The sequence below is a fragment of the Streptomyces sp. ISL-12 genome, assembly GCF_018614415.1.
In the GTDB taxonomy this organism is placed as follows: Bacteria; Actinomycetota; Actinomycetes; order Streptomycetales; family Streptomycetaceae; genus Streptomyces.
Genome location: NZ_JAGGOO010000138.1, coordinates 1 through 41,687, shown reverse-complemented (window position 1 = coordinate 41,687; position 41,687 = coordinate 1). Strand labels below are relative to the sequence as shown.

General features: G+C 72.2%; 30 protein-coding genes. 12 read left to right on the top strand and 18 right to left on the bottom strand.

Annotated features, from left to right (window positions below; translation table 11 throughout):
• The coding region (locus J7I94_RS32420) for a DUF6350 family protein (RefSeq protein ID WP_251076072.1) at positions 1–1,588 on the bottom strand (1,588 nt) is incomplete at its 3' end.
• Positions 1,589–1,684: 96 nt separating this feature from the next.
• Between J7I94_RS32420 and J7I94_RS32415 the strand changes: the two genes are divergently transcribed.
• Positions 1,685–2,989, top strand: coding sequence for a helix-turn-helix domain-containing protein (locus J7I94_RS32415; protein WP_215172957.1), 1,305 nt, complete (start codon positions 1,685–1,687; stop codon positions 2,987–2,989).
• An 82-nt stretch (positions 2,990–3,071) separates the two neighbouring features.
• Here the strand turns inward: J7I94_RS32415 and sucD are convergent, their stop codons facing one another.
• The 6 genes from sucD to J7I94_RS32385 all read right to left on the bottom strand — a co-directional run bounded on the left by sucD (position 3,072) and on the right by J7I94_RS32385 (position 12,885).
• Positions 3,072–3,956, bottom strand: a complete 885-nt coding sequence (gene sucD, locus J7I94_RS32410) for a succinate--CoA ligase subunit alpha (RefSeq protein ID WP_215172955.1) — start codon at positions 3,954–3,956, stop codon at positions 3,072–3,074.
• Positions 3,957–3,984: 28 nt separating this feature from the next.
• Positions 3,985–5,166 (bottom strand): ADP-forming succinate--CoA ligase subunit beta, encoded by a 1,182-nt coding sequence (gene sucC, locus J7I94_RS32405; protein ID WP_215172953.1) that lies wholly within the window; start codon positions 5,164–5,166, stop codon positions 3,985–3,987.
• 764 nt (positions 5,167–5,930) lie between these two features.
• Complete coding sequence (locus J7I94_RS32400) at positions 5,931–6,791, bottom strand: hypothetical protein (protein WP_215172951.1); 861 nt, start codon at positions 6,789–6,791, stop codon at positions 5,931–5,933.
• 791 nt (positions 6,792–7,582) lie between these two features.
• Positions 7,583–8,764 (bottom strand): VWA domain-containing protein, encoded by a 1,182-nt coding sequence (locus J7I94_RS32395; protein WP_308114791.1) that lies wholly within the window; start codon positions 8,762–8,764, stop codon positions 7,583–7,585.
• A complete protein-coding gene (locus J7I94_RS32390) occupies positions 8,761–11,526 on the bottom strand; it encodes a DUF5682 family protein (RefSeq protein WP_308114790.1) in 2,766 nt (921 codons plus the stop codon). The genes J7I94_RS32395 and J7I94_RS32390 overlap by 4 nt, the downstream gene beginning before the upstream one ends.
• 174 nt (positions 11,527–11,700) lie before the next feature.
• A complete protein-coding gene (locus J7I94_RS32385) occupies positions 11,701–12,885 on the bottom strand; it encodes an AAA family ATPase (RefSeq protein ID WP_215172949.1) in 1,185 nt (394 codons plus the stop codon).
• A 133-nt stretch (positions 12,886–13,018) separates the two neighbouring features.
• Between J7I94_RS32385 and J7I94_RS32380 the strand changes: the two genes are divergently transcribed.
• Both J7I94_RS32380 and J7I94_RS32375 read left to right on the top strand, forming a co-directional pair.
• Positions 13,019–14,380, top strand: coding sequence for an SWIM zinc finger family protein (locus J7I94_RS32380; protein ID WP_215172947.1), 1,362 nt, complete (start codon positions 13,019–13,021; stop codon positions 14,378–14,380).
• A gap of 149 nt (positions 14,381–14,529) precedes the next feature.
• Entirely contained in the window at positions 14,530–16,182 is a 1,653-nt protein-coding gene (locus tag J7I94_RS32375) for a DUF5691 domain-containing protein (RefSeq protein ID WP_215172945.1), read from the top strand.
• 72 nt (positions 16,183–16,254) lie between these two features.
• Here J7I94_RS32375 and J7I94_RS32370 read toward each other — a convergent pair whose 3' ends face one another.
• On the bottom strand, positions 16,255–16,671 hold the full coding sequence (locus tag J7I94_RS32370; protein WP_215172943.1) for a cobalamin B12-binding domain-containing protein: 417 nt from the start codon (positions 16,669–16,671) through the stop codon (positions 16,255–16,257).
• A 495-nt stretch (positions 16,672–17,166) separates the two neighbouring features.
• Here J7I94_RS32370 and J7I94_RS32365 point away from each other — a divergent pair, with 495 nt between their 5' ends.
• Positions 17,167–18,180: a triacylglycerol lipase gene (locus J7I94_RS32365; protein ID WP_215172941.1), complete on the top strand. Its 1,014-nt coding sequence runs from the start codon at positions 17,167–17,169 to the stop codon at positions 18,178–18,180.
• Positions 18,181–18,434: 254 nt separating this feature from the next.
• Entirely contained in the window at positions 18,435–20,099 is a 1,665-nt protein-coding gene (locus tag J7I94_RS32360; RefSeq protein ID WP_308114789.1) for a M23 family metallopeptidase, read from the top strand.
• A gap of 93 nt (positions 20,100–20,192) precedes the next feature.
• Here the strand turns inward: J7I94_RS32360 and pcrA are convergent, their stop codons facing one another.
• Complete coding sequence (gene pcrA, locus J7I94_RS32355) at positions 20,193–22,703, bottom strand: DNA helicase PcrA (RefSeq protein WP_215172937.1); 2,511 nt, start codon at positions 22,701–22,703, stop codon at positions 20,193–20,195.
• Between the two features lie 445 nt (positions 22,704–23,148).
• Between pcrA and J7I94_RS32350 the strand changes: the two genes are divergently transcribed.
• Positions 23,149–24,321: a C40 family peptidase gene (locus tag J7I94_RS32350; protein ID WP_215172935.1), complete on the top strand. Its 1,173-nt coding sequence runs from the start codon at positions 23,149–23,151 to the stop codon at positions 24,319–24,321.
• Between the two features lie 64 nt (positions 24,322–24,385).
• Here the strand turns inward: J7I94_RS32350 and J7I94_RS32345 are convergent, their stop codons facing one another.
• From J7I94_RS32345 to J7I94_RS32335, 3 genes are all read right to left on the bottom strand, one after another.
• Positions 24,386–24,739, bottom strand: coding sequence for a hypothetical protein (locus J7I94_RS32345; RefSeq protein ID WP_215172933.1), 354 nt, complete (start codon positions 24,737–24,739; stop codon positions 24,386–24,388).
• Positions 24,740–24,946: 207 nt separating this feature from the next.
• Positions 24,947–25,666 carry a response regulator transcription factor gene (locus tag J7I94_RS32340; RefSeq protein WP_215172931.1) on the bottom strand — a complete coding sequence of 240 codons (720 nt, stop codon included), beginning with the start codon at positions 25,664–25,666 and terminating at the stop codon, positions 24,947–24,949.
• On the bottom strand, positions 25,663–26,955 hold the full coding sequence (locus J7I94_RS32335; RefSeq protein WP_215172929.1) for an ATP-binding protein: 1,293 nt from the start codon (positions 26,953–26,955) through the stop codon (positions 25,663–25,665). The genes J7I94_RS32340 and J7I94_RS32335 overlap by 4 nt, the downstream gene beginning before the upstream one ends.
• Before the next feature lie 179 nt (positions 26,956–27,134).
• Between J7I94_RS32335 and J7I94_RS32330 the strand changes: the two genes are divergently transcribed.
• Together J7I94_RS32330 and J7I94_RS32325 are read left to right on the top strand one after the other, a co-directional pair.
• Entirely contained in the window at positions 27,135–28,568 is a 1,434-nt protein-coding gene (locus tag J7I94_RS32330; RefSeq protein WP_215172927.1) for a PspC domain-containing protein, read from the top strand.
• The gene (locus tag J7I94_RS32325; RefSeq protein WP_215172925.1) at positions 28,555–28,806 is read left to right on the top strand and encodes a hypothetical protein; all 252 of its coding nucleotides are present in this window, start codon (positions 28,555–28,557) and stop codon (positions 28,804–28,806) included. The genes J7I94_RS32330 and J7I94_RS32325 overlap by 14 nt, the downstream gene beginning before the upstream one ends.
• 111 nt (positions 28,807–28,917) lie before the next feature.
• On the opposite strand, the gene J7I94_RS32320 is transcribed toward J7I94_RS32325, so the two are convergent.
• Both J7I94_RS32320 and J7I94_RS32315 read right to left on the bottom strand, forming a co-directional pair.
• Complete coding sequence (locus J7I94_RS32320; protein WP_215172923.1) at positions 28,918–29,430, bottom strand: DoxX family protein; 513 nt, start codon at positions 29,428–29,430, stop codon at positions 28,918–28,920.
• A gap of 315 nt (positions 29,431–29,745) precedes the next feature.
• A complete protein-coding gene (locus J7I94_RS32315; protein WP_308114788.1) occupies positions 29,746–31,020 on the bottom strand; it encodes a hypothetical protein in 1,275 nt (424 codons plus the stop codon).
• Positions 31,021–31,187: 167 nt separating this feature from the next.
• Here J7I94_RS32315 and J7I94_RS32310 point away from each other — a divergent pair, with 167 nt between their 5' ends.
• Positions 31,188–32,081 (top strand): DUF4429 domain-containing protein, encoded by an 894-nt coding sequence (locus J7I94_RS32310; protein WP_215172919.1) that lies wholly within the window; start codon positions 31,188–31,190, stop codon positions 32,079–32,081.
• A gap of 157 nt (positions 32,082–32,238) precedes the next feature.
• On the opposite strand, the gene J7I94_RS32300 is transcribed toward J7I94_RS32310, so the two are convergent.
• Positions 32,239–33,042, bottom strand: coding sequence for a class II aldolase/adducin family protein (locus J7I94_RS32300; protein ID WP_215172917.1), 804 nt, complete (start codon positions 33,040–33,042; stop codon positions 32,239–32,241).
• A gap of 152 nt (positions 33,043–33,194) precedes the next feature.
• On the opposite strand from J7I94_RS32300, the gene J7I94_RS32295 reads away from it, so the two are divergent.
• The gene (locus J7I94_RS32295; RefSeq protein WP_215172915.1) at positions 33,195–33,668 is read left to right on the top strand and encodes a pyridoxamine 5'-phosphate oxidase family protein; all 474 of its coding nucleotides are present in this window, start codon (positions 33,195–33,197) and stop codon (positions 33,666–33,668) included.
• Positions 33,669–33,681: 13 nt separating this feature from the next.
• Here J7I94_RS32295 and guaA read toward each other — a convergent pair whose 3' ends face one another.
• The gene (gene guaA, locus J7I94_RS32290; RefSeq protein WP_215172913.1) at positions 33,682–35,265 is read right to left on the bottom strand and encodes a glutamine-hydrolyzing GMP synthase; all 1,584 of its coding nucleotides are present in this window, start codon (positions 35,263–35,265) and stop codon (positions 33,682–33,684) included.
• 335 nt (positions 35,266–35,600) lie between these two features.
• Here guaA and J7I94_RS32285 point away from each other — a divergent pair, with 335 nt between their 5' ends.
• Together J7I94_RS32285 and J7I94_RS32280 are read left to right on the top strand one after the other, a co-directional pair.
• A complete protein-coding gene (locus J7I94_RS32285; RefSeq protein ID WP_215172911.1) occupies positions 35,601–35,915 on the top strand; it encodes a chorismate mutase in 315 nt (104 codons plus the stop codon).
• An 851-nt stretch (positions 35,916–36,766) separates the two neighbouring features.
• On the top strand, positions 36,767–37,738 hold the full coding sequence (locus J7I94_RS32280; protein WP_251076070.1) for an LAETG motif-containing sortase-dependent surface protein: 972 nt from the start codon (positions 36,767–36,769) through the stop codon (positions 37,736–37,738).
• Positions 37,739–37,952: 214 nt separating this feature from the next.
• Here the strand turns inward: J7I94_RS32280 and J7I94_RS32275 are convergent, their stop codons facing one another.
• Together J7I94_RS32275 and J7I94_RS32270 are read right to left on the bottom strand one after the other, a co-directional pair.
• Positions 37,953–39,755 (bottom strand): GMC oxidoreductase, encoded by a 1,803-nt coding sequence (locus J7I94_RS32275; protein WP_215172906.1) that lies wholly within the window; start codon positions 39,753–39,755, stop codon positions 37,953–37,955.
• Positions 39,756–39,824: 69 nt separating this feature from the next.
• Positions 39,825–41,477 carry a succinic semialdehyde dehydrogenase gene (locus J7I94_RS32270; protein ID WP_251076069.1) on the bottom strand — a complete coding sequence of 551 codons (1,653 nt, stop codon included), beginning with the start codon at positions 41,475–41,477 and terminating at the stop codon, positions 39,825–39,827.
• Positions 41,478–41,687: the final 210 nt, after the last annotated feature.

Below are 41,687 nucleotides of genomic sequence, written 5' to 3'. Positions count from 1 at the left end.
GCCACCGCTGCCATCGCTGCCATCCGCGGCGTACGGCCCGAACGGCACGGCGTCCTCGTCGCCCTGCCCCGCGGCCTCCCGCCCCGGCCTTCGTCTGCCCGCGCCGCCTCCTGAACGGCAACAGCAACGGCAACGGCACCCACCTCCGCCGGCGCCCGCCCGCGGCGGCGACCCGCCGCAGCCAGACCCGTACGACCAGGGCCGTCGGCACGGCCACCGGCCAGATCCACGCCAGCGCCGCGCCCCCGGCCTGCCACCACACCGGTCCGAAGCGGGCGAGGGCCCCGTTGCCCAGCGGTCCTCCGGCCAGCGCGGCGAGCAACGCGACCAGAAGCGCGCAGAGCAGTGCCGCGAGCGACGCGGCGACGGCCGTACGTCCGCTCGGCCAGGGGTCGGACCGGACCTCACCGCCCGCCGGGCCGTCCGAGGCCGACGAGGTCATCGTGGGGACCGGGGCACGGGCGGGCGCGACGGCCGACCGGGCGGTGCACCACCCCACCGTCGCACCGGCGGCCAGCGGCACCACGCCCACCGCCCAGTGCAGCGGCGTGCCCGGACCGGCGTCCGGCACCGCCGCCAGCAGCGGCAACGGCGGCAGCAGCGCGGCGGGGGCCGAGACGGACGGGCCGACGACATGACCGGTGCCGAGTGCGAAGCCCGGACCGAGGGAGTACGCCGCCGCCCACACGGCCGCGTTCGGCACCAGCGCGAGACACAGCAGCAGGACGGAGAGCAGCCCCACCCATCCGTCCGCCAGCAGCAGGAACGACCCTCGGGCCGCCCCGCCGTGCCCCACCAGCGACACCAGGAACAGCAGGGCTCCGCCGACGACCAGCACCGCCGCCCCGGCGCCCGCCGCCCGCGCCGAGGCCCCCACTCTCGCGTCCGGCTCCACGATCAGTTCGCGCGGGGTCCGGGGCAGCAGCCGCAGCACCCGGCCCACCGGACCGCCCGGGCGGCCGAACGCCGTCCACGCTCCCGCGCCCGCCGCGGCCATGACGACCAGCGGCAGCCAGACCACCACCCCCGCCCAGGAAGGCCGGAGCGCACCGCCGTCCGCGCTGTCCGCGTGCAGCGTCACCGGCAGGGCGACGGCCAGGTAGCCGAGGACCACGCCCGCCCAGGCGTTGCGCGCGGAGACCGGCGGTGGCCCCGAGAGGTCCCGGACATGGACTCCGGGTCCCGCTCCCACGGTCACGCCCGCGCCGTCCCCGGGGTCGGTCACGTCCCGGGCGGCGCGGTGCAGCAGCCAGACGGGCAACAGGGTGAGGAGCAGCGGGGTGATCCCGACGGGTGCGGGGACGCCGGAGAGGGTGTCGGTGCGGACCAGTTCGACGCCGTGGGCGAGCAGCCACAGGGTCGCGGCGGCGTGCAGGGCGCCGCCGGCCCCGCTGTCGGGGTACGGCGAGCTGATCCACAGCAGCGTCACGAGGACGGCGAGGGAGGCGAGTCCGAGCCCGGCTGCGACCGCTCCGCCCAGCAGACCGGCGGCGAGACCCGGCGAACGGTCACGCCAGCGGACGTGCCAGCGGGCGAGCAGGAGGAACAGCAGCGGTCGGCGAACGGTCGTGGGGATCACGCCGGTCATGCTCCCAACGACACGCACCTTCCCGTCGTAACAGGCGAAGCCCCGCTGTGTCGCTCAATATATGTTTATGTACTTTTTCGCACGGAGGGGCGCCTGGTGACGGAGAGTCCTGCCATTCCGCTTCCCCCTCCCAAGGCACGCCGACGCCTGCGGGAGGCCGCCTCGCTGACACAGGCTCAGCTCGCGGCACGGGTGGGTGTCACCCGCGAGACGGTACGCGCGTGGGAGACCGGCCGCATGACTCCGCGCGGCCGGAAACGGGAGACGTACGCGAAACTGCTGGCCAGGCTGGCCCAGGAGACACGGATGACCGGCGAGACGGTCGTGTGGTCACCACCTGAGCAGCCCACGCCCACCGCACCCGCGAAGCCGGAACGGGAACAGGAACGGGAACAGGCACGGGAACAGGCACGGGAACAGGAACGGGAACAGGAGCCGAAGGCCGAGACCGAGACCGAGCCCGAGACTGAGACCGGGACCGAGCCCGAGATGGCTCCGGAGCTGGTGCCGGAGCCGGAGCCGCAGCCGGGCCCGGAGCCGGCCCCAGCGCACCGGAGCGAGCCGCCGCACGAGCCGGTCCCGAGCCCGCCCGCCCTGACGCCCGCCCTGACGCCCGCTCAGGCGTTCGACGCGCTGTACGCCTTCTGCGCCCCCGCCCTCGTACGGCAGGCGTACCTGCTCACCGGCCGGCGCGAACTGGCGCGTGACTCGGTCGAGCGGGCCTTCCAACTCGCCTGGGAGCGCTGGCCGGAGGTGGCCCGCGACCGGGATCCGGCGGGCTGGGTGCGGGCGGCGGCGTACGAGTCCGCCCTCTCCCCCTGGCACCGGTTCCGGCTGCGCCCCCGGCGCTCCGAGCCGCCCGCCGCCGACGCCGACGGCCGCGTCCTGCTGGACGCCCTGCTGAAACTCCCGCCCTCCCGCCGCCGCACCCTCGTCCTCTACGACGGTGTAGGCCTCGGCCTGCCGGAGACGGCGGCGGAGACGGAGGCGACCACCCCGGCGGCGGCGAACCGTCTGCTGAGCGCCCGTGAGGCCGTCGCCGCCCGGCTGCCGGAACTGGCCGATCCGGCCGAACTGCACCGCCGGCTCACCGAGCTGGCGTCCACCGCGCGGCTGCGGGCGGCCGCCGCTCCGACCGTACGTACGGGCAGTGAACGCCGGGCCCGGTTCTGGACGAGGGCCGCGATCGCCTTCACGGCGGCCCTGATCGGCACGACGGCGCTGACCCTGCGGACGGCTCCGACGCAGTACGAACCGCCGGTGCCCGTGGGAGAGGCGGTACGGGGCGTGCCGGCCCGGGTGGCGCCGGGGCCGCTGTCGGACGAGGAACTGTCGCTGCGGGACAAGTTGCGGCAGGAGCTTCAGGACGGGCCGGAGCGGCTGGTCCCGCAGGTGCGCTGAGACGCGGCCCGGCACGCGGAAGGGCCCGCACCCCGGCGAGTTCCGGGAGTGCGGGCCCTTCCGTGTCCTGCGGTGCGGAGGGTCAGCCGGCGAGGATCTCGCGCGCCAGCTTCGCCGTCTCGGTCGGGGTCTTGCCGACCTTGACGCCCGCGGCCTCCAGGGCCTCCTTCTTCGCCTGGGCGGTGCCGGACGAACCGGAGACGATGGCGCCGGCGTGGCCCATCGTCTTGCCCTCGGGCGCGGTGAAGCCCGCGACGTAGCCGACGACCGGCTTGGTCACATTGGCCTTGATGAAGTCCGCGGCCCGCTCCTCGGCGTCGCCGCCGATCTCGCCGATCATGACGATCAGGTCGGTCTCGGGGTCGTCCTGGAACGCCTTGAGCGCGTCGATGTGCGTGGTGCCGATGATCGGGTCGCCACCGATGCCGACGGCGGTGGAGAAGCCGATGTCACGCAGCTCGTACATCATCTGGTACGTCAGCGTGCCGGACTTCGACACCAGGCCGATGCGGCCCGGCTTGGTGATGTCGCCCGGGATGATGCCGACGTTGGACTGGCCCGGGGTGATGATGCCGGGGCAGTTCGGGCCGATGATGCGGGTGTTGTTGCCCTTCTTGCCGGCGTACGCCCAGAACGACGCCGAGTCGTGCACGGCGATGCCCTCGGTGATGACGACCGCGAGGGGGATCTCGGCGTCGATGGCCTCGACGACGGCGTCCTTGGTGAACTTCTCCGGCACGAAGATGACGGATACGTTCGCGCCGGTCTTCTCGATGGCCTCCTTGACGGTGCCGAAGACCGGTACCTCGGTGCCGTCGAAGTCCACGGACTGACCCGCCTTGCGCGGGTTCACGCCGCCCACGACGTTGGTGCCGTCGCCGAGCATGAGCTTGGTGTGCTTCATGCCGGTGGCGCCGGTCATGCCCTGGACGATGACCTTGCTGTCCTTGTTGAGCCAGATAGCCATGGTGTGTTGGTGTCCTCGTCCTGAGTGCTTACTTGGCGGCGGCGTGAGCCAGCTCGGCGGCCTTGTCGGCGGCGCCGTCCATGGTGTCGACGCGCTGCACCAGCGGGTGGTTCGCGTCGGTGAGGATCTTGCGGCCCAGCTCGGCGTTGTTGCCGTCGAGGCGGACGACCAGCGGCTTCTCGACCTTCTCGCCGCGGTCCTCCAGGAGCTTCAGCGCCTGGACGATGCCGTTGGCGACCTCGTCGCAGGCGGTGATGCCGCCGAAGACGTTGACGAAGACGGACTTGACGTCCGGGTCGCCGAGGATGATCTCCAGGCCGTTCGCCATGACCTGGGCGGAGGCGCCGCCACCGATGTCCAGGAAGTTGGCGGGCTTCACGTTGCCGTGCTTCTCACCGGCGTAGGCGACGACGTCCAGGGTGCTCATCACGAGACCCGCGCCGTTGCCGATGATGCCGACCTCGCCGTCGAGCTTGACGTAGTTGAGGTTCTTCTCCTTGGCAGCGGCCTCGAGCGGGTTGGCCGCGGCCTTGTCGTGCAGCTCGTCCCAGTCGTGACGGAACTCGGCGTTGTCGTCGAGCGACACCTTGCCGTCCAGGGCGATGACGTCACCGGAGGCGACCTTCGCGAGCGGGTTGACCTCGACGAGGAGGGCGTCCGACTTGATGAAGGTGTCCCACAGCGTGACGAGGACGTCGGCGACCTTGTCGGCGACCTCGGCCGGGAACTTCGCGGCCTCGACGATCTCGCGCGCCTTCTCAGGCGTCACGCCGTCGATCGCGTCGATCGGGGTCTTGGCGACGGCCTCGGGGCGGGTCGCGGCGACCTCCTCGATCTCCATGCCGCCCTCGACGGAGGCGATGGAGAGGAAGGTGCGGTTGGCACGGTCGAGGAGGAAGGAGACGTAGTACTCCTCCAGGATCTCCGGGGCCGTCTCGGCGATCATCACCTTGTGGACCGTGTGGCCCTTGATGTCCATGCCGAGGATGTCCGTCGCGCGGGCGACGGCCTCGTCCGCGTCGGCGGCGAGCTTGACGCCGCCGGCCTTGCCGCGGCCGCCGACCTTCACCTGGGCCTTGACGACGGACTTGCCACCGAGGCGCTCAGTGGCTGCGCGGGCCGCCTCAGGCGTGTCGATGACTTCACCGGCCAGCACCGGTACATCGTGCTTGGCGAAGAGGTCCCTCGCCTGGTACTCGAACAGGTCCACGCGCTTCCGTCCCTATCAGTGATCTCGCGGTTCGTTGTCTGCGTGGGCGTGCCGCGAGGGCAACGTGACGACCGCCGTGTCAGTCACAAGGGAGGCGCACACGGTGTCCGAGCGCGCGGCATGTCCGTCTCGCAGGTTATCGCCGCTTGCGGACGGTCTCTAAATCTCATCTCACACCTGAGCGGTGATACCTGTCACATGATGCCCCCCTCTCTGGCACCGCGTGCCGCAGGTGAGGCGGAACGGGCGGGGACGCAGGTGAGGCTGCGCGGGGCCTCACCGGGCTGGGGTCGGCCCGGTGAGGCCGGTGAACACCCCTGAGCCACGGCGATGCCGGTGCTCTCGGAGCGTGGGGTGGCAGATCCCCACCCCTGGGGACCGCCACCCCGCCCGCGGTCTCCCGTACCGGACGGAACCGACGGATTTCGGCCGTCCGGCACCGGAGGCTCCGCGGCGTCGGTACCCGTCCTGCGGACGTCGGGGGCCTGGGCGTCGACGTCGACGTCGACGTAGGCGCAGACGCAGACGCAGGCCGCGTGGGTCGCAGGGCGGAAGCTGGTCAGCGGCGCGGGGTGCTGGGCGCTGGGGCGCCGGCCGCACGACGGGCACGCACGCGACACGCCGAACCGAACGGGCTACGCCGAGATACGACGCATTACAGCGATCGACGGCGTGGCGGCGTGGCGGCGTGGCGACGTGGCGAGGTGGCGGCGGCGGAACCGGATCACCAGGTCGGTCGCGTCACTGCCGCCCCCGGACCCGGACTAGGCAGGGGAAACGGGAACGTCCCGGTACCGGTCGCGGACGTCGCCCACGTCGGCGTACGCGACTGCGCCGGGCGCGAGTCGCAGGGGGATGCGGGTGTTCAGGGCGACGGCCGACGCGTCACCGTGCCGCGGCGTGCCGTGATCGGCCGCCGACGCGTCACCCAAGGCGCCGTCCGGCCCTGCGGGCGACTGGTGAACGGGACCGGGCACGTGTCCCGCGCCCAAGGCCGGACGACCATCACCGCTCCCACCGATGTGCGCCGCCCGACCGACGAACCGCGGTCCGTACGGACCGACCACCACGCTCCGCGCGCCACCCTGGCCTCCGGCCACCTGACCGTCGGCGCCGTTGCCGCCGGTCGGGGACGTGGTCACCGATTCCGGCGGCAAGGCGGACTCGTCCGGGACGGGCCCTGACCCGGAGCCGGCAGGTTCGGCCGCGGATTCGATCGGGGCGGGCAGCAGGTCCGCCGGCAGCGCGGGGGATACCGGCAACTCGGGAAGCACCGGGAGCACGGGATCGGCCGGAGCTACGGGGGATACGGGCAATGCAGGCCACACAGGCAGCGTCGAGCCACCGACCAGGTCGGACACGATGGGCAGGTCCGACAGACCAGGCAGGTCCGACAGGCCAGGCAGATCGGAGAGGGCCGGCAGGTCTGAGACGATCGGCAGATCCGACAGGACCGGAAGATCCGACAGGACCGGCAAGGTGGGCAGGACCGGTGAGTCGACCGGGGACGGCGGAGCGGGCAGACTCGGCGACCCCACCGGGGCACCGGACCCATTCGACGACGGCAACTGACTCGGCAGATCGGCATGGACCGGCAGGTCCGGCACGCTCGGCAGATCGGGCACGCTCGGCGTGCCTGACGGGGCGTCAGGCCGACCTGGCGGCGGAGACAACGGCGGTCTGCTCGGCGACTCGGCCCCCGAGTCCGACGGAGACGACGAAGACGACGAAGACGACGAAGACGACGGAAGCGACGGAAGCGACGGAAGCGACGGAGACGACGGAGGCGACGGAAGCGACGGAGACGACAGCTCCGGCGAGGAAACCTCTCCCCGCACTGAACCGAGCCCCTCGGCCACCGCCCCCACCACGTCACCGACCGACTCCGCACCCCGCTCCCTCACCGGCTCCGTCGCCCGACCGGTGACGGAACCTCCGGTAACACTGGCACTACCGGCACCACCGGCACGGGTCCCCGAACCGCCGGCCACCGGCTCGACCACCCGGTCGGCCACCCCACCCACCAGCGACAACGCTCCCCGTTCCGAAGGCGATGACGTCACGTCCCCCGCGCCTTCGGCCGCCTCCGCGGGCTGTCCGAGGAGCAGCCCGAGGAGGAACACCCCGCCGACCAGCAGCACGCCGAAGAGCGCGCGCCGAGCGGCGGCGTGCGGAGCGGCCGGCCAGGACAAGGAGATGCCTCCCGTGCGACGGAACGAGGTGGGCGCCACGGGCACCTGCCGGCGCGACGCGGTACAGCGGCACAGCGATGCGGAGGAGCGCATCGCGAGTCACCGCTGACAAACGCCGATACTCGCACGGATATACGGAGTCCGCGCAAGCCCTCCGTTACCGACAGGTAGTCCCACCCACCGACAACACGCCACCACCTCCGGCCATCACACCGCCTCGGCCCTCACACCGTGTCAGGTATCGGCAGTGGCCGTTTCTCGATCGCCGCCGCCATCACGTCCGGGAACAGATCCGGCGTGCAGGCGAAGGCCGGCGCGCCCAGCGCGGCCAGCGCCGCCGCGTGCTCCCGGTCATAGGCGGGCGCCCCCTCGTCGGACAGCGCCAGCAGCGTCACGAACTGCACTCCCGACGCCTTCATCGCCGCCACCCGCTTGAGCATCTCGTTCCGTATGCCCCCTTCGTAGAGGTCGCTGATCAGCACGACGACCGTTTCCGCGGGCCGGGTGATCTGCGACTGGCAGTACGCCAGCGCCCGGTTGATGTCCGTGCCGCCACCGAGCTGGGTACCGAAGAGCACGTCGACCGGGTCGTCGAGCTGATCGGTGAGATCCACGACCGCCGTGTCGAAGACGACGAGCCGCGTGCTGATCGACCGCATGGACGCCAGCACCGCCCCGAACACCGACGCGTACACGACCGATGCCGCCATCGACCCGGACTGGTCGATGCAGAGGACGACCTCCTTCTTCACCGACTGGGACGCCCGCCCGTAGCCGATCAGCCGCTCCGGCACGATCGTCCGGTACTCCGGCAGATAGTGCTTGAGGTTGGCCGCGATCGTGCGGTTCCAGTCGATGTCGTGATGGCGCGGCCGGTTGATCCGGGCACTGCGGTCGAGGGCACCGGTGAGAGTGGCCCGGGTCCGGGTGGCGAGCCGCTTCTCCAGGTCCTCGACGACCTTGCGCACCACGGCCCGAGCCGTCTCCTTCGTCGTCTCCGGCATCGCCTTGTTGAGGGAGAGCAGCGTGCCGACGAGGTGCACGTCGGCCTCCACCGCTTCCAGCATCTCCGGCTCCAGCAGCAACGTGGAGAGCCCGAGCCGGTCGATCGCGTCGCGCTGCATCACCTGGACGACGGAGGAGGGGAAGTACGTCCGTATGTCCCCCAGCCAGCGCGCCACGGACGGCGCCGACGCCCCGAGCCCGGCCGAACGCTCCCGTCCCGTCTGCCCCGTCTGCGGTTTGTCCCCCTTCCCGTAGAGCGAGGTGAGCGCCGCGTCCATCCCGGCGTCGCGCCCGCTGAGGGTGCATCCGGTGCCGTCGGCCGCGTCACCGCCCAGCACCAGCCGCCACCGCCGCAGCCGCTCCGCCCCCGGATCACCCAGTTCCGCCGATGAGATCGTCACGCCTCCACCCCCACAAGGTCCCTGCCGTCCCTGTCGTCCCTGCCGTCGCTGCAGACCCTGCCGTCACTGCCGTCGCTGCGCCCCCTGCCGTCGTCGGCGTCCCTGTCGTCGCCGTCCTGCCGACCGCGGCCGTCGACATCGCGCCCCGTCGAGCCGACCGGTCCGCCGCCCGCGCCCCTGCCCGCACCCGGACTCGCACCCGCACCCCCGCTCACCCACATGTCCGAACCCGAATCCGCACCCGAATCCGGTTCGTCCAGACCCAGCAACAGCCGCACCACCGGCTCCACCGCGTCGGCGCGTACGGCATCCGGCTCGGGGGCGAAGCCCGGTATGCCGGAACCGCCGGCGGCCGCGCTCCCCCGCGTCCCGGGCCCGCGCCGCACCAGTTCGCCCAGCGTGCGCCGCACTCCGGGCTCGTACGCCGAGAACGTGCGCCGCAGCAACGGCAGGACGTCCGTGAACGCCTCCTCCGGTACGCCGCTCAGCCACGCGTCGACCAGCCCCAGCAGCCGCTCGTCGTGGACGAGGAGCATGCCGCCCCCGGAGCCGCCGCCGACGAAGCCCTCGATCCAGGCGGCGGCGTCCGCCGGTGGCGTCCCCGGCGAGAGCGCCAGTCCCATGAGGCGGGCGGCCTCCTCCGCCGGCAGTTCCCCGTCGTCCAGCAGGAGCCGCACGGCGCGTCCTCGGATGACGCCGGGCACGGTGTCCCGCGCGGACAGCACCCGCAGCACCCGGCGCCAGCGGACGCGCAGGTCACCGTGGCCGGGCGCGGGGGCGTCACCCAGCAGGCCCACCGCCCCGTGCACCGCGTCCACATGACGCCGTATCTCCTCTGCCCCGTCCGCGTCCAGCGCGGCGCAGGCCGGCGGCAGACCGACGAACACCCGCTCGGCGAGGCCCGCGGCCACCCCGGCCAGCGCACCGGTGTCCGTACCGCGCACATCGCCGTAGCGCAGGGTCCGGACCAGCGCCGGCAGCGCCTGGGCGAGCCGGCCGACGTCCGTGTCCAGCGCCGCCCGGTCGGCCAGGATCCGCATCACCACCGGGAGCGCGTCCGGCAGTTCGGCCAGCAGGCAGTGTTCGGCGAGGGCCGTGACGTCGGCGAGGTGCGGTGCGGCGACGGCGTCCGCCTCGGCCTTGGCGGTCGCGGCGGAGAGCACCGTGGTGCCCCACACGCCGGCCTCGGCGACCCGCACCGACAGCTCCGGCTCCCAGCGCAGCCGCCAGGTCTCCCGGAACGTGCCCGTGCCCGCGCGTGACGCGGCCGGCTCGCCCCAGCCGACGCCGAGCAGTCGCAGCCGGTGCAGGAGCCTGCTGCGCTCGGTGTCGTTCTCCTTGCGCAGATCGAGCTCCAGCTCCCGTTCCAGCGCCTCCGGCTTGAGCCGCAGCCGGCGCTGTATCCGGGTCAGATCGCGTTGCAGCGGTACCGCCGGCGCCGCTTCTGGCACCTCCCCCAGCACGTCCCCGACGATCAGCCGGTCGTGCACCAGGCCCAGCGGCACGTCCGAGCCCTCGCACATCACCGCGCGCACGGCGTCGGTCGTCTCGGTCAGGCCGGGCAGCGGGCGTCCGCGCATCACGGCGAGCGTCTCGGCCAGCCGCACCGCCTCGATGACGTGGGCCGAGGACACGATCCGGTCCTCCTCCCGCAGCAGACCCGCGACCTTGGTCAGCCACCGCTCGACGGGCCGGTCCGGTGCCCCGAACAGATGCCCGTACCAGCCCGGTGAGTCGATGCCCGCGCCGTAGCCGCTGCTCCGGGACAGTCTGCGGTGGGTCCACGGCACCCACGTCATGTCCACCTTGACCTTGGGCAGGCCCTTGAGCAGCGCCCGGTCGGCGGTGACGGTGGTCTTCCGGCGCAGCGCGGGCACGTGCCAGGCCCCGCACACCACGGCAACGCCGCCCGGGAACTCGCGCTGCGCGGCCCGGACCCGCAGCCGCATGTACGCCTCGCGCACCAGGTCCCGGTCGTGCTCGGTGTCCGCCCCCGACGGGCTCGGCGAACCGGCCCCCTCCGCGCCCTCCGCCCGCTCCGCCGCCTCGGTCTCCCGCAGCGCCCCCATCGCCTCCTCCAGTGCGGCGAACGGTGCGAGCGGGTCGTCCTCTCCCGGGCCCCGGTGCTCGACGACGTCCTCCCACCAGCGCTCGGGGTCGTCGTACCCGGCGGCCTCGGCGAGCGCGGCGAGCGGATCGCTCCGCACGGCGGTCCGCACGGTCAGCCCCTCGGCGCCCGCGTGACCGGGCGCATCGGACGCCTCCCGCCCACCGAACTCACCGGACTCCGCGGACCCACCGGGTCCACCAGACCCACCAGACCCACCAGACCCACCAGACCCACCAGACCCACCGGATCCATCAGACCCGCCGTCCGGCTCACCGGAGTCACCGGACTCCTCCGTCCGCTCCCGCAAGGCCAGCGTGTGCGTGGCCGGCAGATCGAAGAAGCGGACCGGGACGTCGTGGTCCAGGGCCCAGCGGAGGGCGACCCACTCCGGCGAGAACTCGGCGAGCGGCCAGAACGCCGAGCGGCCGGGCTCGTCCACGGCGTGGGCGAGGAGGGCTACCGGCGGCCGCATCCTCTCGTCGGCGGCCAGCGGGACCAGGGCGTCGGCCTCGGGCGGTCCCTCGATCAGGACGACCCGGGGCCGGGCGGCCGCCAGCGCCGCCCGCACCGCGCGGGCCGACCCCGGCCCGTGATGCCGTACGCCCAGCAGCAGCGGGCCACCCCCGCGGACCTGGGCGTCAGCGCTCGTCACACCGTCCCCCTCCCTTGAACTCCCCCATTGAGTCCCGGACTCCCGCCGACCCCCGGACTCCCGTGCAGGACCACGTCGTGTCGTCCTCGTCACCGGAGCGACCCACCAGGACCTGCCCGTCGTACACCACCAGCCCAAGCCCCTCCGTACTCCGGGAGGCTCCTCGGATGCCGGTCATGCGCTCACCTCCCGGCAGGCCCGGTAGAAGTCCTTCCAGCCGTCGCGCTCGCGGACGACCGTCTCCAGGTACTCCTGCCAGATGACGCGGTCGGCCGCCGGGTCGCGGACGACGGCGCCGAGGATGCCGGCCGCGACGTCGCCGGAGCGCAGCACGCCGTCGCCGAAGTGCGCGGCCAGCGCGAGACCGCCGGTGACGACGGAGATCGCCTCGGCCGTGGACAGTGTGCCGCTGGGCGACTTCAGCTTGGTGCGTCCGTCGGTCGTCACCCCGTCGCGCAGTTCACGGAAGACGGTGACGACGCGGCGGATCTCGTCGATGCCGTCGGGCGCGGCGGGCAGGTCGAGGGAGCGGCCGATCTGGTCGACGCGACGCGAGACGATCTCGACCTCGGCCTCAGGGCTCTCCGGCAGCGGCAGTACGACGGTGTTGAAGCGGCGGCGCAGGGCACTGGACAGGTCGTTGACCCCGCGGTCCCGGTCGTTGGCCGTGGCGATCAGGTTGAAGCCGCGGACCGCCTGCACCTCCTGGCCCAGCTCCGGTATCGGCAGCGTCTTCTCCGACAGGATCGTGATGAGCGTGTCCTGCACGTCGGCCGGGATACGGGTCAGTTCCTCGACCCGGGCGGTCATCCCCTCGGCCATCGCCCGCATGACCGGGCTCGGCACCAGGGCGTCCCGGCTGGGGCCGTGGGCGAGCAGTTGCGCGTAGTTCCAGCCGTACCGGATCGCCTCCTCGGGCGTGCCGGCCGTGCCCTGCACCAGCAGCGTCGAGTCGCCGCTGACCGCCGCGGCCAGGTGCTCGGACACCCAGGTCTTGGCGGTACCGGGCACGCCCAGCAGGAGCAGGGCGCGGTCGGTGGCCAGCGTGGTGACGGCGACCTCGACGATGCGGCGCGGACCCACGTACTTCGGCGTGATCACCGTGCCGTCCGGCAGGGTGCCGCCGAGCAGGTAGGTCGCGACGGCCCACGGCGACAGCTTCCAGCGGGCCGGGCGCGGGCGGTCGTCCTGCGCGGCGAGTGCGGCCAGTTCGCCGGCGAAGGCGTTCTCGGCGTGCGGGCGCAGGGCGTGCTCGGTCTCCCGCCCACCCGCGGATGTCTGGGTGTCCGCGTCCGTGTGCACGGGCGCGGACCCGTTCTGGCTCGGGTCGACGGACGTCGGTTCTGCGGACACAGGCATGGCTGAGTCCCCCTCCAGCTCGGCCGGTTCGGATCTGACATCAACGGTGCACCACACCACTGACAATCGCCCTGACCTGCACAAACGCCTTCGCGAGGGGTGATTGTCAGTGGCAGGTCCTAACTTCGACGGCATGACTCAGCAGGGGGAGCGCTGGACGGCGGACCAGGTGCTGGCACTGGCGCCTGACGCGGCGTCACGCAAAGCGGGAAGCAAACTCGGCGCGGCAGGGCCGTGGTCCGGGGCGGGATGTACCGACGAAGGGGCGCTGTGGGGACTGTGCAAGGGCAGCGGCAGCAAGCCGTACCAGACGGTCGTCGATCTCGCGGGCGCGAACGGGCCCGCGTACAAATGCAGTTGTCCGAGCCGCAAGTTCCCGTGCAAGCACGCGCTCGGTCTGCTCCTGCTCTGGACGGGTGGGGACGGCGCGGTGCCGTCGGCCCAGGCACCGGACTGGGCGGAGCAGTGGCTGTCGACGCGGCGGGGGAAAGCGGAGCGGAAGGGACGGGCGGAGACTTCGGGTTCCGGCTCCGGTTCCGCGTCCGCTGATCCGGAGGCGGCGCGGCGCCGGGCGGAGCGCCGGGCCGAGCGGATCTCGGCGGGCGCCACTGAGTTGGAGCAGCGCCTGACAGACCTGCTGCGCGGCGGTCTGGCCGGCGCGGAGACGGCCGGATACGAGCTGTGGGAGGAGACCGCGGCCCGCATGGTCGACGCCCAGGCTCCCGGACTCGCCGCCCGGGCCCGCGAGTTGGGTTCGATCCCGTCGTCCGGATCCGGCTGGCCGGTCCGGCTGCTGGAGGAGTGTGCCCTGCTCCACCTGCTCGACCGGGGCTGGCTGCGCCGTGACCGTCTGCCGGAGGGGCTGGCGGCGACGGTCCGCTCGCGGGTGGGTCTGCCCGCCTCGCCGGACGGACCGGCCGTCCGCGACCGGTGGCTGGTCCTCGCCCAGTACGACACGGCGGACGCGCGGCTGACCACGCGCCGGGTCTGGCTCTACGGGACCGAATCGGACCGCACCGCCCTGCTCCTCTCCTACGGAGCCGCCGGCCGGGCCCCGGAGCTCGCGCTGCCGGTGGGACTGGCACTGGAGACGGAGGTGTCCCCTTATCCGGGAGCCGGCCAGTACCGGGCGTCCCTGGGCGAGCGGCTCGCCCCGCCCGCCGTGACAGAGAGACGTCCCCCGGGAATCAGTACGTCCCGGGCAGCCGCCCGCTACGGCGAGGCCCTGCGTGACGATCCTTGGCTGGATTCCGTCCCGGTGACGCTGGACGGGGTCATACCGGTGCCGGACGGCGACGGCTGGCAACTGGCGGACGCCGACGGCGACACGGCCCTGCCCCTCACGCCCACGGCCCGCAACCGCCCAGGTCTGTGGCGCCTGGTCGCGCTGTCGGGCGGCGCGCCCGTCAAGGTCTTCGGCGAGTGCGGCCACCGGGGCTTCACCCCGCTGACGGCCTGGCCGACCGGCCCGGGCCCGGCGGTGCCACTGCACTGACCCACCCTGCCCTCCTCCGGACTCCGCTGCTCTTCCCGGGAGAGCCCGCCCTCTCCGGTCCCCAACGATCCGCCTCCTCCGATCCCCAACGATCCACCTCCTCCGGATTTCAGACACCCGCCCCCACCCTCTCCAGGAAAAGGAACCGCATGTCCAGGACATCCGCGCCCGCGACCGCGCCGCCCGTCTGGGAGGAGCTGGTCACCGCGGCCCTGCTCGGCACGGAACGGCGTACTCCGCCAGGCTGCGCACCCGGCCCGCACGCTCCGACGGCCCTGCTGGACGCGGCGGCCCTGGAGACCGTCCGCAGAAGGGCCTCCCTGCGTCCCGCCCGGTCGGCGGAGCGTCCGGCGCCGGCCCCCGCCGATCACCGTCCGCCCCTGCCGGAGGCCGCCGCCCGCAGGCTCGCCCTGCTGCTCACGGACCGTCCCGGCACGGGCGGCGGCCGGCGCGGGTCGGCCCCGGATCTCATGGAGCTGCTGCCCCAGTGGCTGGCGGCGGCGAACGACCACGGGTACGCGGCCCCGCCGGAGGCACTGCCCGCCCTGCTGGACGCGGCGCGCGGACGGACCGACCTGCGCCCGGCGGCCCTGGAATTCGCCGGTCCCCGCGCCTTGTGGCTGGCGCGGCTGAACCCGGACTGGCGGTTCGCCCTGCGCGCGGCACCGGGCGGCGACTCCGCGCTGCCGCCCCCGGAGGAGACGGACCGGGTTCGCCGGCTGTGGGAAGAGGGCCTGTTCGCCGAGCGGGTCGCACTCCTCTCGTCCCTGCGCGCCCGGCACCCCGCCGGCGCCCGCGACCTGCTCGCCACCACCTGGGCGACGGAACGGGCCGAGGACCGCCTGATGTTCCTCGACTCGCTCCGCACGGGCCTCGGCCCGGACGACGAACCGTTCCTGGAGCAGGCGCTCGCCGACCGCAGCCGCAACGTACGGGCGACGGCGGCGGAGCTGCTGTCGGCGCTGCCGGCTTCGGCACTCGCGGAGCGGATGGCCGCGAGGGCGGTGACCTGCGTGTCCATCGACCGCACACGGACCGCCCCGACGATCGTCGTGGAGACACCGCACGAGTGCGACGCGGGCATGGAGCGCGACGGTGTCGTCCCCAAGCCCCCCAACGGACGGGGCGAGCGGTCCTGGTGGCTGGGCCAGTTGCTGGAAGCGGCGCCTCTCCCGACGTGGACCCGGCGCTTGGGCGGACGGACGCCCCAGGAGATCGTCACGCTCCCGGTGGCGGACGACTGGCAGGGCGAGGTGCACGCCGCGTGGTGCCGGGCGGCCGTACGCCAGCGGGACACCGCGTGGGCACGGGCGCTGCTCGGCTCACCCACGGCACCCGAGGCCGGAGGGCCGGGCGCGGTGTCCCTGGCCGAGCGGGCCAAGCTCCTCGGTGTCCTGGCCGCCGCCGAACGGGCCGAGTGGGTCGCGGGGTTCATCGCCACGCACGGTCTGTCCGAGGCGTTCCAACTCCTCGGGGTCTGCGCGGTGCCGTGGGCCGCGCCGCTGGGACGGGCGGTGGTCGACGCCCTCAACATCGCTCGGGACGCGGGGAATTACCCCTGGAGCTTCAGCGGAGTCATGGGCCTGGCTGAACGGTGTCTCGACCCCTCCGAGGCGGACCGCTTCGACGGGCTGTCGGCGATACCGGACGAGCCGGAGGACGCGTCGCCGGGAGCCGGCGGGTACTGGGCGGAGGCGTTCCAGCGCCTGGTCACCACGTTGCGGCTGCGCGCGACGATGGCGGAGGAACTGGAGCCGGGCCCGGCCCTCACGGACGTTCCTCGCGCCCAGAGGCCACGCTGACGTGCAGCCGCCCGCCGTACCGCGCCCGCCCGCTCCTCGCCGGCCCCTGCCTCTCCATTCCCCTCCTGCCCCTCACGCCTCCGCGGGCTGCCGCGCGTTCTCCCGCACCCATTCCACGATCGACGTCGTGGTCGCGCCAGGGGTGAAGATCGCCGCGACGCCCTTCTCCTTCAACGGCCGGATGTCGGCCTCCGGAATGATCCCGCCCCCGAAGACCAGGATGTCCGCCGCGTCCCGTTCCTGGAGGAGGTCGATCACGGCGGCGAAGAGCGTGTTGTGCGCACCCGAGAGGATGGACAGGCCGATCGCGTCGGCGTCCTCCTGGATCGCGGTGTCGACGATCTGCTCGGGGGTCTGATGGAGCCCGGTGTAGATGACCTCCATACCCGCGTCGCGCAGCGCCCGCGCGATCACCTTGGCCCCTCGATCATGGCCGTCGAGCCCCGGTTTGGCCACCACCACTCGGATCGGTCCGGCTGCCACGCCCATCACTGCCTCCACGACATGAAGCGACCTCTGATGAAGTGAACGAACGTTATCTCCAGCATCCCGCAACCGGCAGTTTCGCGGTGGACACCGAGGGGGAAATCACACAGAAGAACATATTGACCGCGCAGCGTTCCGACCATCGGCGGGAGCGCGCGCAAGGAGAGCCGCGCCCGACACGGACGCACCGGGCGGCACAGCGCACGGGCAGTGAACACGGGGACACGCACAGCACGGGACGGTACGCGGGACACACAGCACACGGGATGCCCGCTCACCACCCGCACACCACCGGTGACACACCACAATCACCACCGGCACACCACCGAAGCACCAACGGATTAAGCGAACCACCAGCTCATCACTGGTACGCCGGACCCCACCCCTCACAGAAGTCACGCACTACCCCATTGCACCGCCCGGCACCCGTGTCACGTCTCTCCATGAGGGCACACGGGAGACAGAGGCGTTCTTCCGCGTGCCGACGGGAGGCCGGCCATGAAGGTCAGCTGGGCAGTGCAGCCCTTTCGTCCGCTGTGTCAGCGGCTCGCACCGGTTCTGCCGGTGAAGGTAGCGGGCGTGTCCATGGGCCTGCTGAAGGCGACGGCCCTGGAGATCGCGATCCTGGCGGGGCACGTCATCCTCTACCCCTCGGGCATCATCCAGGAGCGCCGGGCGGCCCCGACGCTGCCCGCCCCGGCCTCGCCAGGCCGACAGCCCTCCGCCACGCACGACGACGCCGACACCGCCACCGCTACCACCACCGAGAACCCCGCCCCCGACGACCGCACCGCCGCCGGAACCTCCATCGCACCCCCGCGACTGCCGACGCAGGCCGAGAACCGTCCTCCGGTCGTCCTGCTGCACGGCTTCATCGACAACCGGTCCGTCTTCGTCCTGCTCCGCCGCAGCTTGGCGCAGCACGGCAGGCAGCAGGTCGAGTCGCTCAACTACTCGCCGCTGACCTGCGACATACGCACCGCGGCGGAGTTGCTGGGCCGGCACCTGGAGGACATCTGCGAGCGCACGGGCAAGGACCAGGTGGACATCGTCGGGCACAGTCTCGGCGGGCTGATCGCGCGGTACTACGTCCAGCGCCTCGGCGGTGACCGGCGCGTCCGGATGCTGGTGACCCTCGGCACCCCGCACACCGGCACCCGCGTGGCGCCGCTGGCCAACGCGCACCCGATCGTGCGCCAGATGCGCCCCGGCTCTCCGGTGATCGAGGAACTGGCCCGCCCCGCGCCCGGCTGCCGTACCCGCTTCGTCAGCTTCTGGAGCGACCTGGACCCGCTGATGGTTCCACTGGAGGCGGCCCGCCTGGACCACCCGGACCTGCTGACGCAGAACGTGCGGGTCAGCGGCATCGGCCATCTGGCCCTGCCGGTTCACCCCGCGGTGGCAACCGGAATCCGGCAGGCTCTCGACGCGAGTCATATCAGCGCACCGTCGGAGGCGGACCCCGACGACCCGACCGGCTCCGCAGGCCCCACCGGGCTCACCGTCGCCTGACAGCCGCCTGACAGGCCACGCATCCGGCATCCACCGCGCGTCCACCGAACATAAAAAGACGTTCACCCACGACCGACCCATCGAACAACTCTCGAACACAAGGCCAAACCCGTGCCCGCAGTCCGCCGAATCACGGCCGATTGCCCGTTTCCTGCGCGAGTGAAACCTGAGGAAGATTGTCGCGCCCGCGTACCGCCGGGTACAGTCGCCGCACTGCTCTGGCAGCCCCTGTTGTCGAGGCGAAAGAGAAGTTGGTGAACGACCGTCACCCGTCGGGGACCCCCACCGCCCCGGCCGCGGCTTCCGAAGCCGCCTCGGCGCACTACGCGTCGTACGGCATCCAGGAAGCCCAGTACGGCGACCTCACCACGTACAACGGCTACGACACCACTGGTTTTGCCTCGGATCCGCTCTTCGGCAGTCTCCCGGGTCAGAACACCGGCGAATACGAGACCGCTCCGTACGCCGCGGCCACGACTGCCGCGGCTGCCGCCACGGCCACGTACGACACGACCGGCGCGTATGCCGCCTACGACACGACCGGCACGTACGACACCACCCAGTGGACCGGAAGCCACCAGACCCTGGACACCGGCAGCCACCACGCGCTGGACACCGGCGGGCACCAGCTCCTGGACACCGGCGGCCACCAGACCCTGAACTACGACGCGTACGCCGCTCAGCATCACGCCACGTACGACACCGGGGCTTTCGACACCACCACCTGGGCGGACGGCTGTCAGCCCCTGCCCACCGTGCCGCCACAGCCGGGAGCCCCGGACACCAGCGGCCAATGGGACAGCACCGCCTGGCTCCAGCCCGACCAGATCGACCAGTCCGGCGCACCGGCCTCCGCCCCGGCCCCGTTGGACCCCGCCGACCAGACCCAGCAGTGGGACTGGGGCACGCAGACCTTCGACACCGGCGCGTACGACGCCACCCAGTGGAACACCGACGGCACGCCGACGCACGACGGAACCGCCGAGGACAACCCGCAGAACCACCCCCAGAGCGACCCGCACGACGCCGGTCCGGACGACGGCCTCGCCGCCACCGGCGAACTCCCCACCGTCGCGCCGCTTCTGGAGGAGCAGGAAGAGACCGCACCGGCCGCTGACGCGCCGCAGGCGCCCGGCACCCGCGCCGCCGCCCGCGCGGCTTCCCGGAGCGGATCCCGTTCGCGCCGCCGCCAGCCCGCCAAGCGTTCCGCGCTGCTGACCATCGCCGTGCCCTCGGCCTGTGTGATGGGCGTGGCCGGTATCGCCGCCGCCTCCGTCGACGGCCTGAACGGCGACGGAAACAAGGAGAACACGGCCTCGGCGTCGGACACTCAGACCCAGGCGGTGAAACCGTCCGCCGCCAACAACAAGCTCGACACCCAGCTCGCCAGTCTCTCCGCAGGTGCCGACGACTTCGCCGACCGGGCCAGCCGTACCCAGGAGCGCATCGACCTCAAGGCCGAGCAGGCGGCGGAGAAGAAGCGCGCGGCGCAGGAGGCGGCGCGCAAGGAGCGACTGCGCCCCAAGTTCGCGCTCCCCGTGGCCCAGCACGGGCTCAGCGCCTACTACGGCCAGTCCGGCATCAACTGGATGTCCGTCCACTCCGGCATCGACTTCCCCGTCTCGTACGGCACGACGGTCATGGCCGCGACCGACGGCACCGTCCGCACCCAGTACAACAGCGCGTACGGAAACATGATGATCGTGACGGCGAAGGACGGCACGGAGACGTGGTACTGCCACCTCTCCAGCTACCAGGTCGCCTCCGGTACGACCGTCAAGGCCGGGGACGCGATCGCGTACTCCGGCAACTCCGGCAACTCGACCGGCCCGCACCTGCACTTCGAGGTGCGCCCCTCCGGCGGCTCGGCGATCGACCCGCTGGCGTGGCTGCGCAGCCACGACCTCGACCCGACGTGAGCCGCCCGGCCACCCGGACGCAGAACGCCTGAACCACCCGACGTAGAACGCCCGAGCCCCGGCCCCCGAAGGGGCCGCAGGTTCGAGGTTCCGTCAGAGCTTCTCCACCGGCGCGTACCGCAGCAGCAGCCGCTTCGGCTTGGTGTCACCGAAGTCGACCGTCGCCTCGGCGTTGCTCCCCGTGCCCTTCACCGCGACCACGGTCCCGAGTCCGAACTGGTCGTGCGTGACCCGGTCCCCGACCGCCAGCGACACCGCCGGCTGCTCACCGCCCCGGCGCGTGGCGAACCCGGACCCGCCGGACGCCGACGAACGCGACCGCGACCGGGACTGCGAGGAGGACAGCGAGGCCGCCACCCCGGACACCGGCCCGGCGGACGAGGCGGCGGCACTCGCGCCCGTCCGCTTCCACGCCAGGTGGGCGGCCGGGATCTCCTCCAGGAACCGTGAGGGCGGGTTGTACGACGGCTGCCCCCAGGCGCTGCGCAGCGTCGAACGGGTCAGGTACAGCCGCTCACGCGCACGCGTGATGCCGACGTACGCCAGTCTCCGCTCCTCCTCCAGTTCCTTGGTCTGGCCGAGGGCGCGCATGTGCGGGAAGACGCCGTCCTCCATGCCGGTCAGGAAGACGACCGGGAACTCCAGGCCCTTGGCGGTGTGCAGCGTCATCAGCGTGACGACGCCGTCGCCGTCCTCCTCATCCGGGATCTGGTCGGAGTCCGCGACCAGCGCGACCCGCTCCAGGAAGTCGGCCAGAGTCCCGGACCCGGCCTGCTCCCCCTCCGCCTCCGCGCGCTCCTGCTCGAACTCCAGGGCGACGGCGGCGAGTTCCTGGAGGTTCTCGATCCGGGTCTCGTCCTGCGGATCGGTGGAGGCCTGCAACTCGGCGAGGTAGCCGGTGCGTTCCAGTATCGCCTCCAGCACGGTGGCCGGTCCGGCGCCGGACTCGGCGATCGTACGGAGGTCCTCCATCAGCGTGTTGAAGCGCTTGACGGCGTTCGTGGAGCGCGCGGCCATGCCGTACGCCTCGTCGACGCGCCGGAGCGCCTGCGGGAAGCTGATCTTCTCGCGCTGGGCGAGGGCGTCGATCATCGCCTCGGCGCGGTCGCCGATGCCCCGCTTGGGCACGTTGAGGATGCGCCGCAGCGGCACCGAGTCCTCGGGGTTGGCGAGGACCCGCAGGTAGGCCAGGACGTCCCGGACCTCCTTGCGCTCGTAGAAGCGGACGCCTCCGACGACCTTGTAGGGCAGGCCGGTGCGGATGAAGACCTCTTCGAAGACACGGGACTGGGCGTTGGTGCGGTAGAAGACGGCGACGTCGCCGGCCTTGGCCTCGCCCGCGTCCGTGAGCCGGTCGATCTCGTCGGCGACGAACTGCGCCTCGTCGTGCTCGGTGTCGGCGACGTACCCGGTGATCCGCTCGCCCGCGCCCGCGTTGGTCCACAGGTTCTTCGGGCGGCGCGACTCGTTGCGCTCGATGACCGCGTTGGCGGCGGACAGGATGGTCTGCGTGGAGCGGTAGTTCTGCTCCAGGAGGATCGTGGTCGCGTCCGGGTAGTCCTCCTCGAACTGGAGGATGTTGCGGATGGTCGCGCCGCGGAAGGCGTAGATCGACTGGTCGGCGTCGCCCACGACGCACAGTTCGGCGGGCGGGACGTCGCCCTCGCCCGGCGGGACGTCCTCGTCATGGGCGCCGGTGCCGACCAGCTCGCGCACCAGGGCGTACTGGGCGTGGTTGGTGTCCTGGTACTCGTCGACCAGGACGTGCCGGAAGCGGCGGCGGTAGTGCTCGGCGACGTCCGGGAAGGCGCGCAGCAGGTTGACCGTCGTCATGATCAGGTCGTCGAAGTCGAGGGCGTTGGCCTCGCGCAGCCGCGTCTGGTACATCGCGTACGCCTGGGCGAGGGTCTTCTCGAAACCGTCGGCGGCCTGGGCGGCGAAGTCCTCCTCGTCGATCAGCTCGTTCTTCAGGTTCGAGATCTTGGCGCTGAAGGACTTCGGCGGGAAGCGCTTCGGGTCGAGGTCGAGATCACGGCAGACGAGCGCCATCAGCCGCTTGGAGTCGGCGGCGTCGTAGATCGAGAACGACGACGTGAAACCGAGCTTCTTCGATTCCCTCCGCAGGATGCGGACGCACGCGCTGTGGAACGTCATGACCCACATGGCGTTCGCCCGCGGGCCGACGAGCTGCTCGACGCGCTCCTTCATCTCACCGGCGGCCTTGTTGGTGAACGTGATCGCGAGGATCTGGCCGGGATGGACGCCGCGCGCGCCGAGCAGGTGGGCGATGCGGTGGGTGAGTACGCGGGTCTTGCCGGAGCCGGCGCCGGCGACGATGAGCAGCGGGGAGCCGGCGTGGACGACCGCGGCGCGCTGGTTCTCGTTCAGCCCGTCCAGGAGCGCGGCGGGGTCCAGTACCGGGCGCGGGGCGCCGTCCCGGTAGTAGTGGTCCCGGTCCGGCGGCACGTCGAACTTCCCGGCGAACAGATCGTCCGGGATCGGCTCCGGTACGTGCTCGTCCTCGGGGGGTGGCGGAGGTTCCTCCTCGTGGCCGCGGGGGGCCTGGAGGCTCGCCAGGAAGCTGTCGTCAAAGAGGCTGCTCATCGCTCTACGAGTCTAGGGTGCCCCACCGACAACCGGACGCCCCCTCGAAAACCCGGCCGGACCCGGACCACCGGACACGATCCCGTCACCGCACATCACCCACCGTGAGGGACGTCCTCCAGGTCACGAAAATGTATCGGGCATATCACCCTTCAACCTTCACAGGGGCCGCACGAGTTGGCTACGGTGCGGGCGGGCCGCTCGACCCCCACCGGCGAACGTCGCCGGGCCGCGCGGCCTCCGCCGAATCCGGCGTGCCCGCGCGGCGCCCGGAACCGGGGACCCACCGCGACATGGGTGAATCGGTTCACAGCCCTCCCCCGGGCCCGAACCGTAGGGCAGCCTTCCGTACCACCTCCGCCCGAACCCTCCCCCAGGCCTGAACGGCCCAGGGGCACCCCCATCGCTCACCCCGGTAGGCGGAGCACGGAAGGAGTCGCCTCCCTTGGCGTCGCACCGCAAGTCGCGTCCCTCCGGAACACTCATGGCAGGCATACGGACCCCCGTCCTGGCCACGGCCGCGCTGACCTCCGTGGCCCTGCTCCCCCAGACGGCCACCGCGGCCCCCGCCGACGACCGGCCGAGCCTCGAAGAGGTCCAGAAGAAGGTCGACGACCTCTACCGCCAGGCCGGGTCGGCCACCGAGAAGTACAACGCGGCCAAGGAGAAGACCGCGATCCAGCGCGAGCGGGTCGACAGCCTCCTGGACGACGTCGCCCAGCGCACCCAGGAGCTGAACGACGCGCGCGAGGAGCTGGGCTCCTTCGCCGCCGCCCAGTACCGCACCGGCGCGGCCGTCTCCGACACCGCGACCCTCCTGCTCGCGGACTCCCCGCAGGACTACTTCGACCAGAACCAGCTGATGGACCGGCTCACCGGCCGCCAGAAGCAGATGGTCGACGACTACGTCACCCAGCAGGCCGAGACGATGGAGAAGCGCCAGGAGGCCACCGAGAGCCTCCAGACGCTCACCACGTCACAGAAGGACCTGAAGACGGCCAAGGCCACCGTCCAGACGAAACTCGCCTCTGCGCGTGAGCTGCTGGCCGACCTGACAGCCCAGGAGAAGGCGCGGCTCGCCGCGATCGAGAAGAAGAAGCAGGAGGAGGCGGCCCGCAAGGCCGAGGAGCTGGCCCGGCAGCAGGCCGAGGAGCAGCGGCGCCAGGAGGAGGCCGCGCAGGCCGCCGCCGCGCAGGAGAGCGGCTCCTCGGAGTCGACGGGGTCGACCGGGTCGACGTCCGCGACCGACTCCTCGTACGCCACCAAGGCCGAGAAGGCCCTGGCCTTCGCCCGCGCCCAGATCGGCAAGCCGTACGTCTGGGGCGCCACCGGCCCCGACTCCTACGACTGCTCCGGCCTCACCCAGGCCGCCTGGAAGGACGCGGGCGTCGACCTGCCCCGCACCACCTACGACCAGGTCAACGCCGGAACGACGGTGTCCGTCTCCGCGGCGCAACCCGGTGACCTGGTCTTCTTCTACGACGACATCTCGCACGTCGGCATCTACATCGGCAACGGCATGATGATCCACGCGCCGAAGCCGGGCGCCTACGTCCGCGAGGAGTCCGTCTACTACGACGGCGAGTCGTCGATCTACAGCGTGGTGCGCCCGGCCTGAGCGGTTCCGCTCCCCAGGCACCGGCCCCGGCCTGGTACGCCGGTCGCGTCCGCGCGGCCGGCGCTCAGGTCCACAGCACCGCGATGAAGACGTTCAGCATGGTCAGCGCGCCGACAAGCCCGAACAGCCCCTTCTCCACCTTCTCCTCGTCCCGTTTCACGTAGACGAGGCCGAGGATCACGACCAGCACGGCCAGCTTCACGCCGATCTTGATGTTGTTGACGGACTGGTCGTCGGCCTGGTTCAGCCCGACCAGGATCACCCCCGTGACCAGCATGGTCAGCGCGCCGTGCAGCATCGCCGGGCCGAAGCGTGCGGTGCCCTCGCCCATCGCCTTCATCTGGGTGAGGAAGCCGCCGAGCAGCGCCGCGATGCCGATGATGTGCAGACCGACGAAGAGGTGGATGAGTACGTCCATGAGTCCGGAGCCTAATGAAGGGCGCGGACCCGGCCGGCCGCCAGTCCCCCAGTCCCCGGTCCCCCGGTCCCCTACGGGGCAACGCTCCACCCGGCCGCCGTGCCCCCGATTCCACACATCGGTCATCACCCTGCGTGAAGAGAACGGCCCCGAGAGGGGACCTGAGTCACCTACACAGGCCGGCAAGGCCGTCCGGTGCGGGCCGGGTCAGACGAGGCGCCGCGCGGTGGCCCACCTCGTCAGCTCGTGGCGGTTGGACAACTGGAGTTTGCGCAGGACCGCCGAGACATGGGACTCGACCGTCTTGACGGAGATGAACAGCTGCTTGGCGATCTCCTTGTACGCGTAGCCACGGGCGATGAGGCGCAGCACCTCGCGCTCCCGCTGGGTGAGGCGGTCGAGGTCCTCGTCGACCGGCGGAGCGTCGGTGGAGGCAAAGGCGTCGAGGACGAAGCCGGCCAGGCGGGGCGAGAAGACGGCGTCGCCCTCCTGGACGCGGAAGACCGAGTCGACGAGGTCGGAACCGGTGATCGTCTTGGTCACATAGCCGCGGGCGCCACCGCGGATCACACCGATCACGTCCTCCGCCGCGTCCGAGACGGACAGGGCGAGGAAGCGGACGGGCCGCTCGGCGTCGGCCATCAACGGGGCGCAGCGACGCAGGACTTCGACGCCACCGCCGCCCGGGAGGTGGACGTCGAGCAGGACCACCTCGGGCCGGGTCGCGGTGATGACCGTGACGGCCTGGTCGACGTCGGCGGCCTCGCCGACCACCTCGACCCCGGTCTGCTCGGTCCGGCCGATCTCGGCCTGCACGCCCGTACGGAACATACGGTGGTCGTCGACGAGGACCACGCGCACGTGCCGCCCGGCCGCACCGCCGGTCGACTCGGCGGACTCCGCGTTCGCTTCGGTCGGGTCGCTCATGACGTCTTCTCCGCCCTCTCCATCTCCAGCTCGACCTCCGTGCCGCCGCCGGGCACCGCGCGCAGTCGCGCCGTGCCGCCGTTGCGTTCCATGCGGCCGATGATCGATTCTCTGACACCCATCCGGTCGGCGGGTATCGACTCGAGGTCGAAGCCGGGTCCCCGGTCCCGGACGGACACGAAGACCGTCCTGCCCTCGACTTCGGCGAAGACCTGTACGGCACCGCCCTCGCCACCGTACTTGGCCGCGTTCACCATCGCTTCGCGCGCGGCCTGCGTCTGTGCCCCGATCCGTTCGTCGAGCGGGCAGTCGCCGACCACGACGACCTCTATGGGGACGCCGTGCTTGTCCTCGACCTCGGCGGCGTCGCGCTTCACGGCCTCGGCGAGGGTGGCCGGCTCGTCGTCCTCGTCCTTGCCGTTGCCCTCCGGCTTGTAGAGCCAGGCACGCAGGTCCCGCTCCTGAGCGCGGGCCAGGCGCCGTACCTCGCCGGGACTTTCCGCGTTGCGCTGGATCAGGGTCAGGGTGTGCAGCACCGAGTCGTGCACATGGGCGGCGACCTCGGCGCGCTCCTGCGCCCGGATACGCATCAGGCGTTCCTCGGAGAGGTCCTGCGTCATGCGCACGAGATACGGCCCGGCCAGCAGCGTTATGCCGACCAGCACCGCGAGGGCCGCCTGGAGCACGGACCCGAGGTGGGCCGCTGAGCCCTGCAGCACGAAGATGCCGGAGACACCGGCCGTCACCAGCAGCACCCCGGCCACCGCGCGCAGCAACCGGACCGTGCGCCGGCGCCGGCCCGCCTCGACCCAGCGGGCCCGGCGGGCGTTGTCCGCCTGCCGCCAGACGAGGGCGACGCCCGCGCCGACCAGCACGGTCGGCCAGAGGTACGCCTTCACCCCGCCGCTCAGATTCACGTTGCCCACGAAGACCATGGCCACGACGACCATGAGGAGCAGGGCGACGATCTGTCCCTTGTCCGGTCTGCGGGCGACGAGTCTGCGGCGGCCGTCCGGGGAGGTCTCGGTGGAGACGAGGGACGGCGGCTTCTGTGCGTCGACACCGCCGACGCCGAGCGGCACGAAGAACCAGAACGCCGCGTAGAGCAGCGCGCCGAGCCCGTCGGCCATGAACAGGCCGACGAAGACCAGCCGCACCCAGACCACGGGCAGCCCGAGGTGGCCCGCGAGCCCCCGCGCCACTCCACCGAGCCAGCGTCCGTCGCTGCTGCGGTAGAGCTTGCGCGGCGGCCGTGGCTCGACGACTGGCGCTGCTGCGGCTTCCGGCATGCCAACGATGGTCACACGGCCCCGGGGCCAGGGCATCAGGGTGTATCCCGGAGACTCCCCTGATCTTCGCAGCGGCGTGTCGTCGAACATCTCCCCGGCGCCTCATCAGGGCCGATATCAGGGTCCTACCAGGGTCCTACCGGCTGCCGCCGCGGCGCCGCGCCCGCCACCATGGACGCATGACAGAAAACGAGCGCGCCGCGGCGGGTACGGGACCCGGTACCGGCCCGCGCCCGCCACGGGGCGCCGGGCCACAGGACACCGCGCCCGGCGCGGATGCCACGCCCGGTGCCGGCGCCGATGCCGGGGCCGGGCCGGGTGTGCCCGGGCCTCCGCACCGGTTCCGCCGCGACCGGCGGCACAAGATGGTCGCCGGGGTGTGCGCGGGACTCGGCCGGCAGTGCGACATGGACCCGGTGATCTTCCGGATCACGCTGGCGGTGCTCTCCGCGACCGGCGGCCTCGGCCTGCTCTTCTACGGCTTCGCGTGGCTGTTCGTCCCGGCTGACGACGAGGACGAGAACGAGGTGCGCAAGCTGCTGACCGGCCGCGTCGACGGCCAGGCGCTGGCAGCCGTGCTCTTCGCCCTGGTCGGCTGCGGCGTCTTCCTGACCATGCTGCACAACAGCGGGGTGCTCACCTTCGCCGTGGTCCTCTCCCTTCTGCTCGCGGGCGCGGGGTACTGGTCGCAACAGCGCGGCACGCCCGGGCCCGACCCGCTCGCCGCGCAGGCCGTCGCCGACGCCCCGCCCGAGGCGAAGGCACCACCGGTCATCATCACCTGGCCGTCCTGGTGGCGTGACCCCCTCGTGAAGGACGGCTCCCATTCCGGCGGCACGGGTTATCTGTGGGGGCCGAGCGACGCCCGCGCCCGGGACATAGCGGCGGCCGTCAACATCAGCCTGGGCGACCACGGCCACGACCATGACCGCGACCGGGCAGGACCGGGCGAACCGCGCCCCCGGCCGCCCAGGCCGCGCGGTCCCCGCGGGATCGGCGGCTGGGTCTTCCTGCTGGCCCTCGTCGCCGGCGCCCTCGGCACCCGGGCGTCCTGGGGCGAGCAGGCGCTGGGCACCAGCCTGCAGACCGGCCTGGCCTGCGCGCTGGCCGTCTTCGGCCTGGGCATCGCGGTCAGCGCCTTCCTCGGGCGCACGGGAGCCGGTTCGGTCTTCCTGGCGATCGTCACGGCGGGGCTGCTCGCCGCGTCGGCCGCCCTGCCCAAGGACATCGGCACCGAGTGGGTGCGCACCGACTGGACACCCGCCTCGGCGGCGGAGTTGAAGCAGCGGTACGACGTCGGCACCGGCGTCGGCACCCTGGACCTGTCCCGGCTGGACCTGGACACGGACCGGACGGTGACCACCCGGGTCGAGGCGGGCCTGGGCCGGATACGGGTCATCGTGCCGCCGGACGTGACGGTGCGGCTGGACGTCGAGGTCGGACTGGGCGACATCCAACTGCCGGGCGACGATCAGAAGGACGTGGACGTGGCACCGGACAAGCACCGGCGGGTGACCCTGACTCCCACCGATGGGGTCAAGGGCGCCGGGACACTCGACCTCGATGTGGAGGTCGGCCTCGGCCAGGCGGAGGTGAGCCGTGCTGCGTCATGAGTTCCAGCCGGGGCGGCTGGTGGCCGGGGCCTTCCTGGCCGTGGCGGGCGTCGTCTACGCCGGCGACGCGGGCGGGCTGTGGGAGACACCGTGGTTCGCGGTGATCCCCGTCGTCATCGGCGGCCTCTGCCTCGCGGGTGCGGTGGGCACGCTGGCCCACGGGGTACGGCGACGCCGACGGCCACCGGACCACCGCCCGCCCGACACCGCCGAGCCGCACGCGGACACCCGGAGCTGAGGCCGGGCGGAGGACCGGCACAAACCCCGTAGCTCCGTTCCCCCCGTCCCCCGCTCCACCCGTTCCCCAGACCCACAGGCCCCCGGGTCACCGGGTCACCGGGACACCGGGTCACCCGTACGCGCCTCGTCGCCGTCGTCGCCGCGCACGCAACCCCGCGTCCAGCGACAGCACCGGCGCACCCGCCAGCACGAGAGGAATCCACGCCATGAGGTAGGCCAGGTCATTGCCGTAGTAGTACGGGTCGGAGGCCCAGCTCACCGTCAGCCACAGGCTGAGCGAGATCAGGGCACCGCCCAACGCGGCGAGCCGGGCGAGAAGGCCGATCAGGGTGCCGATGCCGACGGCCAGCTCCCCGAAGGCGATGGCGTAGCCGAAGCCGGACGGGCTCTTCAGGGAGAGGTCGACGAGGGCGGGAACGGCCGAGGAGTCACGGACGGTCCGCATCATGTCGCCGACGGAACCGGAGCCCGAGTCCTTCATGAAGGCGCTGTCGGTCAGTTTGTCGATGCCGGCGTAGACGAAGGTGATGCCGAGGAAGACCCGCAGAGGAAGGAGCGCATACCGGGTGGCCCGCTCGCGCCAGTCCAGGGCGCCGTCGCCGGGGGACGTGTCCGTCCGCATGCCGTGAGCCATCGCTGCCAGCCGCCTCTCGCCCGCCGCGTGCCGAGACCCCCTCGACGTCCATACGTACGACGCGGAGGACCCGCTCAATCCTCACGGGCCAAGATTTTTCCGACTGGATCGTTTTCTGACCGATGGGAGACCACTCTGCTCAAAGATCACCCTGCTCGGAGACCGCCTTGCTCGGAGACCGCCTTGCTCGGAGACCGCCTTGCCCGGAGACCGCCTCGCCCGGAGACCGCCTCGCTTGGACACCACCCTGCACGGAGACCACCCTGCGTGAAAACCACCTTGCGTGGAGACCGCTCCGGGCGCTCACTCCGTCACGTCGACCACGCACCGGTTGGTTTCCACTCCCGCCGCCGTGACCACCTGCACCTCGACCCGCCCCGGCTCCACGTCCGCCGGTACGGGCACGGTCAGCAGCGTGTCGGTGGGGTTGCTGAAGCCGCCGGCGACCGGGACCAGCGGCACGTGGACATTGACCGCGCCGATCCGCACCACCATCCGGGACAGTCGGTCCGCGCTCTGCGCCCCCGGCGGTACGAATCCGGCACCCCGGATCTCGATGTCGTCGCCCGTCCGGATGGGCCCGTCCAGAGCACCGGCCTCCCGGGCCCGCACCACCGAGAGGACCACCGGACGGCCTCCCTCGGCGTACTTGCCGGCCAGGTAGGTCGCCGCCGACACCAGCACCACGACCGCCAGCCCCCACGGCAGGTCCGGCAACTGCTCCGGCCGGCGGGCCAGCCGTACCGCCCCGAACAACAGGGCGACCCCGTTGATCACGACGTACTGGATGTCGGCGAAGGTCCCGCGTCCGGCGTCGTCCGTCAGCAGATCGGCCGCGCGCGGCCGGTCCGCCCGTACCTTCTGGAGCCGTTGTCCCAGCACCCGCAGCCCGACCACCCGCCGTACCAGGACGGCGATCCCGCAGACCACCGCGAGCACCGTCACCACACCGGCGCCCCGGCGCAGTTCGAGGCCGGAGATGAGGGCGTCCCGGTCTCCGGGCGCGGAGGCCAGCGCCAGTTGTCCCACCAGCACCAGTACCGCGTAGGCGACGAACAGCACCCAGGCCACCGCCACGGCGCGGGACGTGGAGAGCCGGTTGTCCTCGCCGATGACCGGGGCCAGCGCGCCGCCCCGGGCCCGGTGGAACCAGGACGCCGCCGTCAGCGCCCCGGCCACGACCAGCGCCGCCGCCAGACCGGCGGTCCGGGCGGGCGTCCAGCCGCCGCCCACCGCGGTGAGCGCCTGCACCAGCAGCAGGACCACCACGGCAGCCAGCGCCGCGCCGGCCGTGCGGCGCCACAGGCCGGCCAGCCAGGCCCCGCCCTCGGCCCGGCCGCGTTCGGCGACGAGTCCGGCGGACTGGGTCAGTTCCTCGGAGACCCACTGCCGGGAGGCCGACGCCGAGTGGGCCACCGCGGCCGGCAGCCCCTGTCCGGCCGCGAACTCGTCCCTGCGCAGGGCGAAATCGGCGACCGCCCGCCGATGGCCCTCACGTGCGCCGTGCGGGCAGTCCCCGCACGTGCACCCGCCGCCGTGCACGCCCGCCCCACCGTGTCTCGCCTCCTGCACCGCCACGCCCGACATCCACCTTCCGCACCCTTGCGACCGGACCCGCAACTCCCCCGGGACGACAGCGAATTGTGCCCTACACCACCCCGTTCGCGCCGGGCGCCCCCGGCCTCCTCTGCTCAGCACGGGTGACGTGCGGTCCGCAGGGTTGACCCGGCTGCGAGAATTCCCTTATGGCCGAGATCATCCAGCGTGACGGGGCCTGGGCCTTCGACGGCAGTACGGTCAGGATCACCCCGGGCCTGCACCGCTCGGTACCGCTGTTCCGGCAGGCGTACGGGGAGGTCGCCGTACCGCTGGAGGCCGTCTCGGGCGTCGTCTTCGAACCGGAACGCAAGCGCGGGCGGCTCCGGCTGCGGCTGCGGGAGGGCGCCGACCCCCTGCTCCAGGCGACCGGCGGCCGGCTCCCCGACCCGGCGGACCCCTACCGGCTGACGGTGGACACCGACCGCGCCGGGATCGCCGAGTACGTCGCCGAGGAGATCCGCCGGGCGCTGCTGCTCGACCGGATTCCCAAGGAGCCCACCAAGGCGTACCTGCTGCCCGGCCCTCCGGTCCCGGTCTCGGTCCGTTCCTCCGACGGCACGGTCTCCTTCGACGGCACCCAGGTACGGATCGACTGGGCGGACACCTCCGAGCGGGTCAAACGCGCCACGGGGCCCAGGCTCATCCACGTGGGTGACCTCGTGCGGGTCGAGTGGCTGCCCAACTCCGGTCACGAGGACGGTGTTCTGCGCTTCGTGACGCGGGAGACGGTCTCCTCCGAGCTGCCGCCGGAGAAGGACCCGTACGCCCTGGATCTGTGGGGAAACGCCCGCCGCGATCTGCTCACCGTGCTGGTCGCCACCGCGGTCACCGCCCGGCTGCCGCATCCGTCGGCCCGCGCGGCTCTCGACGGTCCCCTGAGGGACGAGGGCTCCGGCCCGGCCCGCGCCGTGCCGACGCCGGCCGACCATCACGACGTACTGCTGTGCCGACTGCGCGAGTTGGGGCGGTTGCACCGCGACGGGGTCCTCACCGACGAGGAGTTCGCGATGGCCAAGGCGGTGGTGCTCCGGGGGTTCTGAGACGCGGCCCGCTGCGGGCAGGCCGGAGCCGTCGCACCCGTTCGACCTGTCAGACCCATCGAACTCGTTCGACCCGTCAAACCCGTTCGACCCGTCAAACCCGCCAAACCCGTCAAACCCGTTCGACCCGTCAGACCCGTCGGACCCGTCGGACCCGTCAGTCCAGCAGGTCCGGTTCGTCGCGGGTGACCTCGCGCCACAGCGGCTGGTAGTTGATCCACGCCACCAGGTCCCCGCCGAGTTGCTCCCAGGTCGCCGTCGCGCGTCGGTGTTCGATCAGTACGGGCCGGCCCGCCGCCTTGGCCGCCAGTTGCACCTGGCAGCACCGTTCCATCGACAGGAACCACCAGGCCGCCGCGTCCACCGAGTCGCCGACCGTCAGCAGTCCGTGGTTGCGCAGCACCAGCGCCTTGCGGGAGCCGAGCGCCGCGGCGATGCGCCGCCCCTCCTCGGCGTCGACCGTGACGCCGCTGTAGGAGTCGTAGAGGGCGTGGTCCTCGTAGAAGGCGCAGCTCTCCTGGGTGATGGGGTCGAGCAGGTCGCCGAGGGCGGCGAGCGCGCGGCCGTGCACCGAGTGGCAGTGGGCGACGGCGACGACGTCGGGGCGGGCGGCGTGCACCCGGGAGTGGACGGTGAAGGCGGCCTGGTTGACGTGGTAGCGGCCCTCGATGACCTGGCCGTCGGCGTTGGCCAGGACCAGGTCGCTCACCGTGACGTGCCGGAACGGCAGACCGAAGGGGTTGACCCAGAAGCAGTCGGTGAACTCGGGATCGCGGGCGGTGATGTGCCCGGAGACACCGTCCTCAAGGCCGTACCGTCCGAAGATCCGCAGCGCGCCCGCCAGCCGCTCCTTGCGGTGCCGGCGTTCGTCGGCGACGGACTCGTGCATCGGCGGCATCGCGAACTGGAGCTTGTCGAGTGGCCGCGGCGGGGGCGGAGCGGCCCCGGGCGTCCCGTGCATGTGTCCTCCGGCACTGGGTTGATTCACGGGGCGTGAAGTTACCCTCGGTGAGCCGGGGAAGACAGTTCTGTTCCGTAAATGTGCGGGACTGATCGACGCCGTCCGACCGATACCCGACAGCAGATGTCCGGTTTGGGCGGGAGACTCGGCGCATGACAGCGAACTGGGCCTTCTTCGCCGCCGCCGAACCCGATCTCGCCACGACCGTGGAGCGGCGTTTCGGCGCCTTCACCCACCACGTCCTCGCCACCCTGCGCAAGGACGGCTCGCCCCGGACCAGCGGTCTGGAGGTGCGTTTTCTCGCCGGTGAGCTGTGGCTCGGCATGATGCCGGGCTCGCTCAAGGCCCTGGACCTGCGCCGCGACCCGCGCTTCGCGCTCCAGGCCAACCCCGGGGAGGGCACCGGCATGGGCGGCGGTGATGTGCGGATCGGCGGGCGGGCGATCGAGGTCGAGGACGCGGAGGTGAAGGCCGGATACGTGGAAGAGGTGAAACCGCCGGAGCCGTTCCACCTCTTCCGTACCGAGCTGACGGAGGTCGTGCGGACCTACGTGGAGGACGACGCGTATCTCGTCGTCCAGGTCTGGCAGCCCGGAGAGCCCCTGCGCACCGTCAGGCGCGCATAGGGGTTCACAGCGGTCACTCCCACTCGATGGTGCCCGGGGGCTTCGACGTCACGTCGAGGACGACCCGGTTGACGTCCTTGACCTCGTTGGTGATGCGGGTCGAGATCTTGGACAGCACGTCGTACGGCAGCCGGGACCAGTCGGCCGTCATCGCGTCCTCGGAGGAGACGGGCCGCAGCACGATCGGGTGGCCGTAGGTGCGGCCGTCGCCCTGGACGCCGACCGAGCGGACGTCGGCGAGCAGGACCACCGGGCACTGCCAGATCTCGCGGTCGAGACCGGCCGCCGTCAGCTCCTCGCGGGCGATGGCGTCGGCCTCGCGCAGCAGGTCGAGCCGCTCCTTGGTGACCTCGCCGACGATCCGGATACCGAGGCCGGGGCCGGGGAAGGGCTGGCGCTGGACGATCTCCTCCGGCAGGCCCAGTTCCTGGCCGACCATCCGGACCTCGTCCTTGAACAGCTTGCGCAGCGGTTCGATCAGCTGGAACTCGAGGTCCTCGGGGAGCCCGCCGACGTTGTGGTGCGACTTGATGTTGGCGGTGCCGGTGCCGCCGCCGGACTCGACCACGTCCGGGTACAGGGTGCCCTGGACGAGGAACTCGACCGCCGGGCCCTCGTCGGCGATGATCTCGGCCTGGGCCTGCTCGAAGACCCGGATGAACTCCCGGCCGATGATCTTCCGCTTCTCCTCGGGGTCGGAGACGCCCTTCAGCGCGGTCAGGAACCGCTCCTCGGCGTCCACGACCTTGAGCTGCACGCCGGTCGCGGCGACGAAGTCCTTCTCGACCTGCTCGGTCTCGCCCTTGCGCATCAGGCCGTGGTCGACGTAGACGCAGGTCAGCTGGGAGCCGATGGCCTTCTGGACCAGGGCCGCGGCGACCGCGGAGTCCACGCCGCCGGACAGGCCGCAGATGGCGCGCTTGTCGCCGACCTGCTCGCGGATCGCGGCGACCTGCTCCTCGATCACGTTGCCGGTGGTCCAGTCGGGGGTCAGGCCCGCGCCCCGGTAGAGGAAGTGCTCCAGCACCTGCTGCCCGTGCGTGGAGTGCATCACCTCGGGGTGGTACTGGACGCCGTAGAGCTTCTTCTCGTCGTTCTCGAAGGCGGCGACCGGGACGACGTCCGTGGAGGCGGTGACGGTGAAGCCCTCGGGGGCGGCGGAGCAGGCGTCGCCGTGCGACATCCAGACCGCCTGCTCGGCCGGGGTGCCTTCGAAGAGGGTGGAGGACGGCCGGGAGACGGCGAGGTCGGTACGGCCGTACTCGCGGGCGCCGCTGTTGTCGACCGTGCCGCCGAGGGACTGCGCCATCAGCTGGAAGCCGTAGCACATGCCGAAGACGGGGACGCCGGCCTCGAAGATCTCGCGGTCGAGGCGGGGGGCGCCCTCCTCGTAGACCGAGGACGGGCCGCCGGAGAGGATGATGGCCGCCGGGTTCTTGGCGAGCATGTCCTGGACCGGCATGGTGCTCGGCACGATCTCGCTGTAGACCCGGGCCTCGCGGACTCGGCGGGCGATGAGCTGGGCGTACTGCGCGCCGAAGTCGACGACCAGAACGGTGTCGGGGGCGGCGTTGGCAGCGGGAGTCGCTGATGACACGAGGTGCCTTCCGGCGGTCGGGCGGGGGGCTTGTGACTCCGATTCTACCGAGGTGGGCACGTGACCCGTCCCGGCCACGGACGCCGGTGGCACGTCTCACCATGCGAAAGGGCTTGGCCACCGTGTGTTCCCCCCGGCATACTGGGCTCATGCTCACTCCGCAGCAGGCTTTCCTGTTTACCTATGGCAACCGGCCCACCGGCTGCCATGGTCGTGCTGCTTGAGCAACTGACAGCGACTTCCCAGGCGCCCCGGGCCGACAAGGCCCGGGGCGCTTGACGTTTCTCCGGATCCTGTCGCTCCGGGGCACCCCGTCCGACGAGGAGCCCCCGCCCATGACCACCACCGCCACCACCACCGCCGCCACCGCCACCGCCACCGACGCGACCGGCGCCCGCACCCCCGAAGCAGCCGACGTGATCACCGGCGCCCGGGAACGCATCGACGCGCTCGACGACCGGATCATCGGCCTGATCCAGGAACGCATGGCCGTCTCGGCCGTCATCCAGGACGCCCGGATCGCCTCCGGCGGCCGGCGCGTGAACCTCTCCCGCGAGATGGACGTCCTCTCCCACTACCGCGAGGCCCTCGGCAAGCCGGGCACCGCCCTCGCCATGACCCTCCTCGAACTGTGCCGGGGCCGCGTCTGAACCGGTCGCGACGAGCGGGTCGCATACGAGCGGGTCACACCCGAGCCAATTGCACCCGAGCCAGTCGCATCCGAGCCGGCCGCACCCGAGCCAGTAGCACCCGAGCCGGTCGCATCTGAGTTCGGGGCCGTTCTCACCCGTACGGCGCGTGACCGGTTGCCGCGTCGCTTCGTTGGTCCCGGTGTCCGTGCCAGCCAGGGGCGGGCCCGAAAGAACCACGCGTGGCTCGCTGGAGCGATGAGACGTACGGATCGTGCCGTACGTCGTGGGACCTCGCTCCAGGGAAGTGACCGGACGGCAGGGGACAGCAGCCCGGTCACCCAACAGAACGGTCGGCTCCGGGGACGCCCGGGGCCGACCGTCGGTAAATGTTCAGGAATGTTCAAGTCCGCGTCAAACGGTTGCGGAGCTTGCTCTTCCTCCAGCACGATGCGTGCACAGCCCGAGCTCTTCTCTCACGTAGTCCGATGTCCCCGTGCCGACGCGCCGGGGCATCCGTGACCAGCGGCGCGACCCCCCAGCGCCGCTCCGCGGGCACCGGCGCCGCCCTGACGCCGGTGCCGGCCGGCGAAGGGCCCCGCAGCCATCCGCCGCGGGGCCCTTCGCCGTGTCGGCCGTCCGGCCCGAACGGGCACGGAAGCCGAGCGTGAGCGAACCGCGCCGGACAGTGGTGATCCACGCCGCATGAGAATTCCATGAACGCGCGGACAACCATTCGCAGGTCTCACTTATCCAACCTGCTGACCCAAGGGCCCCGGCCGCGCCCCACCGCGGAGGTTTCCTTCATCGTCCGTGCCGCGTCCCAGCGGTACGCCCGACTTCCCGAGGTGTTCATGAAGCTTCGCCGCGCCATGGCAGCAGCAGCCGCGACGGCAGTGATCGCCCCCGTGGCGCTGCTCGCCGCTCCGGCCGCGTACGCCACCGGAGAGACGCCGTCCGCCTCACCGAGCACCTCCGCAAGCGTGCCGGCCGCCGAGAGCACGCCGCCCGCCCCGTCCACCTCCGCGCCGGAGACCACGCCCGAGGAGAACCCCTCCACGAGCGCCGCCCCGACGGACGAGGCCGGCCAGTCGCCCTCGGCGAGCGCCTCGCCCACCGGCTCCGGCAGCCCGTCGCCGAGCGCCTCGAAGCCCGAGGAATCGGAGTCGCCGGAACCCGAGCCGAGCGAGTGCGTGGCCGAGGCGGTCGACTCGGACATCACCGGGCTGCCGGGCAAGATCGCGGCGGGCAGTGGCTGGCACGAGTTCTCCCTCACCGTGAAGAACACGTCCGACGGCACGCTCTACGGGCTCGGCTACCTGATCAGCGCCGCCTCGAACAAGGCCGGTGACGACCTGTTCACCAGCCGGACCGTCCGCCTCCAGGCGTACGACCCCGAGGAGAAGAGCTGGTACGACCTCGACGAGTACGGCTACGCCATCGGCTACGCCGGGATGACCGAGGAACTCAAGCCCGGCTACGAGGCCGAGGTTCCGCTGCGCCTCAACGTGGCCGCCGGTGCCGCGACCGGTACGGCCTTCACGATCGGCTCGACGCTCTACGCCGACGACGACCTGTGCGTCCGCGACCTGGAGGTGGCGTACCAGTTCCAGATCGTCGCCGCCGGCACGGACACCTCCGGCACCAAGCCCCAGACAGGCGGCAAGGTGCCCGTGGCCAGCGCGTCGCCCTCGGCCGGCACCCCGCAGGTCACCGGCAACCTGGCCGAGACCGGTTCCAGTTCCGCGCTGCCGATGGTCGGCCTGGTCGGCGGCTTCGCCGTCGTCGCCGGTGCCGGCGCGGTGTTCGCGGTGCGGCGGCGCAAGGCCGGCGCCGAGGCGTAGCCGGCACATGGTATCTGCGGGCCTGTGGACCGGGCCCGGCGCAGAACAGGGAAGGACCCGCGCTCGGAGGGGGGTGCGGGTCCTTTTCCTTTCCGGCCGGGTCTTCCCGTCGGGGCTGCGGGCTTCGGGCTTCGGGCTTCGGGCTTCGGCTACGGCTACGGGCTACGGCTACGGCTACGGGCTACGGGCTACGGGCTACGGGCTACGGCTACGGCTACGGCTTCGGCGGCACCGTCGGCATGCCCAGGAACGGCAGCCGCAGCGCGCCGAACGCGTCCGCCGGGACCGCCGGGGACTTGGGCTCGACGGGGGCCAGACGCTCGTACGCCCTGCCCTGTGCCGGGCGCGGGTCGGGCTCGCCCTTGTTCGGCCAGTAGGACATGGCCCGTTCGGCCTGGGCGGTGATGGTCAGGGACGGGTTGACGCCCAGGTTGGCCGAGACCGCGGCGCCGTCGACGACGGAGATGCCGGGGTGGCCGTACAGCCGGTGGTACGGGTCGATGACGCCGGTCTCGCGGGTGGCGCCGATCGGGCAGCCGCCGAGGAAGTGGGCGGTGAGCGGGGTGCCCATCAGCTCGCCGACGTTGGAGCCGGGGAAGCCGTTGATCTCGGCGGCGAGCGCGGAGGCGCTCTCGGTGGCGGCCTCGATCTGCTTGGGGTTGGGCGAGCCGTGGCCCTGGCGGGCGGTGAGCAGGCCCTTGCCGACGCCCGCCGGTTTCAGGTAGGTCGTCAGGGAGTTGTCCAGCGACTGCATCACCAGGCCGATGATGGTCCGCTCCGACCAGCGCCGGTTGGAGAGGGAGCGCAGGACCAGCAGCGGGTGCCTGGCCGCGTTGGCCAGGAAGCCCAGGACGCGGGTGGTCCCGGAGGCGGTCCGGCCGGCGTACGGGACCTGGAGGATCGACAGGCCGCCCATCGCGTTGGAGCCCTTGCCGTAACGGACCGGCTCGATGTGGGTGTTGGCGTCGGGGTGGACCGAGGACGTGATGGCGACGCCGCGGGTGAAGTCGGCCTTCGGCTCCCCGGTGGCCTTGCGGTAGCGCCGGTCGTCGGTCTGGGCGCCGACCAGGGCCTCGGAGTTGGTGCGGGTCAGCGACCCGAGCCGGTCGGATATGTACGGGAGCTGCCCGCCGGCCTTCATCCGGTGCAGCAGGGTCTGGGTGCCGTACGTGCCGGCCGCGAGGACCACCCGGCGGGCGGTGAGGGTGCGGCCCTCGCTCTTCCTCCGGTTCCGGTCCCGGCGGTCGGTGGGGAGGGTGGTCACCGCGTAGCCGCCCCGGGAGTCGTCCGTGACGGAGACGACCGTCGTCATCGGGTGCACGACGGCGCCCGCCTTCTCGGCGAGGTAGAGGTAGTTCTCGTTGAGGGTGTTCTTCGCGCCGTGCCGGCAGCCGGTCATGCACTCGCCGCACTCGGCGCAGGCGTGCCGGTCCGGGCCCGCGCCGCCGAAGTAGGGGTCCGCGACCCGCTCCCCCGGCCTGGCCCGCACCGACCCGTCGGCGTCCCTGCCGTCGCCGAAGAAGACGCCGACCGGCGCCAGGTGGAAGGTGTCGCCGCAGCCCATCCGCTCGGCGGCGGCCTTCAGGTGGATGTCGGAGGGGGTCGTCGTCGGGTTGAGCCGGACGCCGAGCATGCGGCGGGCCTGGTCGTAGTAGGGCGCCAGCTCGTCCTTCCAGTCGGTGATGTCACGCCACTGGGGGTCCTCGAAGAAGGGCGCGGGCGGGACGTAGAGGGTGTTGGCGTAGTTGAGGGAGCCACCGCCGACCCCGGCGCCTGCCAGGACCATGACATTTCCGAGGAGGTGGATGCGCTGGAGGCCGAACATGCCGAGCCGGGGGGCCCAGAGGTAGTTCTTCAGGTCCCAGGAGTTCTTGGGCAGCGACGCGCGGGTGAAGCGGCGGCCGGCTTCCAGGACGCCCACCTTGTAGCCCTTCTCGGTGAGGCGCAGGGCGCTCACCGAGCCGCCGAAGCCTGAGCCGACGACGATGACGTCGTAGTCGTAAGCGTCCTGGGGCACGGTTGTCTCCTCGTCGAGTTTCACGTGCGGGTTCGTCTGTGGTGGCAGGGGGCCCGGGGCCTCGGGTGGCTAGCGCAGCCGGAACGTCTTCATCAGGCGGAGGCTGCGGGTCATGAACCGGGCGTACTTCTCGTCGTCCATGCCGAGCGACGGGGCCATCGGCAGCAGGCGCTGGTGAGCGACGGTCTGGGCCTCGGTGTACTTGAGGATGCCCTCGGAGCCGTGCCGGCGGCCGAGGCCGGAGTCCTTCATGCCGCCCATCGGCGCCCGGACGCTGCCGTAGGCGGCGGCGTACCCCTCGTTGATGTTGACGGTGCCGGTGCGCAGGCGGGCGGCGACCCCGTGGCCGCGCCGGGCGTCCCTGGTCCAGACCGAGGAGTTCAGGCCGTACGGCGTCGCGTTGGCGAGTTCGACGGCCTCCTCCTCGGTGTGGAAGCGGTGGACGGAGACGACCGGGCCGAAGGTCTCCTCGGTGCACACCGTCATGGGGGCGGTGACGCCTTCGAGGATGGTCGGCTCGTAGAAGTACGGACCGATGTCCGGGCGGGCGACCCCGCCGGCGACGAGCTTCGCGCCGCGTTCGACGGCGTCGGCCACGTGCCGCTGTACGGTCTCCAGCTGCCGTTCCCCCACCAGCGACCCCATGTCGGCGCCGTAGGACAGGGAGTTGCCCAGCCGCATCGCCCTGGTGCGGGCGGCGAAGCGCTCCAGGAAGGCGTCGGCGACGGACTCGTGGACGTAGAGCCGCTCGATGGAGATGCAGAGCTGGCCGGCCGAGGAGAAGCAGGCCCGGACGGCACCCGCCGCGGCCTTCTCGATGTCGGCGTCCTCCAGGACCAGCATGGCGTTCTTGCCGCCGAGTTCGAGGGAGACGCCGACCAGGCGGGCGGCGGCGCCCTGGGCGACCTCGCGGCCGGTGCGGGTGGAGCCGGTGAAGGAGACGTAGTCGGCGTGCTTGACGACCTCGGGGCCGACGACCGGGCCCTCGCCGAGGACGACCTGGAGGACCCCGGCGGGCAGCCCGGCCTCGATGAGCAGGTCACGAGCCCACAGGGCGGTCAGGCAGGTCTCGGTGTCGGGCTTCATCACGACCGCGTTGCCCGCGACGAAGGCGGGGAGCGCGTCGCCGACGGACAGTTCGAGGGGGTAGTTCCAGGGGGCGATCTGGCCGACGACGCCGCGCGGGTGGCGCAGTTCGGTGACCTTCGTCAGGGTCGGTACGGCGCCGGTGTGCCGCCTCGGCTTCAGGTACGCGGTGGCGCGGCGGCCGTAGTGGCGGGCGGCGACGGCGACGGCCTGGACCTCCTCGTGGGCGTGCAGGCGGGCCTTGCCGGTCTCCAGCTGGATCAGGTCGAGGACCTCGGCCTGGCGCTGGAGGACCAGGTCGTGGAAGCGCAGCAGAACGGCGGCGCGCTCCCGGACCGGGGTCCGCGCCCAGGCGGGCTGGGCGGCACGGGCACGGTCGTACGCCTTCGCCACGTCCGCCGGTGTCGACTCCGGCAGGTCGGCCAGCTTCCGGCCGGTGAACGGCGCGTGGCTGACCGTCCGTCCGGAACCGGTCACCCCCTTGGTGAGCTGGGCGATCAGCTCGGGCGTGACCACGTCGGCGGCGGTGCGGGCGCCCTCCGGTGCGGGGGCGAGGGGGTTGGTGCCGGCCGGTGCCGGGCCGGTCCGTCCCGTGCCGGTCTTCTCGGTGCTGTCCAGGGCCTGCGCATCCGTCATGAGCGGCAGGGTATGCCGCGCCGGGGCCCTTGTGTACCCGTCGGTAATCCAGATTCACCGACTGCTCACATGGCGCCAGTGATCGGTGGCAACGAATGCCTGATCAGGGCGTTGTCCGGCTCTGCCGACGTTTTTCCTCAGGACGAGGGCGGTGGAGGCGGGGTCGTGGACGTGGGAGGTGTGGAGGCGGCGGAGGCGGCGGGGGAGAGG

What these genes read in the sequence shown, in the direction of transcription:
- sucD (WP_215172955.1), bottom strand. Translation starts at nt 3,956, where the DNA reads ATGGCTATCTGGCTCAACAAGGACAGCAAGGTCATCGTCCAGGGCATG.
- J7I94_RS32385 (WP_215172949.1), bottom strand. Translation starts at nt 12,885, where the DNA reads ATGCCTGTGTCCGCAGAACCGACGTCCGTCGACCCGAGCCAGAACGGG.
- J7I94_RS32380 (WP_215172947.1), top strand. Translation starts at nt 13,019, where the DNA reads ATGACTCAGCAGGGGGAGCGCTGGACGGCGGACCAGGTGCTGGCACTG.
- J7I94_RS32375 (WP_215172945.1), top strand. Translation starts at nt 14,530, where the DNA reads ATGTCCAGGACATCCGCGCCCGCGACCGCGCCGCCCGTCTGGGAGGAG.
- J7I94_RS32370 (WP_215172943.1), bottom strand. Translation starts at nt 16,671, where the DNA reads ATGGGCGTGGCAGCCGGACCGATCCGAGTGGTGGTGGCCAAACCGGGG.
- J7I94_RS32365 (WP_215172941.1), top strand. Translation starts at nt 17,167, where the DNA reads ATGAAGGTCAGCTGGGCAGTGCAGCCCTTTCGTCCGCTGTGTCAGCGG.
- pcrA (WP_215172937.1), bottom strand. Translation starts at nt 22,703, where the DNA reads ATGAGCAGCCTCTTTGACGACAGCTTCCTGGCGAGCCTCCAGGCCCCC.
- J7I94_RS32345 (WP_215172933.1), bottom strand. Translation starts at nt 24,739, where the DNA reads ATGGACGTACTCATCCACCTCTTCGTCGGTCTGCACATCATCGGCATC.
- J7I94_RS32340 (WP_215172931.1), bottom strand. Translation starts at nt 25,666, where the DNA reads ATGAGCGACCCGACCGAAGCGAACGCGGAGTCCGCCGAGTCGACCGGC.
- J7I94_RS32335 (WP_215172929.1), bottom strand. Translation starts at nt 26,955, where the DNA reads ATGCCGGAAGCCGCAGCAGCGCCAGTCGTCGAGCCACGGCCGCCGCGC.
- J7I94_RS32330 (WP_215172927.1), top strand. Translation starts at nt 27,135, where the DNA reads ATGACAGAAAACGAGCGCGCCGCGGCGGGTACGGGACCCGGTACCGGC.
- J7I94_RS32320 (WP_215172923.1), bottom strand. Translation starts at nt 29,430, where the DNA reads ATGCGGACGGACACGTCCCCCGGCGACGGCGCCCTGGACTGGCGCGAG.
- J7I94_RS32310 (WP_215172919.1), top strand. Translation starts at nt 31,188, where the DNA reads ATGGCCGAGATCATCCAGCGTGACGGGGCCTGGGCCTTCGACGGCAGT.
- J7I94_RS32300 (WP_215172917.1), bottom strand. Translation starts at nt 33,042, where the DNA reads ATGCACGGGACGCCCGGGGCCGCTCCGCCCCCGCCGCGGCCACTCGAC.
- J7I94_RS32295 (WP_215172915.1), top strand. Translation starts at nt 33,195, where the DNA reads ATGACAGCGAACTGGGCCTTCTTCGCCGCCGCCGAACCCGATCTCGCC.
- J7I94_RS32285 (WP_215172911.1), top strand. Translation starts at nt 35,601, where the DNA reads ATGACCACCACCGCCACCACCACCGCCGCCACCGCCACCGCCACCGAC.
- J7I94_RS32280 (WP_251076070.1), top strand. Translation starts at nt 36,767, where the DNA reads ATGGCAGCAGCAGCCGCGACGGCAGTGATCGCCCCCGTGGCGCTGCTC.
- J7I94_RS32270 (WP_251076069.1), bottom strand. Translation starts at nt 41,477, where the DNA reads ATGACGGATGCGCAGGCCCTGGACAGCACCGAGAAGACCGGCACGGGA.